This is a genomic window from Paraclostridium sp. AKS73, assembly GCF_025671395.1.
In the GTDB taxonomy this organism is placed as follows: domain Bacteria; phylum Bacillota; class Clostridia; order Peptostreptococcales; family Peptostreptococcaceae; genus Paraclostridium; species Paraclostridium benzoelyticum.
In genome coordinates this window covers 57466-112108 of the sequence record NZ_JAIXHU010000006.1, presented here as the reverse complement: position 1 = coordinate 112108, position 54643 = coordinate 57466, and the positions used below count along the sequence as shown (strand labels likewise).

At 26.0% G+C, this 54643-nt stretch carries 77 protein-coding genes, 2 pseudogenes, 1 riboswitch and 1 other annotated feature (1 of these 81 cut by a window edge); of the genes and pseudogenes, 27 read left to right on the top strand and 52 right to left on the bottom strand.

The window, feature by feature from the left end; translation table 11 throughout:
• Positions 1-202: 202 nt before the first annotated feature.
• The 4 genes from LEQ07_RS05935 to LEQ07_RS05920 all read right to left on the bottom strand — a co-directional run bounded on the left by LEQ07_RS05935 (position 203) and on the right by LEQ07_RS05920 (position 2847).
• Complete coding sequence (locus LEQ07_RS05935) at positions 203-661, bottom strand: hypothetical protein (protein WP_263329891.1); 459 nt, start codon at positions 659-661, stop codon at positions 203-205.
• 300 nt (positions 662-961) lie between these two features.
• Positions 962-1522 carry a histidine phosphatase family protein gene (locus tag LEQ07_RS05930; protein ID WP_263329890.1) on the bottom strand — a complete coding sequence of 187 codons (561 nt, stop codon included), beginning with the start codon at positions 1520-1522 and terminating at the stop codon, positions 962-964.
• 588 nt (positions 1523-2110) lie between these two features.
• Positions 2111-2344, bottom strand: coding sequence for a GNAT family N-acetyltransferase (locus LEQ07_RS05925; protein ID WP_263329889.1), 234 nt, complete (start codon positions 2342-2344; stop codon positions 2111-2113).
• Between the two features lie 98 nt (positions 2345-2442).
• The gene (locus LEQ07_RS05920; RefSeq protein ID WP_263329911.1) at positions 2443-2847 is read right to left on the bottom strand and encodes an ABC-2 transporter permease; all 405 of its coding nucleotides are present in this window, start codon (positions 2845-2847) and stop codon (positions 2443-2445) included.
• On the opposite strand from LEQ07_RS05920, the gene LEQ07_RS05915 reads away from it, so the two are divergent.
• Entirely contained in the window at positions 2786-2911 is a 126-nt protein-coding gene (locus tag LEQ07_RS05915) for a hypothetical protein (protein WP_263329888.1), read from the top strand. The two genes, LEQ07_RS05920 and LEQ07_RS05915, sit on opposite strands and share 62 nt — an antisense overlap.
• A gap of 161 nt (positions 2912-3072) precedes the next feature.
• On the opposite strand, the gene LEQ07_RS05910 is transcribed toward LEQ07_RS05915, so the two are convergent.
• The 9 genes and pseudogenes from LEQ07_RS05910 to LEQ07_RS05870 form a co-directional block, all read right to left on the bottom strand.
• Positions 3073-3948, bottom strand: a complete 876-nt coding sequence (locus LEQ07_RS05910; RefSeq protein ID WP_263329887.1) for an ABC transporter ATP-binding protein — start codon at positions 3946-3948, stop codon at positions 3073-3075.
• Positions 3949-3986: 38 nt separating this feature from the next.
• On the bottom strand, positions 3987-4193 hold the full coding sequence (locus tag LEQ07_RS05905) for an SPASM domain-containing protein (protein ID WP_263329910.1): 207 nt from the start codon (positions 4191-4193) through the stop codon (positions 3987-3989).
• An 86-nt stretch (positions 4194-4279) separates the two neighbouring features.
• The gene (locus tag LEQ07_RS05900; protein ID WP_263329886.1) at positions 4280-5257 is read right to left on the bottom strand and encodes a radical SAM protein; all 978 of its coding nucleotides are present in this window, start codon (positions 5255-5257) and stop codon (positions 4280-4282) included.
• Between the two features lie 467 nt (positions 5258-5724).
• Positions 5725-5862: a cyclic lactone autoinducer peptide gene (locus LEQ07_RS05895; protein WP_081949296.1), complete on the bottom strand. Its 138-nt coding sequence runs from the start codon at positions 5860-5862 to the stop codon at positions 5725-5727.
• Complete coding sequence (locus LEQ07_RS05890) at positions 5843-6448, bottom strand: accessory gene regulator ArgB-like protein (RefSeq protein ID WP_263329885.1); 606 nt, start codon at positions 6446-6448, stop codon at positions 5843-5845. Before LEQ07_RS05890 ends, LEQ07_RS05895 begins: the two co-directional genes overlap by 20 nt.
• Before the next feature lie 61 nt (positions 6449-6509).
• Positions 6510-6818: a GHKL domain-containing protein gene (locus LEQ07_RS05885; RefSeq protein ID WP_263329884.1), complete on the bottom strand. Its 309-nt coding sequence runs from the start codon at positions 6816-6818 to the stop codon at positions 6510-6512.
• Positions 6812-7561: a hypothetical protein gene (locus LEQ07_RS05880; RefSeq protein WP_263329883.1), complete on the bottom strand. Its 750-nt coding sequence runs from the start codon at positions 7559-7561 to the stop codon at positions 6812-6814. Before LEQ07_RS05880 ends, LEQ07_RS05885 begins: the two co-directional genes overlap by 7 nt.
• 268 nt (positions 7562-7829) lie before the next feature.
• A pseudogene (locus LEQ07_RS05875) lies at positions 7830-8539 on the bottom strand (LytR/AlgR family response regulator transcription factor).
• A 386-nt stretch (positions 8540-8925) separates the two neighbouring features.
• Positions 8926-9240 (bottom strand): hypothetical protein, encoded by a 315-nt coding sequence (locus LEQ07_RS05870; RefSeq protein WP_263329881.1) that lies wholly within the window; start codon positions 9238-9240, stop codon positions 8926-8928.
• Positions 9241-9574: 334 nt separating this feature from the next.
• Between LEQ07_RS05870 and LEQ07_RS05865 the strand changes: the two genes are divergently transcribed.
• Positions 9575-9919: a hypothetical protein gene (locus tag LEQ07_RS05865; RefSeq protein WP_263329880.1), complete on the top strand. Its 345-nt coding sequence runs from the start codon at positions 9575-9577 to the stop codon at positions 9917-9919.
• 239 nt (positions 9920-10158) lie between these two features.
• The gene (locus LEQ07_RS05860) at positions 10159-11073 is read left to right on the top strand and encodes an AraC family transcriptional regulator (RefSeq protein WP_263329879.1); all 915 of its coding nucleotides are present in this window, start codon (positions 10159-10161) and stop codon (positions 11071-11073) included.
• An 88-nt stretch (positions 11074-11161) separates the two neighbouring features.
• Here the strand turns inward: LEQ07_RS05860 and LEQ07_RS05855 are convergent, their stop codons facing one another.
• Positions 11162-11671, bottom strand: coding sequence for a VanZ family protein (locus LEQ07_RS05855; RefSeq protein ID WP_263329878.1), 510 nt, complete (start codon positions 11669-11671; stop codon positions 11162-11164).
• Between the two features lie 210 nt (positions 11672-11881).
• Between LEQ07_RS05855 and LEQ07_RS05850 the strand changes: the two genes are divergently transcribed.
• Complete coding sequence (locus LEQ07_RS05850) at positions 11882-12697, top strand: CPBP family intramembrane glutamic endopeptidase (protein ID WP_263329877.1); 816 nt, start codon at positions 11882-11884, stop codon at positions 12695-12697.
• 481 nt (positions 12698-13178) lie between these two features.
• Here LEQ07_RS05850 and LEQ07_RS05845 read toward each other — a convergent pair whose 3' ends face one another.
• From LEQ07_RS05845 to LEQ07_RS05800, 10 genes are all read right to left on the bottom strand, one after another.
• A complete protein-coding gene (locus LEQ07_RS05845; RefSeq protein WP_263329876.1) occupies positions 13179-13970 on the bottom strand; it encodes a lantibiotic immunity ABC transporter MutG family permease subunit in 792 nt (263 codons plus the stop codon).
• Positions 13971-13974: 4 nt separating this feature from the next.
• On the bottom strand, positions 13975-14445 hold the full coding sequence (locus LEQ07_RS05840) for a lantibiotic immunity ABC transporter MutE/EpiE family permease subunit (protein ID WP_263329875.1): 471 nt from the start codon (positions 14443-14445) through the stop codon (positions 13975-13977).
• Between the two features lie 26 nt (positions 14446-14471).
• Positions 14472-14699, bottom strand: coding sequence for a hypothetical protein (locus LEQ07_RS05835; RefSeq protein ID WP_263329873.1), 228 nt, complete (start codon positions 14697-14699; stop codon positions 14472-14474).
• Positions 14700-14719: 20 nt separating this feature from the next.
• A complete protein-coding gene (locus LEQ07_RS05830; RefSeq protein ID WP_263329872.1) occupies positions 14720-15409 on the bottom strand; it encodes a lantibiotic protection ABC transporter ATP-binding protein in 690 nt (229 codons plus the stop codon).
• Between the two features lie 124 nt (positions 15410-15533).
• A complete protein-coding gene (locus LEQ07_RS05825) occupies positions 15534-16388 on the bottom strand; it encodes a sensor histidine kinase (protein WP_263329871.1) in 855 nt (284 codons plus the stop codon).
• Between the two features lie 89 nt (positions 16389-16477).
• A complete protein-coding gene (locus tag LEQ07_RS05820) occupies positions 16478-16954 on the bottom strand; it encodes a hypothetical protein (protein ID WP_263329870.1) in 477 nt (158 codons plus the stop codon).
• A complete protein-coding gene (locus LEQ07_RS05815) occupies positions 16944-17159 on the bottom strand; it encodes a winged helix-turn-helix domain-containing protein (protein ID WP_332842955.1) in 216 nt (71 codons plus the stop codon). The genes LEQ07_RS05820 and LEQ07_RS05815 overlap by 11 nt, the downstream gene beginning before the upstream one ends.
• Positions 17160-17175: 16 nt before the next feature.
• Positions 17176-17649, bottom strand: a complete 474-nt coding sequence (locus tag LEQ07_RS05810) for a response regulator transcription factor (protein ID WP_263329867.1) — start codon at positions 17647-17649, stop codon at positions 17176-17178.
• Positions 17650-17881: 232 nt separating this feature from the next.
• Positions 17882-19171: an aspartate--tRNA(Asn) ligase gene (aspS, locus tag LEQ07_RS05805; protein ID WP_263329866.1), complete on the bottom strand. Its 1290-nt coding sequence runs from the start codon at positions 19169-19171 to the stop codon at positions 17882-17884.
• A gap of 175 nt (positions 19172-19346) precedes the next feature.
• Positions 19347-19570: a binding site (T-box leader), on the bottom strand.
• 84 nt (positions 19571-19654) lie between these two features.
• Entirely contained in the window at positions 19655-20362 is a 708-nt protein-coding gene (locus tag LEQ07_RS05800; protein WP_263329865.1) for a cyclic nucleotide-binding domain-containing protein, read from the bottom strand.
• 118 nt (positions 20363-20480) lie between these two features.
• Between LEQ07_RS05800 and LEQ07_RS05795 the strand changes: the two genes are divergently transcribed.
• From LEQ07_RS05795 to LEQ07_RS05785, 3 genes are all read left to right on the top strand, one after another.
• Complete coding sequence (locus tag LEQ07_RS05795) at positions 20481-20900, top strand: DMT family transporter (RefSeq protein WP_263329864.1); 420 nt, start codon at positions 20481-20483, stop codon at positions 20898-20900.
• A 16-nt stretch (positions 20901-20916) separates the two neighbouring features.
• Positions 20917-21372, top strand: a complete 456-nt coding sequence (locus tag LEQ07_RS05790; RefSeq protein ID WP_046823092.1) for a DMT family transporter — start codon at positions 20917-20919, stop codon at positions 21370-21372.
• A gap of 203 nt (positions 21373-21575) precedes the next feature.
• A complete protein-coding gene (locus LEQ07_RS05785; RefSeq protein WP_052952032.1) occupies positions 21576-22268 on the top strand; it encodes a CPBP family glutamic-type intramembrane protease in 693 nt (230 codons plus the stop codon).
• Positions 22269-22436: 168 nt separating this feature from the next.
• Here LEQ07_RS05785 and LEQ07_RS05780 read toward each other — a convergent pair whose 3' ends face one another.
• The 3 genes from LEQ07_RS05780 to LEQ07_RS05770 are packed head-to-tail and all read right to left on the bottom strand — an operon-like array spanning position 22437 to position 23861.
• Positions 22437-22973: a hypothetical protein gene (locus tag LEQ07_RS05780; protein WP_263329863.1), complete on the bottom strand. Its 537-nt coding sequence runs from the start codon at positions 22971-22973 to the stop codon at positions 22437-22439.
• 11 nt (positions 22974-22984) lie between these two features.
• Positions 22985-23365, bottom strand: a complete 381-nt coding sequence (locus LEQ07_RS05775) for an anti-sigma factor family protein (RefSeq protein WP_263329862.1) — start codon at positions 23363-23365, stop codon at positions 22985-22987.
• A 4-nt stretch (positions 23366-23369) separates the two neighbouring features.
• The gene (locus tag LEQ07_RS05770) at positions 23370-23861 is read right to left on the bottom strand and encodes an RNA polymerase sigma factor SigX (RefSeq protein ID WP_046823094.1); all 492 of its coding nucleotides are present in this window, start codon (positions 23859-23861) and stop codon (positions 23370-23372) included.
• Positions 23862-24269: 408 nt separating this feature from the next.
• Here LEQ07_RS05770 and LEQ07_RS05765 point away from each other — a divergent pair, with 408 nt between their 5' ends.
• The 5 genes from LEQ07_RS05765 (at position 24270) to LEQ07_RS22890 (ending at position 26086) form a co-directional block, all read left to right on the top strand.
• Complete coding sequence (locus LEQ07_RS05765) at positions 24270-24683, top strand: hypothetical protein (RefSeq protein ID WP_332842948.1); 414 nt, start codon at positions 24270-24272, stop codon at positions 24681-24683.
• Positions 24680-24856 (top strand): hypothetical protein, encoded by a 177-nt coding sequence (locus LEQ07_RS20855; RefSeq protein ID WP_332842947.1) that lies wholly within the window; start codon positions 24680-24682, stop codon positions 24854-24856. Before LEQ07_RS05765 ends, LEQ07_RS20855 begins: the two co-directional genes overlap by 4 nt.
• A 374-nt stretch (positions 24857-25230) precedes the next feature.
• On the top strand, positions 25231-25542 hold the full coding sequence (locus LEQ07_RS05760; protein ID WP_263329861.1) for a PadR family transcriptional regulator: 312 nt from the start codon (positions 25231-25233) through the stop codon (positions 25540-25542).
• A gap of 17 nt (positions 25543-25559) precedes the next feature.
• Positions 25560-25742, top strand: coding sequence for a DUF2812 domain-containing protein (locus LEQ07_RS05755; RefSeq protein WP_263329860.1), 183 nt, complete (start codon positions 25560-25562; stop codon positions 25740-25742).
• Positions 25694-26086, top strand: a complete 393-nt coding sequence (locus LEQ07_RS22890; protein WP_442952402.1) for a DUF2812 domain-containing protein — start codon at positions 25694-25696, stop codon at positions 26084-26086. Before LEQ07_RS05755 ends, LEQ07_RS22890 begins: the two co-directional genes overlap by 49 nt.
• An 85-nt stretch (positions 26087-26171) precedes the next feature.
• Here the strand turns inward: LEQ07_RS22890 and LEQ07_RS05750 are convergent, their stop codons facing one another.
• The gene (locus LEQ07_RS05750) at positions 26172-26912 is read right to left on the bottom strand and encodes a hypothetical protein (RefSeq protein ID WP_263329859.1); all 741 of its coding nucleotides are present in this window, start codon (positions 26910-26912) and stop codon (positions 26172-26174) included.
• 315 nt (positions 26913-27227) lie between these two features.
• On the opposite strand from LEQ07_RS05750, the gene LEQ07_RS05745 reads away from it, so the two are divergent.
• Positions 27228-27602, top strand: coding sequence for a DUF4363 family protein (locus LEQ07_RS05745; protein ID WP_263329858.1), 375 nt, complete (start codon positions 27228-27230; stop codon positions 27600-27602).
• Positions 27603-27617: 15 nt separating this feature from the next.
• The gene (locus tag LEQ07_RS05740; RefSeq protein WP_263329857.1) at positions 27618-28316 is read left to right on the top strand and encodes a DUF421 domain-containing protein; all 699 of its coding nucleotides are present in this window, start codon (positions 27618-27620) and stop codon (positions 28314-28316) included.
• Positions 28317-28408: 92 nt separating this feature from the next.
• On the opposite strand, the gene LEQ07_RS05735 is transcribed toward LEQ07_RS05740, so the two are convergent.
• The 7 genes from LEQ07_RS05735 to LEQ07_RS22410 form a co-directional block, all read right to left on the bottom strand.
• Positions 28409-29074 carry a DUF3885 domain-containing protein gene (locus LEQ07_RS05735; RefSeq protein ID WP_263329856.1) on the bottom strand — a complete coding sequence of 222 codons (666 nt, stop codon included), beginning with the start codon at positions 29072-29074 and terminating at the stop codon, positions 28409-28411.
• Positions 29075-29105: 31 nt separating this feature from the next.
• Positions 29106-29384: a DUF4070 domain-containing protein gene (locus LEQ07_RS20060; protein ID WP_317852023.1), complete on the bottom strand. Its 279-nt coding sequence runs from the start codon at positions 29382-29384 to the stop codon at positions 29106-29108.
• A gap of 23 nt (positions 29385-29407) precedes the next feature.
• Complete coding sequence (locus LEQ07_RS05730; RefSeq protein ID WP_317852021.1) at positions 29408-30388, bottom strand: B12-binding domain-containing radical SAM protein; 981 nt, start codon at positions 30386-30388, stop codon at positions 29408-29410.
• Between the two features lie 155 nt (positions 30389-30543).
• A complete protein-coding gene (locus LEQ07_RS05725) occupies positions 30544-31347 on the bottom strand; it encodes a DUF6544 family protein (protein ID WP_263329855.1) in 804 nt (267 codons plus the stop codon).
• Between the two features lie 34 nt (positions 31348-31381).
• Positions 31382-31522, bottom strand: a complete 141-nt coding sequence (locus LEQ07_RS05720) for a hypothetical protein (protein WP_263329854.1) — start codon at positions 31520-31522, stop codon at positions 31382-31384.
• A gap of 482 nt (positions 31523-32004) precedes the next feature.
• A complete protein-coding gene (locus LEQ07_RS20850) occupies positions 32005-32244 on the bottom strand; it encodes a PhzF family phenazine biosynthesis isomerase (RefSeq protein ID WP_332842946.1) in 240 nt (79 codons plus the stop codon).
• Between the two features lie 195 nt (positions 32245-32439).
• Positions 32440-32592 (bottom strand): PhzF family phenazine biosynthesis protein, encoded by a 153-nt coding sequence (locus LEQ07_RS22410; protein WP_334307501.1) that lies wholly within the window; start codon positions 32590-32592, stop codon positions 32440-32442.
• A gap of 92 nt (positions 32593-32684) precedes the next feature.
• On the opposite strand from LEQ07_RS22410, the gene LEQ07_RS05710 reads away from it, so the two are divergent.
• Both LEQ07_RS05710 and LEQ07_RS05705 read left to right on the top strand, forming a co-directional pair.
• Positions 32685-33011: a PadR family transcriptional regulator gene (locus LEQ07_RS05710; RefSeq protein WP_332842945.1), complete on the top strand. Its 327-nt coding sequence runs from the start codon at positions 32685-32687 to the stop codon at positions 33009-33011.
• Position 33012: 1 nt separating this feature from the next.
• The gene (locus tag LEQ07_RS05705; RefSeq protein WP_263329853.1) at positions 33013-33927 is read left to right on the top strand and encodes a permease prefix domain 1-containing protein; all 915 of its coding nucleotides are present in this window, start codon (positions 33013-33015) and stop codon (positions 33925-33927) included.
• A 292-nt stretch (positions 33928-34219) separates the two neighbouring features.
• On the opposite strand, the gene LEQ07_RS05700 is transcribed toward LEQ07_RS05705, so the two are convergent.
• From LEQ07_RS05700 to LEQ07_RS05690, 3 genes are all read right to left on the bottom strand, one after another.
• Positions 34220-35140 (bottom strand): hypothetical protein, encoded by a 921-nt coding sequence (locus LEQ07_RS05700; RefSeq protein WP_263329852.1) that lies wholly within the window; start codon positions 35138-35140, stop codon positions 34220-34222.
• Positions 35141-35568: 428 nt separating this feature from the next.
• The gene (locus LEQ07_RS05695; RefSeq protein WP_263329851.1) at positions 35569-36741 is read right to left on the bottom strand and encodes an MFS transporter; all 1173 of its coding nucleotides are present in this window, start codon (positions 36739-36741) and stop codon (positions 35569-35571) included.
• A 425-nt stretch (positions 36742-37166) separates the two neighbouring features.
• Entirely contained in the window at positions 37167-38267 is a 1101-nt protein-coding gene (locus LEQ07_RS05690; RefSeq protein WP_046824032.1) for a replication initiation protein, read from the bottom strand.
• A gap of 861 nt (positions 38268-39128) precedes the next feature.
• Between LEQ07_RS05690 and LEQ07_RS05685 the strand changes: the two genes are divergently transcribed.
• Entirely contained in the window at positions 39129-39971 is an 843-nt protein-coding gene (locus LEQ07_RS05685; RefSeq protein WP_263329850.1) for a GNAT family N-acetyltransferase, read from the top strand.
• Positions 39972-40035: 64 nt separating this feature from the next.
• Here LEQ07_RS05685 and LEQ07_RS05680 read toward each other — a convergent pair whose 3' ends face one another.
• Together LEQ07_RS05680 and LEQ07_RS05675 are read right to left on the bottom strand one after the other, a co-directional pair.
• Positions 40036-40173, bottom strand: a complete 138-nt coding sequence (locus LEQ07_RS05680) for a hypothetical protein (RefSeq protein WP_160165098.1) — start codon at positions 40171-40173, stop codon at positions 40036-40038.
• Positions 40174-40184: 11 nt separating this feature from the next.
• Positions 40185-40457 (bottom strand): hypothetical protein, encoded by a 273-nt coding sequence (locus tag LEQ07_RS05675; protein ID WP_263329848.1) that lies wholly within the window; start codon positions 40455-40457, stop codon positions 40185-40187.
• A gap of 188 nt (positions 40458-40645) precedes the next feature.
• Between LEQ07_RS05675 and LEQ07_RS05670 the strand changes: the two genes are divergently transcribed.
• The 6 genes from LEQ07_RS05670 to LEQ07_RS05650 all read left to right on the top strand — a co-directional run bounded on the left by LEQ07_RS05670 (position 40646) and on the right by LEQ07_RS05650 (position 43845).
• Positions 40646-41041 (top strand): hypothetical protein, encoded by a 396-nt coding sequence (locus tag LEQ07_RS05670; protein ID WP_263329847.1) that lies wholly within the window; start codon positions 40646-40648, stop codon positions 41039-41041.
• 221 nt (positions 41042-41262) lie between these two features.
• On the top strand, positions 41263-41571 hold the full coding sequence (locus tag LEQ07_RS05665; protein WP_317852020.1) for a DUF2089 domain-containing protein: 309 nt from the start codon (positions 41263-41265) through the stop codon (positions 41569-41571).
• Positions 41559-41624: an SHOCT-like domain-containing protein gene (locus LEQ07_RS22885; protein ID WP_442952401.1), complete on the top strand. Its 66-nt coding sequence runs from the start codon at positions 41559-41561 to the stop codon at positions 41622-41624. Before LEQ07_RS05665 ends, LEQ07_RS22885 begins: the two co-directional genes overlap by 13 nt.
• Positions 41625-41706: 82 nt before the next feature.
• The gene (locus LEQ07_RS05660; RefSeq protein WP_263329846.1) at positions 41707-42105 is read left to right on the top strand and encodes an SHOCT-like domain-containing protein; all 399 of its coding nucleotides are present in this window, start codon (positions 41707-41709) and stop codon (positions 42103-42105) included.
• Between the two features lie 12 nt (positions 42106-42117).
• Positions 42118-42405, top strand: a complete 288-nt coding sequence (locus LEQ07_RS05655; protein WP_021428750.1) for a hypothetical protein — start codon at positions 42118-42120, stop codon at positions 42403-42405.
• Positions 42406-42840: 435 nt separating this feature from the next.
• Positions 42841-43845, top strand: a complete 1005-nt coding sequence (locus tag LEQ07_RS05650) for a rod shape-determining protein (protein ID WP_263329845.1) — start codon at positions 42841-42843, stop codon at positions 43843-43845.
• An 82-nt stretch (positions 43846-43927) separates the two neighbouring features.
• On the opposite strand, the gene LEQ07_RS05645 is transcribed toward LEQ07_RS05650, so the two are convergent.
• From LEQ07_RS05645 to LEQ07_RS05620, 6 genes are all read right to left on the bottom strand, one after another.
• Entirely contained in the window at positions 43928-44179 is a 252-nt protein-coding gene (locus LEQ07_RS05645; protein ID WP_025162802.1) for a hypothetical protein, read from the bottom strand.
• Between the two features lie 233 nt (positions 44180-44412).
• Positions 44413-45216 (bottom strand): hypothetical protein, encoded by an 804-nt coding sequence (locus LEQ07_RS05640; RefSeq protein WP_263329844.1) that lies wholly within the window; start codon positions 45214-45216, stop codon positions 44413-44415.
• Between the two features lie 17 nt (positions 45217-45233).
• Positions 45234-45563, bottom strand: a complete 330-nt coding sequence (locus LEQ07_RS05635) for a PadR family transcriptional regulator (protein ID WP_226896691.1) — start codon at positions 45561-45563, stop codon at positions 45234-45236.
• 179 nt (positions 45564-45742) lie between these two features.
• The gene (locus LEQ07_RS22880) at positions 45743-45994 is read right to left on the bottom strand and encodes a hypothetical protein (RefSeq protein WP_263329843.1); all 252 of its coding nucleotides are present in this window, start codon (positions 45992-45994) and stop codon (positions 45743-45745) included.
• 239 nt (positions 45995-46233) lie between these two features.
• Positions 46234-46773, bottom strand: a complete 540-nt coding sequence (locus LEQ07_RS05625) for a DUF4179 domain-containing protein (protein ID WP_263329842.1) — start codon at positions 46771-46773, stop codon at positions 46234-46236.
• Positions 46774-46791: 18 nt separating this feature from the next.
• On the bottom strand, positions 46792-47307 hold the full coding sequence (locus LEQ07_RS05620; protein ID WP_263329841.1) for a sigma-70 family RNA polymerase sigma factor: 516 nt from the start codon (positions 47305-47307) through the stop codon (positions 46792-46794).
• 309 nt (positions 47308-47616) lie between these two features.
• Between LEQ07_RS05620 and LEQ07_RS05615 the strand changes: the two genes are divergently transcribed.
• Together LEQ07_RS05615 and LEQ07_RS05610 are read left to right on the top strand one after the other, a co-directional pair.
• Complete coding sequence (locus LEQ07_RS05615; protein ID WP_263329840.1) at positions 47617-47829, top strand: helix-turn-helix transcriptional regulator; 213 nt, start codon at positions 47617-47619, stop codon at positions 47827-47829.
• Positions 47819-48256 carry a hypothetical protein gene (locus tag LEQ07_RS05610; protein ID WP_263329839.1) on the top strand — a complete coding sequence of 146 codons (438 nt, stop codon included), beginning with the start codon at positions 47819-47821 and terminating at the stop codon, positions 48254-48256. The genes LEQ07_RS05615 and LEQ07_RS05610 overlap by 11 nt, the downstream gene beginning before the upstream one ends.
• A gap of 70 nt (positions 48257-48326) precedes the next feature.
• Here LEQ07_RS05610 and LEQ07_RS05605 read toward each other — a convergent pair whose 3' ends face one another.
• Complete coding sequence (locus LEQ07_RS05605; RefSeq protein ID WP_263329838.1) at positions 48327-48728, bottom strand: ACT domain-containing protein; 402 nt, start codon at positions 48726-48728, stop codon at positions 48327-48329.
• A 494-nt stretch (positions 48729-49222) separates the two neighbouring features.
• Complete coding sequence (locus tag LEQ07_RS05600; protein WP_046823024.1) at positions 49223-50479, bottom strand: GntP family permease; 1257 nt, start codon at positions 50477-50479, stop codon at positions 49223-49225.
• A 187-nt stretch (positions 50480-50666) separates the two neighbouring features.
• On the opposite strand from LEQ07_RS05600, the gene LEQ07_RS05595 reads away from it, so the two are divergent.
• Complete coding sequence (locus LEQ07_RS05595) at positions 50667-51212, top strand: helix-turn-helix domain-containing protein (RefSeq protein WP_263329837.1); 546 nt, start codon at positions 50667-50669, stop codon at positions 51210-51212.
• Between the two features lie 100 nt (positions 51213-51312).
• On the opposite strand, the pseudogene modA reads toward LEQ07_RS05595, so the two are convergent.
• The 3 genes and pseudogenes from modA to LEQ07_RS05580 form a co-directional block, all read right to left on the bottom strand.
• A pseudogene (gene modA, locus LEQ07_RS05590) lies at positions 51313-52101 on the bottom strand (molybdate ABC transporter substrate-binding protein).
• A gap of 343 nt (positions 52102-52444) precedes the next feature.
• A complete protein-coding gene (locus LEQ07_RS05585) occupies positions 52445-52846 on the bottom strand; it encodes a hypothetical protein (RefSeq protein ID WP_046823021.1) in 402 nt (133 codons plus the stop codon).
• A 167-nt stretch (positions 52847-53013) separates the two neighbouring features.
• Complete coding sequence (locus LEQ07_RS05580; RefSeq protein ID WP_046823020.1) at positions 53014-53583, bottom strand: HD domain-containing protein; 570 nt, start codon at positions 53581-53583, stop codon at positions 53014-53016.
• Between the two features lie 250 nt (positions 53584-53833).
• A riboswitch (guanidine-I (ykkC/yxkD leader) is annotated at positions 53834-53936 on the top strand.
• 77 nt (positions 53937-54013) lie between these two features.
• Between LEQ07_RS05580 and sugE the strand changes: the two genes are divergently transcribed.
• On the top strand, positions 54014-54334 hold the full coding sequence (sugE, locus tag LEQ07_RS05575; RefSeq protein ID WP_021428762.1) for a quaternary ammonium compound efflux SMR transporter SugE: 321 nt from the start codon (positions 54014-54016) through the stop codon (positions 54332-54334).
• Between the two features lie 131 nt (positions 54335-54465).
• Here the strand turns inward: sugE and LEQ07_RS20840 are convergent, their stop codons facing one another.
• Positions 54466-54643, bottom strand: partial view of a 3'-5' exonuclease gene (locus LEQ07_RS20840; RefSeq protein ID WP_332842944.1) — the end only. It continues 782 nt past the right edge of the window; 178 of the gene's 960 nt are visible here — the last part of the coding sequence; its start codon lies beyond the right edge, outside the window; the stop codon is at positions 54466-54468.

Genomic DNA, 54643 nt, shown 5'->3' with positions numbered 1-54643 from the left:
AAGTATATGTTGTTGTTATATGGTATAAATTGCAGAAAAATTATAAAATTTGTATTATTTTTAATATTTTTATTATATTTTTAGTCTTTGCTTATATTTTTTAACATACAAAAGAGGTATTACTATTTATCTAAAGATAAAAGTAATACCTCTTTTAATTATTTCCTCATAAACTATATAAGTTGCATATTGTTATTTAATTTTATGAACCTTTTATATTATTAGTTATAATTGCTAGTGTATATCTAATTACTATTTTTATTAAATAAATCAATCTATTATAAGTATTTACCGTCTCATCTGCTTTATTTTCATTAAACACAATTACTGAATCTTTGGTTTTTATTCTTATAAATGGACTTACATTTTTATGTATATATACTTCAGACTCAAACTTATCTCCATTAACCTTATAAACTCCATTATTTGTATTTGGAGTATTACTACCTGATCCCCCAGATAAAATTACTTTATCTAATAGTTCTACATCCATTATATTGCTTACTTTATATGTCTTATGAGTTATTTTAATTTCATTATCTTTAAATTCTATAGGTTTTAATGCTGAATCCATTTGTTTAAATAAAAAGTTTATAGAAAAACCTATTATTATAAACATAAACATCATAAAAATATATCCGTATTTTCTAATTTTTATCATATTAGTTTTTCTTACTCCCCCAGTTTATTAATTCTATATAACTTATAAGTTTATTTAAATATACTATACCTTACCTGTTTTTAATTGTCATTAAGAGTATATATTTATAATAAAGCAACCCTAAATTTAAAACTTTTCTTCATATTATTCATTGTAATCAATTTACTTACAATATCATTACTATCTGTAAGCTTTGATTTCACTGATTTTCCAATTCAAACTTATATTTTAACTAAAACTAAACATAATTTATTTTTAATCTAAACTATATTATAACTTAGTTATTTATTAATTTTAATATTAATCAATCCACCCTATACATTGATACTCCTTATTATAATCTACCTCATATGGGGTGCAATATTTTATGTTTGATTCTCCTATAAACCTTCTAATAATTCCCCCATGTGCAACAATTATAATGTTATTAAATCCACGTTCAAGGTACTTATCTAATACGGGTATAACTCTATCTATAATTTCATTAATTGTTTCCCAATTCCTTTTATCTCCATTTGAATATTCCCCTTTACATCTCACAAAATCTTTATGTAGCTCATCTAATTGTTCTAATGTCTTATATTGATATGTTTTATCAGGGCACCATTCGTGTAAATCAACATCTACTTCTATTTTTATACCTGTATTTCTAGAGATAATAGCGGCAGTTTGCAATGCTCTTGTATACGGGGAGGATAGTATAACCTCACAATCCCACAAATCTGTATTTTTAGAAACTCCTTCTGCCTGTTGAATCCCTAAACTTGATAATTGAGCTAAATCTCTACCATGTCCAATAAATCCTCTTTCTTCACAAGGTAAATAGTCAGATTCACCATGTCTTATAAAAACTACTTTCATTTTACATTCTCCCTTTTATATACCGTATATTTATAGTAGCCTCACTAATAAGTTTAATAATATTAAATAAAATTAATATATTTGTTATAACTTTAATTTAATATAGTTATTTCACAATTATAACTTAGTTTTTTATAAGTTTTATTTATGAAATAACTATAATTCAAAACACTTTTTATCATTATTAAACATGGATTTTTCTCATCCCAAATTTCTTTTATAAGCTTAGGTTATAAGAGCGATATGTATATATTTGCTTAAACCTCACCTATCTTTACAACACTCAAGCTCCCATGAAAAATCTACAATCTCTTTAATATTTTTTATTTTAGCCTTTATAACTATATACTATATATAATACAGAATATCATAAATAGTAATCTAATTTTAGTAAATTCCACCATATAATATTCTTTATACTAAAAAAGGGAGATAACAATTTACCTCCCTTTTAATTGTTTAGTTGCCGATTTCCTTAAACCCTAACTTATTATAAATGTGAATTCCATGATTATTTTCTATGTTACAAGTTAACATAACATTATTTGATCGTACAAATGGCTTTGATCTTATATATTCTAAACATAACTACAAAGCTTTAGTTCCATATCCATTATTTTGGTATTTTTCATCAATCATCATATGCCAAATATTATACATATCTTCATCATAATCATAAATAACCATGACATATCCTACCATAACATTCTCTTTATAAATTCCAAAAGGAGTGCATTGATTATAATATGCATATGCTTGCACCAAACTACGAATAGGATGTGATACTTTTAAATAACTTAGTTCTAATGCTTTGTATGTCATAATAACCAACTCCCTTCAATTTTTATTTATTCATATATATTTTTTGAATTATACAAGTAAATAGTATTAATGTATAAACTATAATACTATTTACACACTTATACTAAATCTTTTTTAGAGTAAATATTTATAGATATTTTTATAGATATTGCTAAAATAGCTAAAGACAGTATTATTAAAATAATGTATTTTACAATATTGGGAACCCTATTTATTATATTTAAATGTATATGCTTACTTTGAATCCATTTTACGATTGCTGGAAGTGAAAGTGGCGAAATTAAAACAAAGCAAGAAGATATGTACTTTGTTTTTTCTGTTCCATATTTATACTGTATAGGAATATAAACTCCAAAAAAGATTGATATGACTAAGAATGATGTTAGTATAGAGTTTATACTTAAAAATTTCATTTCTATAGGTGTTATTAATGCTGCTAATATGTATAGTGCATACGTTATGATAAATATTGATGCTATAAATAAGTATTTAGATTTAACTATTTCTGAACGAGAATATGGAATTGTTGTTAGTAGTATGCATCCTTTGTTTTTTCTTCTAGTCTAGATACTGACCCATATAATATAAACTCCAAAAATAGTATCGTAATAATAAAACTTATAAAACTACTATCAAATCCTCTTGTTTGATAGTTAATAAAAATCGGCCCTGAAATTGAAAACATTATGAAAAATGGCCAAAAGTTTTTAATCATTATAAAGTCTTTTTTAGAAGGTTAAACATTCGTATGCTCTCCCTTCTATATAAGCTGACATTATATCCTCTATAGTTGGCTCTATAATTGTTATATCATAATTTTTGTTACTAAAAATTGGTGTGTCATGTATAATACCTTCAAAGTACTCTCCGTAATAATTTAAACTTATGAAGGATCTCTTTACCTCTTCATTTAGTATATTTTGTTTTCCTTTAATAATTTTGTGCGAACTTATCAATGCATCTTTCCTTTCATTAAAAATAATTTGTCCCTTATCTATTAAAATTAATTTATCAGCTACTTTTTCTAAATTTAACGTTGTATGAGTGGCGTAAAAGACACCTTTACCTCCATTTTTTATGAACTCTACTAGGATGTCCATCAATTCATTTCTTAGTGATGATTCAATACCACTGGTGGGTTCATCAATTATTAAAAATTTTGCTTTATGAGAAAGTGCTATTGCAATTGAATATTTCATCCTCATACTTTTTGAAAGAACCTCTATCCTTTGATTTAATTTTAAATTAAATCTTTTTACATAATTATTAAAAACTTCCTCATCCCAATTTTCATATGCAGAAGAAATTATATTTTTCATTTCTTTTAAAGATAGATTATTGTAAAAATATCCTTCATCTAATACAATTCCTATCATATTCTTAATTTCATTTTCATTCATGTTTATATCTTTATCAAAAAAACTTATTGTCCCACAATCCTTAAGTATTTGTCCTAAAATAGTCTTAATCATTGTTGTTTTTCCAGATCCATTAACTCCGATAAATGCTGTAAAACAATTTTCCTCTAGTGTAAAACTTATATCATCTAAAGCAAAATCTCCAAAATCTTTTTTAAGTCCTTCAACTGCTAAAATATTTTCCATTTTATTCACCTTTAAAAATTTAATTCTCTATCACACTTTTAATTACTATAAAAACTTCTATGTTCACAATCTTTGCGGTCTATTGATTTAAATATAGGGTCTCCTAAATTTAAGAAGTCCTTTATATATTCAGATTTTTCATAGTAAATTTCTTTTATACTCTTTTCAAATATATTTCCTATCCTACTATTAAAATACTCTATTTTATCCATTGTACAAATGTTTATATCTCCATTATAAGAAATTCCTAAATGAGGAGTTAAAAAGCCAAAACCTTTGCTTATAAACCTTCTTCCTTCTGTAAAAGATACATTACTTTTATACTTTTTGTTTATTTTCCCAATATATCATTTACATACTTAAAATCCTGCATATTTAAATATAGTTCACTATCAGCATTTTCTGCCCTTCCCATAAAAGTTACAGGTCTGATTTGATAATCTCTAATCCCTAAATTGTGTACCCACTCTGCAATATCTTCAATTTCATGGATATTTTTTCTTGTAACTATTGTTTCTACCTTCATTTTTACGTTACTCTTAGCAAGCTTTATTATATTACTTTTTACTGTATCTAAAATATTTGGAATTTTAGAAAACCATGTTAAGTAATCATTATTTAAACTATGTAAATCAACTTTTGTATATATTTTCGAACTGTTTTTAATGATTATATCTACAATTTCATCTGATATCCCTACTCCATTTACCAAAAGTGATATATTATCAAAGTCTAACTTAATTGCATGTAATAATACTTCTTTAATATTTGTATAAACTGTAGATTCTCCACCTGTAAACTCTATTTTTTTAACACCTATATTTTTTAAATCATGTAACACTCCTTTTATATGTTCCAGTGTTATACAACTCGTCTCTATACAACTAAAATTTCCAAAACAATGCATACACTTTACATTGCATTTATTTGTTATCTCAACTGATGCAACATGTGGATATATGTATTTTTCTATTATATTCATATTAATTTTTTGTGTAGATTCTTGTTCATTGATTTTAATTCCATACAAATTTGTTATCTTATTTAAAAACATAGATAGTTTCTCTCTAGTTTTTTTGCTGCTTTCATTATGCTTTGTTGATAGTAAATATATAATTTCTTCATATGTCTTTGTTCCATCGATTAATCCTATTATCTCTACAGTATTGTTATTTAATTTATAAGTCTGAATATCATCTCTAGTTAATCTTTCATTTTTATAATTATTTTTTATGGCTAATAATGATCTACCAGTCTCATATTTTCTTATTTCTAAATCCTTACTCCAATATAAATATTTATTGACCATAACGTTCCTCCCTTTAATTTAACTTTTAAGTTTAAATCTTTAACTCAGATAATTTAATTTTAAAAATAAAGTCTAAGTCTCAAAATTTAAGTTTTTATAAGTTTGATAAAAGAGATTTATAAAAAACAATTTAATAAATTTTGCTTTATTGTAAATGTCTTATAAGTTGTTTTCCCTTTCACAGTTATAAAGTATCACTGTAAATTTTAATCATCAATAAATATACACAACTTGCAAGTATATAGTATAACTTGCTTCAAAATTCATAAAAATATGAATACATGCTACCTAAAAAACTTATTATCCCTTGAGTAAAATTTAAATCAAATCAATCAAATATATTTAAAAGTTAGTTCTTTATTTCAATTGTTTCATGCGTAAAAAAGAACTAACTTGGCTTTTATTAATAAAAATCGAGTTAGTTCTTTTATTTAATTAAGAAACTTATTTAGGGTAAATAAAGAAACTTATTTAGGGCTTTTTAATTTTTTTGGTACTTTTGGTTGGTAGCTATACCATAAGCAAGTTTTGTTAGCAGATAAATTTGCTACAGACATAGCCATATCTCCAACACATTTCATGCTTTTATCTAACAGTTTTTTCATATTTTGTGTCCCCCTTATTTTTAATTACTTGTAAAATGAGCATAAAGTTTATCCAACATAATGCTAATGCACTATACACCGTATACTCATATACTTGTTGGACTTGTGAACCTATAATTGTAAATAATAAAAATACTGTAACTCTAATTCTTGCTTTTTTTTGATTTCTAATTAATTCATCATTACTTAAAGGATTGTTAGCATGCTCAGCAGGTGATAATAAATATATACTAGTCCAATTAAGTATGCTTATAGCTATTATCATCACTTTTAAGTGTATGTCGTGTATGCTATCGGCAATTAGAATAGTCGCTAGGTACATACACAGAAAGGTCAAAATACACTTTGTATGACTGCTTGCATGATATCCACCTGAATATTGTCTAATGTAGCAATAACATCCTACAAAGACTAGTGTTTGTAAAAACTTGTTTAGAATAATTCCTAGAGCTAATACTAAAATTGAATTTATTAGTGAAGAAATTAATACTTCAAGTCCAAAAGAACATACCTCATTATCTTCACTTTCTATCAAATTTCTATCCTCTAAAAAATATGCTATCTTATCTGACAAAAGCTTTATCATATTGACTCCCTTGAAATACTTTAATTATTTTATAACACATAAAAATCTAAAAGTCTTAATTTTAGTATAACTTGTCATTATACAGTACAATTGGTATTAAAATATTTAAAATAAATTTATCCTCTGTATAATCTATTACAACTTCTCCATTATATTTTTTTACTGATTGCTTGATACTTTTTATTCCTAATCCATGTAAAAACTTATCTTTCTTATCGGTAATAACTTTTCTATCTTTAATATTTATCTTATTAGCCTTAGAATTTTCTGCTTTTAATACAAAGAAATTTTCTATTATCTTACCTTCCAAAGATATATACTTATTACAATCGTTTATCTTTTCACATGCTTCAATAGAGTTATCTAGCACATTTGAAAAATACTACATATGTCTTCTAACTCAATAAAATTACACTTATTAAAGTTTATATTACAATTGAAATTTATATTATTTCTATCACAAAGCTCTTTCTTATCACTCAAAATTATATCAAGCAACATGTTTCCACTATCAAATGTGTTATCATATCTTTTTAGCTGATTTTCTAAGTTACTTATATAATTATTTGAACTATATCCATTTTCATTGAGTTTTTTTATGCATATAATATGGTTTTTCATATCATGGTATAACTGCCTTGTTTTTAATTGGTTATCTTTAACTTTCATATAATACTTATACTGCATATCTACACTTTTTTTCATTACTTTATATTCTGCCAATAACTTACTGTCTCTTCTAATTTTTCTTATAACTAAAATAATTGAAATATTTGACAAAAATAATAGTATAGAAAAGTTTAATATATGAATTTCACTTATTAAACCTTGTTGAGAAAATTTAAATAAATATTTAAATACAATGAAAAATGATGTAATGTTCCCAATTATAGGTATTACTATGCATAAAATATCTTTCTTATTTATTTTAATTTCACTTTTACTTATCTTGTATATGCCTATGTAAAAAATCAAAAGAATTTTGCATAATAGAATAAATTCTAATCTGTAAACATTATTTGAAAGCAAACTGCTCATATCTTTAATAGAGTTAGCATCTATTATAATACTCATGCTTAATGCATCTATTCCTAATAAAACCATCCAATACATAAGTATGTTTACTATCCCTGTGTAAAAATCTATATCATAAGTTGTAATGTAAAAAACAAAAGTTAATATTATAGATATTGTTATTCTGCTATTTGGATATATCTCTGTATGTAGTAAAAAAGCATAAAAGCTATAATAAACAACATAATTATGTTGATTTTAATTTTACTAACTTTTTTTTCACTTGTATAATCAAAAATCTTTTTACATCCCCATAATTCTATTATTGAAGAAATCGTGATAACAATTTCCCAAAATAAACGGCTGTTTAACATAACGAGCTCCCTAATAAGCTTGTAAGTCTAACTTTAAACTCTTTATATTTACCTCTACTTACAGGGATTTCAATATCATTGATTATGATAGAATTATTTCTTAATTCATTTACCTTCTTTAAATTAACCAAATAGCTGTGATGGCACCTAAAAAGTTATAATTTAAAAGTTTTCTTTCAACTTTTTTCATACTAACTTCAATTGTGTAAGTCTTGTCCTTTGTGTATATAGTGACTTCTTTTCTTTGAACCTCAGCATATAAAATTTCGTCTACTGGAAGAACTATAGTTTCTTTTCTAGACTCTATAGATACTATACTATGTCTGTTTAAATACTCCGATATACAAAGCTTTAATTGTCTTTTAATTTCTTCATATTCAAGTGGCTTAAGTAAATATCTATAAGCCTTGACCTCATATGCTTCAAACACATACTGAGCTATAGCTGTTGTAAAAATTATTTCTACATTGCTATCAAACTCTCTAATTTTTCTAGCTGTATCCATTCCTGATAAATCATTCATTTGGATATCTAAAAACAAAATATCTGCTTTCTTAGGATACGATTCTAATAATTCTTCTCCTGATGGAAACTCTAGCAAATTGTACTCTAAAAACTCTTCCTCTAAAACCTTACATAGAAAATCCCTTAAAATAGATCGATGTACAAAATCATCATCACAAATAATTATTTCTAAACTCATAAAAACCTCCTTATTAAAAGTCAATCCATACTTATTTTTTCATCCCATTTCTTAAACGCCTGTTGTATACAACTAACTTAATACAGTACAGATCTTAAATTAAGTTTTTATTTCTGAATTTCATTTATATTTAATTTTAAGTGTATTTACACATTTCTTATTAGTCAATTTATATTAATTTCTATTTTTAGTCTACTGTGTTAAGTGAGTTGTTATATAGCTACATAACAACTCACACTCTATTTTCCATATCGGTTTTAATTTCAAAATTTTTAGTCTTTTCTATCTATATTTCTATCAAAATTCATATTGATATATCTTATATTTTGTTTTCTATACCCTTATTCAATATTTAAAGAGTGTATTTATTCATGTGTTTATTAAGATTAATATCTTTTATTGAAGTATATATTACAGACAATAATGTTTAGTATTATTGTGCTTATAAGAAGTAATAAAGATCCAAGTGACACCATACTTAAAGTATCCATCATAGCTGTCCAATCCTCTATATTTACTAAATGGTTAATATAAAAAATTTGTAAACATAATGATATCCCACACGCACTAAAACTGGCTACAGACATAAATTCCCAATATCTATTTCCAACCTTATTTTGCATTATGATATTACCTATTGGCAGTATACATGCAATTAATCCAAGCATTAAACTTCCCCTATTTAATAACCCATAATCCATAATAAATTTTCCTCCTACGGTTCCCACTTATATATTATTTTAAGTGAGGCTAATTATAATTATTTAGTAATTAACAACTTTGATTATATTATATATTTCATTATATTACCAATTATAAATTTATAAAGTGATTTTAGCTGTAGTTCTTAAGCTGAATATGTATACTTAATATTTAAGTTTTTATTAATATCCTAGTTCTCATTTTTAATATAATTTAATATTTTTTATTAATTATAATTTAAAATATTTTATTTATTGTCACAAATTGTCGTAATTTGTCATATTATATATTAGCTTTAAATTTAAAGCAAATTTTAATATGAGGTGTTTTATTATGGAAGTAAAATTGGAAACTACTTGTGATCAAAAAATATTTTTAACTGCTCCAACATGTACTGAGCTTATGGAATTACCTATGCTTGGCGCATATAAAGGATCATGGGGTCTATTATCTTGGGATATAGATGTAAATATAGCTGAGTTAAAATTTAAAGTAGCTGTAGCTTTATATGGTATAAGAATTGTTAATGTAGAGCTGAACCCTCAAAATCCTAAAATAGACATAGGATTTTCAGATATATTAGATGCTGAACTAGGTCTAGATGTTAATAGCAAAGAAATATATATTGATGGAACATTATTGGGTCACAAAATAAGAATAGTATTATTTAGATACTAATTTCTTATTAACGCTTAAAGTACAATTAAAGTATTTTAAGCGTTTTTTACTTTATAACCTTACATTATCTTTTAGACATAGAAAGTATACATAATTTCGTATTTATATTCAATCAGTTATATATTTATTTAAACTGTATAATAAAATAAAGAAGTTTAGAACATAGCAATTTAGGAACAACATACCCTTAGTTTAGTTACTATACTTTAATTATCACGTGATGAAGGTAGGTGCTAGCATTGAACTATAGTGATGTTATATCACAGTGTATTGAATTCATAGAAGAAAATATAAATAGCGAACTAACACCAGATTTAATTGCAAATAAATGTGGATATTCAACTTTTCATTTTTGTAGAATATTTAATATTTGCCAAGGTATGACTTTGATGGACTATGTTAAAAAAAGAAGATTATCATTGGCAGCTACAAAGTTATTTGATGGAAATAGAATTATAGATGTAGCTTTGGAATATGGCTTCGATACACATAATGGATTTTCAAAAGCATTCAAAAAAGAATATGGATTTACTCCTACACAGTATATAAAACGTATGGAGGACTATTATTTCAACAAAGAATCAGTATATAAAATTGGAGGTTATATTATGAATCCTGTTATTGTAAGTAAACCTGCATTTAAAGTTGCAGGGTATGGTATACAAACAAACATTTCAAATGGAAATTTTACTAAAGATATTGCTTCATTTTGGAGTAATTACAGTGGAGAAAATTTAGAAAGCAAAATGTATGAAATTCTAAAACCAAATAAACATGGTGAAGTGGGTGTGTTCATCCCATCTGATGATAAAAATGGAGATGCTATATACCTTATGGGTGTAATAGTTAATGACTTTGAATCTGTTACAGAAGATATGATTACCATAGAAATTCCAGAAGCAACATATGCCGTTTTTACAACTCCTCCAGTAGATACAAGCAACGATTCATCCCAAAATGATTTTGCAAAAACAATAAAAGCTACTTGGAAATATATATTTGAAGATTGGTTTAGTAAAAGTGATTATGTATTTGATGAGGGTAAGATAGATTTTGAGTTTTATGATGAGAGATGCCACTTTAGAAAGGATACAGTTATGGATATTTATGTTCCTGTATTAAAAAATAGTTTTTTAGATTATATAGGTTTATAAGTAAAAAGAGCAATATTTAAATTGCTCTTTTTATTACTCAAATATATATTTTTTAATACTTTTATTTTAAAATTTGTATATAAAAATTCTAATTGTACATTACTATTCCAGTTATTAAAATCCCAACAAAAACCATAACAACCGTACTGCAAATCGTTACGAAGTTTTTCACTTTAACTTTATTTTTAAATAACTTTTCAATTACTGTATAAATACCTATTCCAATAAGGCCTCCAACAGTATTTGTAATTATATCAGTTGTATCCGTAGCCCCTAACCCTAGTATATACTGAATACATTCAAATGCTAAACTTGTCCCCATTATGATGTAAATATTATTAGATATTTTAGATGTTGGATTAATTATATTTAAATAAATACCTAGTGGAATAAATAATATCACATTTCCTACAATATCTAGTTTATTAAAATTACCATTAATTATATCATTAAATGGAATTAGATTAATAGATCTAAAATATTCCCTATTTCCAAACAACTGTAATGGAGTTGAATATTTAAATAAAATCTCCCCTACTACAACTAAAATATAAAATATAAACCCCGCAATAAATAAATTATTAATTGTCTTTTTCATTTTAAACCTCCCTCGATGTTATATTTTACCAAAACTTAGTAAAAAAGATAATATTTCAAATTAAAATAAGTTCCCTCATGTCGCATTTATATAAAGTTACATTAGTTATTTTTAAAATATACCTTACATATTAATTAATAGTATAATTAAATATATCCAGTTTTTGTAATTAAGTAATTATCAAATATCAAAAGTTTTAAGGGGGACGTAATGAAAGAAATTAAGATTTGGAAAATGGCTCTAATATGGTTTGGAACAACCTTTTTAGTCTCTTTGGGAGAAATACTATATTCGTTATCAAGTTTTGGCATGGCCTTAAGTAATATACAATTTGCTTTTATTATGTTTTTATCAATACTAGTCATAACATTAATATCAGGTAAGGTAAATTCAAACTTATTAAAAGAACGATTTTATAACTTCAAAAAAGTCTCTAATACAAAAGAAATATTAAAAGTGGTATGTACTCAGATATTTTTATCTTTTGGTCTAGCTAATTTAAGTATTGGAATTTTAGCAATTGCTAATCAAAACAAAGCTTTAGAACTTTTAAATGATTCTTGGGGAAATCCAACTAATTTTATGGACTTGATACTTCTTCTTATTGTATTAGTGATATTAGCTCCAATTTTAGAAGAAATAGTTTTTAGAAGAGTTCTTTTTAAAAGACTCAACATGAGATTTAGTTTTATTTTTTCATCAATTGTATCTTCTTTAATATTTGGACTTGGCCACGAAACTTTAGGGATGTTAGGGGCTATGGCCTTTGGTATTGCTTGCTGTGTACTATATAAAAAATATAATAATTTAGTAGTATCCATCTCAGTACATTCACTAAATAACTTATTTGCAGGTATTTTTATAGCTATAAGTTATTTTACTGGTACGTTAAATATAAAGGTAACTAATATTACTAACTTGGAGATTGCATTTTATTTAATATCTGGTGGATTAGTTACTCTAATAGGTCTAGTAATCTTTATTAAATTTATTATTAAAAATAAGAAGTACCTAGTATCAAATTAAATAATATAGAAGAGTTCCCTCATGTCGTATTTAAATGGAACTATATTCAACCTAAAATACATGAGTAATTCTATATTTTATTATTTAGATTACTGAATTGAAATATAACTACCTTCTTAACTACATTTTTTACTAATGTTAATCATTTTTTATTGAAAATACCCTCTCAGTGATTTAAACTAATAAAAAACAAATTAGAGAACACATATGAAAAGAAAATATATAATTATAATCATAGCTCATTTTCTCTAAAAGGATTTACCTACTAAATACCTAATTCTTAAAAATTAAAACAATAAAAATATTTATTGAAAAATGCTATTAAAATATAAATAAATTTCAATAGCATTTATTTCTTCCTTAAATCTACCTTTTCTACAACTTCACAATATACGAACTATATAGTTTATATATAATCACATTAAATCAGCTACATAAAATTCAAACCGTAAATCTAAAATATTTCTTATTTTATTTATTATTAAGAACTCTTCATACCCTCCCAACGTTTAAACCATAATAGTCCAATAATACATATAACTAAAAAAGATATAATGGCAATAGCCATACCTTGACTTAATACCTCTATAAATAAATTTTTTAAAATACTACTATCTACATTTTTTAATGTCTCATAACCTTCAAGATTAAATATAGGTATAATCCCCAGTCTACCTGGCCAAGCCCATGGTATAAACTTCCAAACTTTATCTCCCAGACCTGTTTGCATTAAAGCTCCTAAAAGTGTTCCTCCTACAGTTATTTGCATTGTAAGTCCTATTCCAAATCTCATGCTCATAATTAGATATAGTCCATATAAAAATAATGACGCTATTGTTGTAAAAAGTGTTCCTTGTAAAAATACCCCGTATTGAATATATGCTTCTGGATAAACAAATTTTATACCTAATAATAAAATTCCTACAGATACAAACATGTCTACTATAGTAATTAAAATTATCATAAACAATTTACCAAGATATATAGTATTTCTTGATAAAGGGACTATTAGCAATCTTTTAAATTCTCCAGCTGAATCCTCTCCCATAATATTAAGAACTGTTAAAATTCCTGCCATCATTGGTAATCCTGCACTTATAACTGAAAAATACAAAGTATACACTCTAATCTGAAAAGTATAGTCGATTTTGTAAAAATATATATAAGCTACAAATGATATTGAAAATAGTATCGGAAGTAATACTACTATATATCTAAATGCTGTTCTTTTAGTTTTCATCCAATTTGATATGATAGCTCTTATTAAATCCATAATTTTAACGAGCCTCCTTTTTAGCAAACCATAAACTAGTTAATATCGATAATACTATAAACCCTACAACAGATATAAATATTCCTGTTGATATTACTGAAGGATCTAGTAAAGGACTTGTACTTTCTAAAATTAATCCATTAGGACGTAATTTTAAAATTGGACACATAAGTCTTATATTTAAACTCCAAGGACATAAGTACCAATTAGCTTTTGGTGCACTTAATACTCCCCATAAAACCCCTATACATGTTATAATTATTCCTGAAAAAGTACCAAAGTTTTCTGATAAAAATAAACATATCGGAATTAATATAAGCGTTGTAATCCAAATTACAAGAGCTCCTAAAAATAAACTACCTACAGGAATTAAAGAGCTATTATGAATAAATTTAACTGCTAACAAATATAAGACAAACATAATTGATGCTAAAAAAGTATAATAAGATACAACTAAAATCTTACTAATCCACATCTTTTTTAAATCTATATCTTTAGATTTTAATGTTCTATAATTTCCAGCCTTTTTTCTCTAAGTGCTATAAGCGAACATAAAATAGCAATAGAAAATGGCATAAAGAAAACACTCCACCAATTCGTTGAATTAGTAAAAACATATCTTTCAATCTTAAAAACTTCAATCAATATATACATTGGTGCAATATAAAAAAGTTTTTGTGAAAAAGTTCTTTTATATCTTAAATTTTCTGATTTAAGCATATTAATCATTTTAAAATCCTCCTTATTTATTAAACCGTAATAATATTCATAAATAAAGCCTCTAGGTCTTCATCTTTATTGACTTTATTTTGATATTCTAATTTTCCTTTATATATAATTCCTATATCTTCTGCTAGTTGATGTACTTCTGATAAAATATGACTTGAGAAAATAATTGTTATTCCCTTATTTTTTAGTGATTTAATTAATTTTCTTAAATCTTCTATACCTAAAGGGTCTAGACCATTTGTTGGTTCATCTAATATAAGAAGTTTTGGATCATTTAAAAGAGCTATAGCAATTCCAAGTCTTTGTTTCATTCCTAATGAAAATTCTCCTGCTCTTTTTTTACCTGTATTTTTTAAATCTACAGTATTTAAAACTTCATCTATTTTACTATCTGGTATATTTAAAAGCTTTGTGTGAACTTTTAAATTTTCTCTTGCTGTTAAATTCCCATAAAGTGCTGGCGATTCTATAAGAGCTCCTATGTCATTAAGATCTTTTCTACTCCACTTATGTCCATCAATAATTATTTCTCCACTAGTTGGATACAAAAGACCTGTAATCATTTTTAATGTAGTAGACTTACCTGAACCATTGGGTCCTAAAAATCCGTAAATACTAGCTTTTCTTATTTTTAAATTTATAGAATCCACAGCCGCTTCTCCTTTAAATTTCTTTGTTAAATTCTTTGTTTCTAAGAAATATTCACTCATTTTTATCTCTCCTTATTTATCTTTATATAAATATACTAACAATCAAATCTAAGGTTTTTCTAAGGAAATCAAAAAATTTAATTAGATTATTATAGACACGAAAAAGCTGAATGACTATGTCCAATCATTCAGCTTTTAATTCATTATTATATTTTTTTAATTCTACTATGTAAAATTCTATAGTAGCTCCACCATACTCATTATTATATGCATTTATTTGTCCACCGTAATTATTAACAATTTTTTTTGCTATATAAAGACCTAACCCAAAATGATTTTTATAATTTTCACTTTGATAAAAGGCATTGAAAAATTTTGAAGGATCTTTTTCATTGAACCCAGTACCTGTATCACTACATTCAAATTTAATCTTTTTATTAGAAGGTTCATCATATACTTTAAGAGTTATATTCCCTTTGCTTGTAAACCTTAAACTATTAAAAAGTATATTATCTAATACCCTAGTTAACATGGTACTGTCCAACATATAGTTTTGTTTGCTCAAATTTATTTTAAATTTAATATCTATATCCTCTTCTCTAGATATATTTTTCAGTTCTAATTCTTTTTCTTTTAAAAGTTTTTTTAAATCTATCTCTTCATTTCTTAATAAAAAACATTCTCCATCTACTTTATAAATTAAAGATAAATTGCTAGTTAAATTAACCATTTTATCGCAGTTTTTATTTATTATATCCATATTGTCGTCCATATTATAATTAGGAATAGTTTTTAAATCTTCTATTATTTCAATTTGGCCTTTTATTACAGTTATCGGAGTTCGTATATCATGAGCAATAGAAGAAATCATTATTTTTCTTTCTTCATCCAATTTAGACAGTTCTTCAATATTGCCTCTAAGGACTTTTACCATAGTATTAAAAGATTTTTGAATCTTATTGAATTCTATACCTTGTACTCCATCAACATAGAAATTTAAATCTCCATTACAAATTTTTTCAGAGCCATTTAAAAGCATTTCTATATTTTTTGATATAGATTTATATAATTTAGAAGTAAATAAAGATAAGTATATTATAAAGTATATTAGGGGCGAAAATAAAATTGTTAAATATATAATAATAATTCCTTTACTAGATTCAAAATTATTTTTATAAAAGAAAAAGGAGCTTTTACAACGTAAATAGCTTTTATATTATTATCTTTAACTATTCCTATATATCTATAAACATAACCATTGATAGCTTTATCTTGATTTATAGAATTTAGCAAGTTAAATTCATCATTTTTGATTCCTCTTTCGCCATATAAATGATTTCCTTTTAAGTCTATTACTTCACCATGAATCTCTTTACTATATTTTTTCATGTCTATAATATTTCCATTTAAAATACTATCTCCTGTTTCTTCTACTTCCTTTTCTATTTCATAAATATATCTCATATAATAATCTGTTGTTTTAGCATTTGTATACCTCATAATAATTATAGCTAATATATATGTTATTAATATTGAAATAGCTGTATATATAACTATCTTTAAAACTAAATTGTAAAAATCTCGTTTTATAGTTTTATTTTTCATTTTTTACTTCCCACTTATATCCTCTTCCATAAACTGTAGTTATATAAGAGTTCTCTTTGTCTAATATCTTTAATTTTTTCCTAATATTTTTTATACTTTCTGTAATAGTTTCTAAATAGCTCTCAGAATTTAATCCCCATACATTATCAAAAATTTTCTCTTTTGAAAGTACTACTTTCTTATTCATAATTAAAAGTTTTATAATATTGTATTCTTTTTAGTTAATTTAATTTTTCTCTATTACAAAAAATTTCATTAGATAAGATATCAAGAACTATATTTCCTGAGCTAACCATATAAAATTTCTTGTTTTTTAACCTCTCTTCTCTTCTTAAATGGCTTTCTATTCTCGCTTTTAACTCTTTCAAACTAAAAGGTTTTGTTATGTAATCATCGCCCCCCACAGATAGGGCTTCAATTTTATCTTCTTCCAAAATTCTAGCACTTAGAAAAATTATAGGACAATTTATACTATCTCTTATAATCTTACAAATTTCTATTCCATCCATATCAGGCATCATTATATCTAGTATTATTAAATCAAAATCATGATTTAGCTTATTTAATGCTTCTTTATAATTCTGTACAGTATCAACATTATACTTATAATTACTCAAGTAACTTTTTATAGTTGTACAAATATCTTTATTGTCATCAATAACTAAAATTTTATTTTTTATTTCTATAGCTACCACCTACTTTAATAATTTAATTTAAATAGTTGTTCTATTTTATTTTTAATAGCCTAATATGAAACATCATTAAAATATTTTATAAAAATATGAAATATAAACTATCCTCAATGTTATATTTTACCAAATTATAGGCAAAAAGGATAATAAAAAACTCCCTCCTGTCGTATTTGAATTGAGATATTGAGGTAAAAGGCGTTATCTTATTTATAGATAACGCCTTTACAAACTTAATTTATGGTATCAGCCTATGTCTGTCTCTTGTTATAAGCGTTGCTTCTCTTACATTCTCAAGTCCTAATATTTTACTAACTATTCGTTCTAACCCTATTGCTAATCCACCATGCTTAGGTACCCCATATTTAAATACCTCAGTATAACTTAGATAGTTTTCAGGATTTAAACCTTTATATTTTATATTATTTATTAGCATATCATAATCATGAATTCTTTGACCTCCTGTAGTAATCTCAATTCCTCTAAATAGTAAGTCAAAGCTATGTGTTTCATTTTCTCCACATGGCATAGTATACATTGGTCTTTTTACCCTTGGATAGTGAGTTACAAATATAAAATCACTTCCTAACTTTTCTTTAGCATATTCACATAGCAATTTTTCTGCCTCTGGATCTAAATCATTTTCTAAATTTGTTTTATTATATTCTTCTTTTAAAATCTCTATAGCCTTACTAAATTTTATCCTTGGAATACTTCCATTTACAGTTGGAAGTTCTACGTTTAGTAAATTTAAATACTTTTGAGTTTCTTTTTCTAATTTATTTATTATAAATTTTAATAAATCTTCTTCTAACTTCATAATATCTTCTTCATTTTCAATAAATCCAAACTCTAAGTCCATACTTACATATTCATTTAAATGTCTGTTTGTATCATGTTGTTCAGCTCTATAAACATGCCCAATTTCAAATACTTTTTCAAATCCAGCTGCAACCATCATCTGTTTATAAAATTGTGGGCTTTGAGCTAGATATGCTTTATCCTCAAAGTACTTAACTTCAAAAACTTCAGTTCCACCTTCAGCCCCTTCTGAAACAAGTTTTGGTGTGAATATTTCAGTAAAACCTTCATCCATCAAGTATTCTCTAAACCCATTAACAATTACATTTTGTACTTTAAAAATAGCATTAATTTTTTCATGTCTTAAACTTAAAACCCTGTTATTTAGCATGGTAACTAGATTTATATTTAAATCTTCTTTGTTTATTTCAATTGGTAGCTCATCTTTACATTTGCTAATTACTTCAAATTTTCTAACTTCAATTTCAAAGTTATTTAGTTTATTGTTACTCTCTTTAACGATACCTTTTATAGATACAACTGATTCTAATTTTATATCTTCTGAATTAATCAATTTATTATCAATAACACATTGAACTAATCCAGTTCTATCTCTTAATATTACAAATGTTATTGATTTTAAAGCTCTTATACGATGTATCCATCCTTCAATTTTAACTTCATTTTCTATATAATTATTTAATTTATTTATCAAAATTCTTTTCATGTTATTAATCCTCCTTGTAATTTAAAAGTATTAAAAAATCCCCTTGAGATATTAATCCCAAGGGGCGAAGATTCGCGGTACCACCCTTTTTGACTTATATTATAACTTTATCAAGCAAAATAGTTCCATAGAATGGGCCCTATTCTATAATAATAAAAAAAGCTTTCACTTCTATGATAGAAGTGAAAGCTATATTCACGGTGCCATTCTACTTGACTAAAGTTAAATAACTCTAAGTCATCTCTATTACATATAACGGTGTAACCCGACTCATCCTACTTTATTTCAGATAAGTTTCTCTGGGATGTCTTTCAATATTCCTTTTCTCATGGAGCTTTCACCGACCTCCACTCGCTTTGGATACTTAGTAAATTTTACTCTTCCCTTCACTGAAGTTTTAATATTATTTTACATTATAGTATGCCTTTTATTTTAAAATGTCAATCATTATTTTTGAAAATATGTATTAATCTATACATACCCCTACTCAAAATATACAGCCTTATACAAATCTCCAGCTAAATCTGCTAGTTTGTTTTTATCTATAACCTTATATCCTAATTTATCTTTATCTAAAATATTCTTTTCAATCAATAAGTTTAGAGTTCTTAATAAATGTCTATAACTACTTCCTAGATTTTCTGCTACCCCTGATAAACTTTCATCAAAATCTACATATTCTATTTCAGAATTAGGTTCTATCATTAACTCGTTTATGTAGCTTGCTAATCTGTTTTCAAGTGGATACAGCAAGTTTATAGAGCTACTCGTACTTATGTCAGCTAATTTCTCTGCTAAACGTAAACAGGAAAATCTTAAAAACTTACAGTCATTTATAAGCTTAACTCTAGCTATATCCATAGGTATGGCTAAACAATTACATGTACTTAGTGCTTGCAATGTTCCTGATGCTACTTCTTCATTTATAAATTCTAAGTCTCCTATAACTCCAAGTGAATTATAAAAACTAAGAAGGGAAGACTTTCCATTTGGCAATGTTTTAAATACTTTAGCTTTTCCTTCAACTAAAAAAAGAAAATATTCTAACGCCTCCCCTTCTCTACATAAATACTCGTTTTTTTCAAACCTAAGAAGTTTTATGTCATCACTCATATCTTTTTCAAACAATTCATCTATTTTAAACTTATTATAAAACGTTTTTATAATAAACCTGTCATCTATTTTTTTCATATAAACACCCCTTTCATAAACGTACATAAAAATTATATCTATATATATGACATATGTCATTATTAATACTTTTTTTCTATGTTATATTATTTATTAATCTAGCATGGAGGTAAAATATATGAATTATTTAATTTCAATTTTAACAGGTGTAGTTTTATCTACAATGGTTGTTGTAAATGGAGATCTTGGAAATGCAACTGGAAACTATATTTCTAGTGTCATCATACACTTTGTAGGTCTTATTGGGATTATAATATTACTTGTGGTGACTAAGTCTAAGATAAAAAACCTTAAGGGAATACCTTTTTACATGTTCTCAGGAGGCCTTATAGGTATATTGACTGTCCTGTTTACTAATATTAGTTTTACAAATCTTGGTGTATCTCTTACTGTCTCACTGGCTTTATTAGGTCAGCTAGTCACATCAATTGTTATCGATCACTTTGGATACTTTGACTTAGAAATCAATAAATTTGAAAAGAAAAAAATAATAGGGTTAGGAATAATAATCTTAGGTATTTTTATTATGACATTATAATAAGGAGGTATTTTTTATGTTTTATGCACTAATAGCTATATTATCTGGAATTTCAAATGTGATCTCAAGGTCTGTAAACTTTGTTTTATCTGAAAAGTTAGGAGTTTACCAAAGCACACTATTTAATTATATATTTGGTCTCGCTGGTTCAATATTAATATTATTTATAAGCGGTGAGACTTCTAAATTGTTAGCATCTACTTCTTACGATGCTAATTGGCTTGCTTATACTGGAGGTCTTGTTGGTGTGGCTGTAGTATCTTTACAAGTGTTTTTATCATCTAAAGTTTCATCATTTTATTTAACTTTATTGTTATTTGTGGGGCAACTATTCACTGGAATAATTTTAGATTTTATTTTATCAGGAAAAATATCTATTTGGCAAGTTGTTGGAGGTATATTAGTTATTATAGGACTTTCTTATAATTTATATATCGATAGAGTAGAAGAAATTGAGGTCGCATCACATTAAATGGTGCGATTTTTTTTGTATCATAAAAAAATAATAATTAGGAAATACTTTAGAAATCTTTTGGAAAGATTAAAAGCTTAGAATAAACTCACTAGATACACAAATATAAAAATAGTTTAACCTGTTAAATGCACTATATTAAATTTTAGATCTTCTTAAATAAAATATTTGTTTATTAAGCAAATGAAAAAGAGGTGTATATTATGAATCAACTTATAACAAAATATCAAATTAAACTTTTTCCTGTACTATTATCATTGGCACTATTATTACTCACATTTAAGATTGATTTAATTCATCCTAGTAATACAGGATTATATGTATTAAAGATAATGTCCGTCCCTATGCTATCTATTGCCAGTTTGTTTTTTACATTTGGAAAACAAGGAGTTCTAGACGTATTTTCAAAACCCATAAAACCTTTTAGAAATATATCTATATGGTATTTGATTTCACTTGTTTCTAGTTTTATTTCTGCTTTAATATTAAAACTTGTGCTTCACTTACCATTACAGGAAAACCCAGGGTCAGAGCATCTTGTAGAGACACTTATATCATTACCTTTTGTTTTGTTATTTGAAGAAATAATAAGTATTTTCATTCTTTTAGTTATTGCAAATTTTATCTTCAAAAAAACTAAGAACTTAGTATTATCACAAACAACTGGAGTTATATTAAGTTCTATCTGCTTTGGACTATTGCATTATTCTACTTATTTTAATGGAAGTTTAGTAAACACACTTATTCATACTCTTCTTATCCAAGGATTAGTTAGAATTTTTTTCAACTTTGCTGCATTAAAATCTAATAGTATTATTGTTCCATGGATTATCCATGTTGTGTTTGACTTCACAACATTTGGATTAGGTACAGTTATGTTAATTTCTCTAATGTAAAAATAAATAAATCTTTGTTATTGAAAAAATAGCTCTAGGTAATTTAATACCTTGAGCTATTTTTTATAATAATTTAAATGTAGTTTTCTATAATATAACTATTTTCTTGTGTAATAATCTTTTATATAGTTTTGAAAATTTATGCCTAAATTAACAGTTCTATTAGTTTTACTCAGATTTAATTTCTAATTGTCCTGTCCAAGATCCTGATGTTTTCCCAATTTTACTAATATTAATGTCCAAGTTAACAGGATAATCTATAGGATTAAATCCTGCAAATGTAATAGTACCTTCATTCTCAGCTCCAACTTGTCTTATCCCAATATCTAAAGATTTGTTTCCTTTCTTTAATTCAAAAGGTAATCCATCTTTAGATTCTAAAAACTGGAGTTGTGATACTTTGTCAACTTCTTTCCCTTCATAAATCTCTTTTCCTAAATATACTTCAGGAGCCTCTACTTGTTTTCCATCAACTATACCATCAGATTTTAACTTTAATCCTTCTGTATCGTATTCGATAGGTGCTAAATTTCCGTTTACAGTTTCTATTTTATAATTTACAGATACACGACTTTCAGCGATATATACTCCTGTTAAGTGTACTATAATATCTTTGTCTTTAATTTTAATATCTAAAGGCTTAAATTTACCTTCTTTTGTAGAGTCTACTACAGATCCATCTTCACGCACTAACCCTTTATTCACAACATCATCTTCTAGTACATGCTGTGAAATAAATTATATGTAGCCATTGCAACTCCTGATCCACCTATAAACACCAATAATGATGCGGCTGCTACTGTACTAAACTTTTTCATTTTATTCATATTATTGAATCTCCCTTTTATTACGTTTAATTTACTTTTTCTCTCTAATTTTGAATTAAATGTATTCCACGCTAATTCAACATCTATTTTATTTTTTAAGTTATCCTGATTTTCTAAGCTAGTTTTATAATCATTAACTTCTACTAGTTCATTAAATTTATGTTGGCAAACTTCACATTTATCTAAATGCTTTGAAACTTGTTCCATCATATCTAAAGGCAGTTCTCCATCTATATAAGCCTGTAATTCTCCACTTTCATAACATTTCATACAGTTACCTCCCTTTTCTTTCTGTGTGGATTTTTTTAAATTTCTTTTGAGCCCGTACAAGCATAGTTCCAATAGAAGACTTTTCCACGCCTAATATCTCAGCTATTTCTTTGTATTTAAATCCTGAGTATCTTAAAATTAAAAGTTTCTTATCTTGTTCTCGTAACTCATTCATCGTACTTCTCACATCTTCAATTTCTTCTTTCTTAATATATTTATCATCTAATGTCTGTATATCTATAGTTTCTAAATTTAAACTTGCTTTTTCTATCCTTAACTCGTGCCTTTTTTCTGACCTAATGTGATTATATGAGCTATATATAGATGTCTTAATAAGCCAAGCTTTAATATTTTCGATTTCTTTCCAGTTAGTTTTATATAGTTGTATAAATACATCTTGAGCAATAGATTCTGCAATCTCTTGATTTTTAACAATCTTCATAATATATTTAACTACATATGTATATTGGGATTTGAAAATTTCCTCAAATTTCATAATTACTATAATCACCTCCTAATATTACTTATATATATCAATATTTTTAATCTATTTCTATAGAAAATCTCACTACTAGTATTTTGCGTTTTACATATATATAGAAACCACTTTTATATTTTTTATGACACTTTTTAAAATTATTTATTTTATCTTAATAATTAGTACTCTCCGCATTTATATATACAAAATAATATTTTTTATTTTGTATTATAATTTTCTAATAAAAACTTATCCTCGACTTAATTTTTAGATATGCTAAACTTCTTAAAATTAAGTATTAAAGTCTTATATTTGAGCACTTATTATATCAAACTTTAATTTAAACTCTATTGTTTTATTTTGTAAAAGCACTTTATATAAGCATTTATCATACATTGTTATTAAATTGAAAAGGGAGTGATAAATATGTATAATGGTCAAACTCAATATCCATGGCCTTATTGGCCTAATATGCAAATGTTTAATATGTACCCCTATCCATTCTGGGCTTACCCGCAAATGCAAAATATGAACCCTTATAGTTTTTTGGGGAATCCATCAATGTATCCCCAAGTATTTCAAAGACCTCTTCCTCAACTGAAGGATTATGGACCTAATCCATTTGTAATTAATATTGATGAGGCTACTGATGAAAATAATACTTTCCGTACTGCTTTATGGACAGGAACTAATTTGCAAGTTACATTAATGAGTATAGAAGTTGGGGATGATATAGGATTAGAAGTTCATGAAACTGGAGATCAATTCATACGTATTGAAGAAGGTCAAGGACTTGTTAAAATGGGAAATAGTAAAGATAAATTAGATTTTCAAAAATGATTTACGAAGACTATGCTATTATGATACCTGAAGGTAAATGGCATAATATAATTAACACAGGGAATAAACCACTTAAATTATATGCTATATATGCACCACCTGAACATCCACGTGATACAATTCATCAAACTAAGGCAGATGCAGAATTAGCTGAGCAAAATTCTAGATATTAGCCAGAGTATTATTTAATTCTAACTATATTAATTTAGACTACTTAGTAATTTATTTAACCTTAAAAATCCATATATTCTAAATATGGTTAGTTAAAATTTCAATATAACTTCTCATAAGAAAACTTTATAAGAACAATAAAATAACTGTATAAAAACTAAGTTTTTATACAGTTATTTTATTGTTCTTATTTTCATTTAACTTAAATAATCTTTCAAAGTAAGTATATCACTTAATATTCACCTAATTATGAATCAAAATTTTATTTAATGTCGATATTTGTATTTAAAATTCAGTTGATATATATTACGTTTAACGATATACTTTTATTACGGTTAATGATATATCTTTAACCGTAATAAAGTGAGGTGATACTTTGAAGGATAATGTCAAAGGTGGGGCTCTAACAGAGGTAACATTGTATATTTTATTAGCACTATATAATCCTAACCATGGTTATGGAATAATGCAATTTGTTGAAGAAAAGACTAATGGTCGTTTAATTTTAGGAGCAGGTACATTGTATGGAGCAATAAATACACTTGTAGATAAAAAATGGATACAACTTGTTAGTGAAGAAAAGAAAAAGAAAAATTATCTAATTACAGGATTAGGAAAAGAGATTGTTAGTAAGGAATTAAAAAGATTGAATGATGTTTTAAAACTTGCTAATCAAATAGTTAAGTAAAGGGGTTGTAATTTTTTATGAATAAATCAAAGGTGTTCTTTGATATTGAAAAAGAAACTAAATGGCTTAATAGCTTGGCAAAACAAGGATATAGGTTAACTGATAAGAGTGGTTTCACATACCGTTTTAAAACGTGTGAAAAGGTGCTTACATTTATCAGGTTGAAAAAAGAAAGCCTTTTACTTCTGATAAAAATTTAGATTATATAGATTTTATATCTAATTTAGATATTAATACGGTAGCTATTCAATGGGGTTGGTTTTACTTTGAAAAAGAAAATGACGGAAAAGATTTTGAGCTATTTACAGATATTCAATCAAAGATATCTCATTATAAAAACCTTATTTTTACACTTTTAATAATAGGATTTTTTAGTTTTTGTATCTTTAATAATTGTTTAAATTCACCAATAGGATCACAAGGGCCTTATATATTTAATATCTCATTCCCACTTATAGCAAACCCATTGTTGATGGCTACTGTAGCTTTTACAATTATAAAATACTTTATTAAAATTCATAAATTAAAAAAGAAAGATTCATAAATGAGTAAATAACCTTTTTTATTATAAAAACCGTCTCACTTTATTGTGATACGGTTTATTATAGTTCAATAACATATTCAAATTTTTATAAAAACTCCTTAATTTGATTTATCAAATCTTCCTTGTTTTCTTCTAGTTGTGCTAGTCTATTTACATTAGCTCCAGATGGATGTGGGAACCCTTTAAGAATTTGTATTGTATCGATAATTCCTTCTTCAGATAACTTATGTAATACTTCTTCAACAGCTTTTCCTAAAGGTATTATCAATATATCTTTAAAATTTTCAATATCTTTAAGTTCTTTAATAAAATTCTCATAAACATATTTCATTAAGAACTCACTTTTTAGTAATTTAGGTGTATGACCTGAGTAGTTCTGTTTTTTTACGAAAACAGGATAAGGTATCAGTGATACAGTATGTAGTAGATAATCTTTGTCCTCAAACAATGATGAACAACTATTTAGACTTAAAACATCATTAAGTTTTATATCATCTAACATACTAATTATATTTTTTCTAAGTCCTCCACTAAATCTACCTGTCACTTTACACTTGTATTGTATTTCTTCGATATCTGTGCCTAATTCTAACTCTTTTCTAGCAGTTGAAATAGCTGTACTCATTTGCTGAAATCCTGGTGTTATTCCAATAATAAACACCTTCGCTTTTGAGTTCAAATATTCATTATGTGGAGCATAATATACTTCTATATTCCCATCTCTTTCTATAAGAAAATCATCTATCAATAATTCATCTTTTACATATTTATCTTTTATCGGAAGGCTTCTTATAACTTCTTCATATTCATACAGTGTTTTTTTCATATGCCCAGACCTCTCTGCATTTTTTATTATTTATGATACCTTTTTATTATAATGAGACATAAATATATTCTGATATAACTCTATTTTAATTATATCCTATATTTTATATTTTTCTTTTACTCTAATAATTAAATCATAAATTTACAATTGATATTACTTCATTAAGTATAAATTTACTATCTTTTTCAACTTTATCTACTAACTACTTATCTATATATTTACTATATTTGGGATAATTTCTATTTAATTGTATCAAAATAGTTTTATAAGCATATTACAATAAACAGTTGTTTTTATATGAAAGGAGAAATATATTTGAGTCATAAGTCTATAACATTATCACTATCTATATTATTATTAGCTTTACTTTCTATATTTTTTGTATCTCAAAACTACATATTTGACAGAAATAATAGAGTTGAAAAAACTTTGGATAGTTTAGCTCTATCAATTAAAAAAGACGATTGGGTTTTAGCTGAACAGCTATTTAATGATTTGGATATTCTATGGTCAAAAGGAAAATATCTAATAGCTATAAACAATGCAGATCAAGATTTTTCAGAAATGAGAGCTGCTATAAATAAATTAGAAGGTGCTATTGAAACCAAAGATCAATCTAGTGCATTGCAGATTTCAAAAGAAATTAATGATAATTGGAAAAACTTTAGAAGAATAATACCTGAACCTTAATAAGGAGGTGATTTGATGTCAATTATTACTTATTGTATAAGATGTTCTTTTATGTTTCTCGTAGTTTGGTTCGGCTTAAGAATTGTTGGGAAAAAATCTATTGCACAAATAAGCACTTATGATTTAGCTTGTATATTAATTATAAGCAACATTGGTGCTGAGCCATTAGTATATAAAATTCCATCAAAAGCTACTTTAGGAGTACTGTTCTTGGCTTTAACTACAATATTAATTGGTAGACTCTCATTAAACAAAATATTTTATAATGCGGATGATAAACCAAGCATAGTTATTGTAAATGGTAAAATTGATAAAGAAGAACTAAGAAAAAATAATTTAAATATTCCTTTTCTTCTTTCTCAACTTAGGTTAAAAAATTACCCTAAAATATCTGATGTCGATTATGCAATCGTAGAACCTGATGGTCAGATTTCAGTAATTCCAAAATCTCAACAAAGAGCCGTAACCCCTAAAGATTTAAATATAAAAACAAAATATGAAGGTTTAGGTTTACCTCTTATTATAGATAGTCAAATTCAATACAGAAATTTAGAATATGCAAACTTGAATATTGAATGGCTCAATAATGAGATTCAAAAATCTCAATCTAATATTGAAAATATTTCTATTGCTGAACTTGATAACCAAGGACAATTGTATATATGCCTATACAAAGATATTACAACCATTAAACAAAATCCTCCTATTTTTTAATCCTACATTTTATATATCAAAATAATATGTAGGATTTTTCTACTTAAAGTAATAAATAAGTTTTCTGTTTTATATTTATCATAATAATATAATTAATTTTCTGTTTTAAACATATACTTACTGTACTTCTCTTTAAAAAACTCAAAATCACCATCATGCTTAAATGCTAAGTCCACCCACTCATCATTACATAAATGGTATACGTATCCTTTTTCCTTGTGTACTATATAGTAATCAGCCATTCCTTTTAAACTATTCACTACTTCTTCCTCAATTAATTCCCTTATTAATTTCTTGTATCTTATATCTTTAACCTTACAACTAGTATAAAAATTATGCACTTTTTTAATTCCTACTTCATTTGATTCTCCTAAATCTGTAACTATGCAGTTAAGGTTTTTTAATATACGTTTATTGAGCATATATTGATTTATTCTTAAATTTGATTGAGTATATGTAGGTTCACAATATAAATCTTTGCGTGCATATTCCCCATCTTCATTTTGTATAATTTCCCATTGATATTCATCATACTTATTTATTACAAATAATATATCATCATTATCATTAAATAGATTCTTAAATATATGTAATGCTCGTATATATACTCTTTCTAAAACTTTATTATCTTCCAAGATGGATTCTTCAATGTTATTTTTTAAATCTAGTTCTAACACATTCTTATTAACTCTACAAAATGGTTGATATAATTTTAAATTTTCATATTTATTGACTATGTATTTTTTCAATTCACTCATAATTTATATTCTCCTACGCAAATTTTGTTAATTAAGATGTTTTTCTTATTGAAATCTTATATCCTAGGTTTACTATTAAGTTGTATAAAATATTAGCCTTTGATTTTCTTAATCTGATAGATATTGATTTTAAAGAATAGAAATTTCTTCTAAACCACATATACCCTTCAAACAATTCTTCTTTGCTCATATTCTTAGGTTCAAATGCTACTCTGGTTTTTCCATTGTAATATGACCAATCCTCAGTTAATAATCTATCCTCTTCTTTTAATTTATAATATAATGGAGTCTTTGGAAGTGGCGTTAATATACTAACTGTAACACCATCAATCCCTAAAAATTACATATATCTAAAGTTGTTTTAAATACTTCAGTTGTATCTGTATCAAAGCCAAATATTATTCCTGCTTGTATGCAAATTCCATATTTATGAACAGAATCTATTAAATATTTATATTTATCTACGTTGTTCAATCCTTTATTTACACTATTTAAAGTTTCTTTTGAAAAAGATTCTAATCCTACAAAAAAGTAAATACATCCTGCTTTTTTAGCTAACTTCAATAACTCCTCATCATTGCATCTTTCTAATGTAACCTGTGCTTCCCACTTTTTATTTAACTTACTAAGTTCTTTTAATAATTCTTTTACATATTTAACATCCCCAAAGAAATTATCATCCCAAAATACGAAAAACCTACTTTTTATATTTTTAATATCGTCTATAACCTCATTTACAGGCCTTTTTCTAAATGAATCTTTGTATATTTGTTTTAGATTACAGTAAGAGCAGCTATATGGACATCCTCTTGTTGCAAAAACTGCACCTTTAGTAAACCACCTTCTTTTTATTAAATCTCTTCTTGGTATTGGAGTTCCTTCTAACGATGGAGTATTTAAACACTTATATTCCCTTTTATAGTTTCCATTATAAAATTCTTCTAAAAATACTGGCCAATTTTCTTCAGCCTCCCCTATAATCAGTACATCACAATGTTCTTGTGCCTCATATGGTAATAAAGTTGCATGAGGCCCTCCAAAAGCAACCTTACTACCTTTATTTCTAAATTTTTTTGAGATATTATAACAATGAGGTGCATTTGCAGTATTAACCGTAATTACAACTAAATCAAATTTTTTTTCAAAAGGGATCTTTTGATTGTACTCATCTATTAGTATAATTTCATATTTGCTTTCATCAATAAATGCTGCTAAATATGGCATTGTTATTTGTATAAAGTTGTTTATTTGCCTTTTTCTAAATCTATTAATCTCCTTATTTTCAGGAGTTATCATTAATATACTTTTTTTCATGTCGCCCTCCAAATTCTCCATTATATTAATTACCATTTTTTCTAATATACCTTGCACATATTACATTATAATACTTATAATAAGAAAAACCGCATCACATTATTGTGATACGGCTCTAGGTTATATTTCCATAATATCTATATTTTATACTTATACTACTCATAGCTAATTTTCATATTTTCACTATCAAAATAAACTAAATCTCCGTCACTAAAGTTCCAAACAGCTTGAAATTTAGTTGGTCTATTTACTCCATTAACAACTTTATAATCACTTACAACAGCAGACCATTTTTCATATGTATTAGTATCTGAAGATAATCTCTTCTCATCTACAAAATGAGTCATTTCATAATTTTCATTGAAATAAAAGGTGCCTGTAGTTTTACTTCCATTTTTTCTTATTGTTGCTTCAACACTATAATCATCAATTTGTTTATACGTAATACTTTCTTGAAGAGCTAGGCTTGGATGCATCATGCATTCTGATAAATATGAAGAGTCAATAATATCAAACTTAGTATTAAAAAGTATTATGTGTTTTGCAAGTATACCTTTCATTGTTGCCTTTCCATCTTTGCAAATATCTATACCTTGAAATGGTATTCCAAACATTTTTGAATCAATTAATGCTACTCTCGTAGGCTCTTTTGTAAAATCATATACTGTATAATCAATTTTTACATTGGGCTTATTAACTCCCATAGAAAATTCTACATCCTTAAAATCAAATTTAATTATACTCGCACTTTCAATTCCTACATATCCATTTTTAATAAAATATTTCTGTATAACTTCTGGAAGAGCTTTTAAATCAGTCTCAGTGATTATACTCTTAGGCATTTTATTTACCTCAAAAAGCTCTCCAACAATACTTCTATATTCTTTTTTTACCGGAGAATATGGAATCATTAAGTAAATAATAATAAATACAAGTAAAATAAAAATTACTCCAATCAATATTTTTCTCCCCTTTTCATATTAATTTATCTCCCTAATTCAAACTTAATATATTTTTTTCTAGCTTTTTCATAACCATCAACATACTATCCAATTCTTCTTCTGTTATTCCATGATATAACCTTTCTATAAATTCTTCTTCTTTATCTTGTCTATCTGTAAAAATTGATAGCAATTGTCTGTCAGCGATATTCTTACAGCTCTGCTATCATTGACATCTTTTTGCAACTCTACAAGACCAGCTTTTTCCAAATTAATAGAAAGTTTTTTTACATTTTGTCTACTATATCCAATTATTTTTGAAACTTCTGTAAGAGTAGGACTCTTAACCCCACTTCTTATTATTGAAATTAATAAAAACCATTGCTTAGTTGTAATTTCACTAAAAACCTTGTCTCCTTTATTTTGAATTTTATTAGAAAGAAAAAATATTGCTCCAAATATATATGCTTTTTTTCCACCATTTTGTTATCACCTCGAATACGTAACTAGTTACCTTTTAGTATGAATTAGCTCATATGCATTGTCAATCTTTTATTTTTATTAAGTAGAAATTAGATAGAATATTTATTGTATCTAATTGAGTTTATTTCAAAAAACTTATTATTTTAAATATCTAACATAAATAAATTATATATATAGTATAATCATTTTTTACTATAGTAATAACTTTGTTTTAAAAGATACAGTAGCATTTCCGCAAATTTTCACTTGTACTGGTTTGTTATTTTCTATCTTTACTTCTACCTCAACCATTCCTGCTCTACCTATAGCCTCTCCCTGTTTTGCTTTAAACTTCAACAAATGATTATTATGCTTAACAAGATAAGCTCCTAAACGCCCATTAGCATTTCCGGTCATGGGATCTTCATTAATGCCAATAGCTGGTGCAAACATTCTCCCGGAGTCATAATAATTTTATAATCATTATTTTTTTTACCACGTCTACAGGTAAAATGCCTGCATCTGTTTTTTGATAAATTGTCGTAGATTCAAGTTTATTCTCAGTAGCTAGTGCATAGTGTGCTGAAATAGTAGCATGTCACAAATAGGAACTTCATGTGTTGGGGTAAAAAATCTTATATATACATCTTATTCCTTTCTGTCAGAAGAAAATATAAATGAGGTTTCAGAATTATTCATTTCTCTGGCTATTTTTTGCATTTGCACTTTTGTTAATCCATCAGCATTTGTTACTACTCCAGCTCGATTACCTGTAAACTTTTCTTTTGTAAATGCATCAATTATATCATATACATACTTATTACTCTTAAATTTTCAGTTGATTTCTCCATAAATTAATAGTACACTTAATTTAGAATACATAGGAATCCGAGGTGTTAGTTATAAATAAAGAACTTATCAAAGGCAGTACTGTTACAGTAATCTTAAACGCTCTAAAAAAAGAGCCTCTTTATGGATACGGAATGATTAAAGAGATTGAAAATAAGTCCCAAGGAGTATTTTTATTTAAGGAGGGGACCTTATATCCTATTTTGCATGACCTTGAAAAGAATGAATTTATAGAATCCTTTTGGCATATAGAAAATGGTAGACGTAGAAAATACTACAAGATTACAACAAAAGGTCTTAAGGAATTAAAGAAAAGAGAAAATGAATGGAAAATATTTAGCAAAACAATGGATTTTGTACTAGGAGGGTAAAATGTCTGAAGAAAAAATCAATGTAGATAATTTTTTGCAATCTGTCTGTAGATTTGTTTCTACTGAAGAACGTGCACAAGATATAAAAGATGAACTTAGGGATCATATTGATAGTTATATTGATGAATATACACACGATGGTCTGAATATCGAAGATGCAACATCAAAAGCCTTAAAGCAGATGGGAGACCCCTACTATTTAAGCAACAATTTTAAAGAAAATATTTCTAATAATAAAAGAATATTTATAGCTGGATTAACAGTTTCATTTATGGCTATACTTGCATCGGTCAATATATATGGTTATATAAATAACCTTTATACCTTTTCAGATATTTTTATGAATCTAGTTTTTATTATTTTAAATATACCAATTATTGTACTACTTCTTAAAACTCATAAAAAAAGTAAAAAACTAGATACAAGTAATCCTGTTTTTTACATTCAATCATATAAAACATCTACGTGGTACGAAAATATGTTAAAACCTATCAAATGGCTATGTATATTTTCATTTGCAATAAATTTAATTCCTGATTTTAATATTTTTGATTTACTATCTAAAAGTGAAATAATCTTTGAATATTTGAATGCAATAACGATTTCAATTATGTACTTAATAATGATTATTATATTTTATACTGTAAGTCCTAAGTCTCAAAATAATATTATATATCCTGAGGGTATTCTTACATTTGAATCTTTTATTCCTTGGGATAAAATTTCAGCATATAGATGGGTTAAAGAACATTCTAAAAATAAAGCTATTTATTCTATTGAATTGAAATTTAAAAAGAAACCTTCATCATACAAGTATTCATTTCGTAGTCAACTTATAAAAGTTAGTTCTTCACAAATAAATTTAATAGATGAAGTTTTTAAATCAAATGGAATAGATCAACGTCAATGCTTTTAATTAACATTTTAACTTTATTACAATAATAAAATAACTATATAAAAACTAAGTTTTTATATAGTTATTTTATGTATTTAACTAATTTTTTCTTAAAAACATTCTAATTTCAAGATATAAGTATAAGCATTACAAATATAATTTATTTTATCTTAACTTATATCTTTCACTTAACAAATTCGGTATTTCTCTATACTTACTTAAATCATATATTTTTTTACATCCTCAATTGAACTTGAAAAGTTTAAAAATGCAATTGAATTTAACTGTGAAACCTCCACTAACTTTTTATCTTTTAATATATTTTCAGGTATTTCCTTTGATAAAAATACATCTTCTGAATATAAGAAATTATATAATTGATTAAAGATAATTTATCATCATTAGGTAATTCATTGAATTTACTACAAAAATGTTCATATCTATCATCACTTGAATCTATGAACATCATAACTATACTCGTATCCTTTAGTGGAAAAATACATATATGTAAGCTTTGTATGCTATATTTTCGTTCTTTAAAATATATATCATTTACAATTTCTCCATCCAAATCTGTTACAAGAGCTATACTTCCTTGAAATGCCAGAGGTACAACATAGTCTAACTTCTGATGATAAAATTGATAGTATTCTCCATTACAATTTAATTTACTTAATCGCTTTGCTTTATCATAATTTCGCTTGTATTCATCTAGTTCAACATCCTGAATACTATGCATATTTCGAATGAAATCTAATGCAAAAGGATTTTTCTCACCTATTATTTCATATAATGCATGATCATTGGTCCTATTTCCTATATGCCTTAGAAAGTTTTTCATAGCTATCTGTGCTAACATTTTAGGCGTTGCCTCATTTTCATAGTTATCTGGATTTTCATACTCTTGAAAAATTGTACTATCACACTCTTTACATATTATTTGAAATGTTCCTGCATTTTTAACACCTTTCTCCTCATCCAATAACGGTATATTTATTAATGTATTTGAATAATACAAATATCCATTAGTTGATATGTTTCTTAAACAAAATGCTGGTACTGAGTGTGAATTGCAGAAACTAGACTTCTTTTCATTGCAATGTAAACATCTATCTCCTTTAGCTCTTTTTCTTGTTTGTGTCATTATATGTCCAAACTCTTTTTTTCTAGCTAAAGCATCGCTTCCTATCTCACCTTCATATAATCCAAGTTTAAAAAATTCTATTTCTTTCATACTGTACCCCTTTATTAAATAGCTAAAAATACATCTATTAAATCTTTAAAGTTATTAGATTTAGTAGGCATAAAATTAAATATTTTACGTGGAAAAGAAGAAACGTATTTACTTCAAGAGGTTCTTCTTTTTTAATCCTGTATATGAATTCACTTTATAATATCTATACTTAATTATATCATTTAATGCTTTTTTAACTTTATTTAATATTAAATTTTTTACTTACATATAATTTTTAAAAGTTCCCTCATGTCGTATTTAGGTTTCCCATGTGTCGTATTTTAAATTAAATTTTACTATCAATTTAATTTTCATTTTATGTCTAAAAATTAAACTTCACTTTATTATAGATATCTAATCTTTTATTAAAAATAAAAAACTAGTAGAAAATTCAGCTCTACTAGCTCCCTCCTTACATCTTTTCAATTTTAGATTTTTTCTAAATCCTCTACGTGTTTCTTATAGATTCTATCTTTCTTCATATATAAATAAACTCCAAATACTCCTATAGACATTATTATAAAACACGCTAAAAATGCATATTTCAAATACATATCTGCACAAAATCCTATAATAATATTTATAAAAGCAGAAAATAAACTTCCTATCATTGAGTACACTGATAAAATAGTAGCTCTATTCTTACTTATAGATTTATTTTTAATATCTAATACAATTGGTGAAATCATTGATATTAATCCACTTAAAGAGCATACTGCAATAATACTTATAAATATGTTTTTGGTAAATACCAATACTAACACACATAAAAGCATCATAGTTACCATTGTTTTTAAAGTTTTCACTTGCCCAAATTTTTTGCTAATTATATGGGTTTTAAAAGATAACATTGCTAGAAGTTCTGAAAGTGCCGTTATATACCCCAGAAATCTTATATCTACCCCTATACTTTCAAAGTGTAATTGCCCTAAATTTACACTTATTCCATAGGATATTTCAGATATTATAGCTGTAGATATAACAAATATAAACATTAGCTTTACATTCTTTATATTTTTAAAACTGTCTTTAATTATGGTTTCATTTTTATTATTAGAAATCTCTATCTCTACATCTTTTGTAAAACAAATAGTAATAATACTTAAACCACATGCAACAACTGTTGCAACTATAGCTGATTCTATGGATATATTTATGAAAAAGAATGATGTTATTGATGAAATAAAAAATGCTAGACTATTAAAGGCTCTATACCTACCAAAAACCTTCTCACTTTCTTCTAAATTGCATGATTTATATAGAAATGCTATATCACATCCAGAGGTACCTGACACTCCAATAGCAGTTAATATTGTTTGAAATAGAAATCCCATAAAAGTATTGCAAAATAATAAGCTAAATCTTGCTAAAAAGAATATTATATAGGATATTGTTAGTGTCTTTTTATATCCATATTTATCTGCAAAATATCCCCATGGGATTTCTGTCAGCACTATTATAAATAGTAATATAAATTCTAAAAAGAAAAATTCACTTATTGATAAGCCTCTTTGTGTTCTATATATTAAACTTACAGGACCATAAAATACTAGTCCTTGTAGGAATGCTATTAAATACATTAATTTTAAATTTCGTTTCATTGAATTGCCCCCTAGTTATATAATTTTTAACTAATAGGGGCTTAATCTTGCAGATGCATTTTACATCCCTCCGTTTTTTATTTATACAATTTATTATATCAGAAGTCTTATATTAAATTGTTCATTTTAATATAAGATTTTCCGATATAAAACAACATAAAAAATAACTGTATAAAAACTAAGTTTTTATACAGTTATTTTTATGTTGTTTTATATATTTAACTTATTTATTAATTTTATTTAGCTATATTACTAAATTTCAACATATTTTCCATAAAACTAAAATTTTAATCAATAATAACTAAATTAAACGTTTTTAACCTTTTATTTCTAATCTATTTGAAAACTTTATAACTTATATAATTTATAAATTAAATTTAAAAAGTTCCCATCTGCCGTATTTAAAAGTTATTAGTTTTTACATTTTACCAGAATAAATCCATTTCTTGCTGATGGATCATATCTCCTTCTTCTTCTACCTTGTATTCAGTAATTTTATTTTCCAATGTACCTTTAAAAAACTTATAAGATCCAGCTTTTATTTTTTCAACATCATCTTTATCTAAAGTTATCATAACTGCATCCTCAAATGCTTTTTCCATATATTCATTTTTAAAGTTAATCTCTTTAAAATCCATTTTAACCCTTCTTAAAGTTCCTTTTGTAAATAAACTTTCATCAGGTATATATGTATTGCTTACAACCACCTTTAAATCATCCTTATTAGTATTCTTTTCTATATCTTTTAAATCTTTCATATCTAAAACTTCCGCATCAACAGAACATTCATCTAATAAAATTTGCTCTTGATTATCATCATTGATCATATCCTTAGCAAAATACTTTCTTTTATCCAAATCTTTAACTATAAAATCAATAGAATCTACTCTTCTACCTACTTTATTTTCTTTAAAATCTATTTCAAAGCACCCTGTATTGTTAAGCTCTTTTATAGCTGGAACTATAATTCTTCTTTTAAAATCATTGTATCTATCATACTTTCCTTCAATCATTAAAAGCTCTTTAAGCTCATCCACCTTATAATTTATAATTGATTTTGTCCCACTCCATAATCTTAATAAATCATAAAACCTTTGAGCATTTGGGTTTATTAATCCAAAAAATATAGCTAAGTTTATAGGTGTATAACCTGTATCTAGATAGTTTCTTATGTAATTATGAATTTCTTTAGATGCTTCAATTTTAAAAGTTTTTCTAGATTTTATATACTTAAAACCATTTATAAATCCATATTCTCCCCATCCCTCTTCATCTCTAAAGTAAATACTTTGTTTTCTTAAGTTAACCAACAAATTAGAGATTGAGTCAACAGAGCTAGTTTGTTTTTTCTTTATTATAGTTTTAAATTCTTCATGCGATATTTCACATTTAATTATATCATCATTGTTTCTCTGTAATTTATATAAAAGCATTAAAAATATTCTATTCTCTAGTGTAGAGATATTATACTTAGCTTTTATAATTATGTTGTTTTTCATAACTATATTTTTTTCATTTATATTCATCATTATCCTCCACCCAATAATTCATATCATTCCTCTTATAATTTAATACAAAAAATAAATTACGTCAATTTTTTAAAATATGCGTTTTAATATTTCCCATATGTCGTATTTAAACTAAATTAAATACTAACATGACTATTTTCAATTGTTTGATCAAGTTTTTCTCCTGTCACATTTAAAGTTCCTATGTGTCGTACTTAGAGTTCCCTCCTGTCGCATTTAAAGTTTTAAAGTATAATATTTAAAATTATATCCTGTCACATTTAAAGTTCCCATGTGTCGTATTTAAAGTTCCCTCCTGTCGCACTTAGGGTTCCCATGTGTCGTATTTAAAGTTCCCTCCTGTCGCACTTAGGGTTCCCATGTGTCGTATTTAGGTTTAAATTTATTAGTAATTCCAATATCTTCAGGTAGGCCTAAATACTATTAAATACTATAAATACTATTTAAATACTAAGTAAAGACTAGTAAAGGTCATTTTTTGTTCTAATCTGATCTAATCTTTATATTAAAAATAAAAACTCTTAGAAAAATTGGTAATATATAAAAATTATATTTTTACTAAAAATAGTTTAATATATATGAATTTGTAGATTAAATGAAATGTATATAGATTAAATATATAAAATTTAAGAATATTGTATATTTATAGTTTATATTAAGATAGAAGATACCCCTAAAAGCTACTGAGATAGATTTTAAAGAGATTTTTAGATTGTTTAGAGTAATTACCTATCAATACCGTTTTTAAAAGCTCTAATTCAAATATACGGCTATATATAAAAAATTTTATCTAATGATTATGATTTTATAAAATATATTGTAATATATTAATTAGTATTAACTCAAGGGGGATATCCAATGATAAAGAATTTAAAAAAACTAGATAATATAAAAATAATTGAACTTTTAAAAAACGAAGTTTCTAATATAAACGAGATTGAAATAGAAAATATGATTAACTCTAATAGCTATTGTAAAGTGTATGAAGAAGGAAATTCTATTATAGGTTTTTCTATTTTAACTTTTGATAATATAAAAAAAGATTCAAAATTGATGTTGTATGTATCCGAATCAAATAGAAATAAAGGAATAGGTCATAAACTATACTCAAATGTTATAGATTTTATTAAGTCTAAAGAAATTGAAAAAGTTAACATTGAGATTAGAATAGAGAAATATGATACTAGTAGTTTTTTCTTTAAAAAGGGATTTAAAAGGTGGTTTGGATACTGTCATATGAATTATAAAGGAGATAAGAAGGATTCAAGTTTAAATCCAGTTAAATACAAAGACACGTACTACAATGAATATAAAGAGTTATATGAAAATTGTTTTTATGATATGAGAAAATCATTAAATATACAACCTTATAGAGTACATCCCAGTAGAGATGAGTTAATAAAAAATCAAGATTATATACTCATTTTATTAGACAAAGATAAAATTATAGGATCTGTTACACTTTTAAATAATGAAATTGATGATCTTATTGTAAACAAGAATTATCAAAATAAAGGTTATGGAAAGGAACTTTTAAATTTTGGAATAAACTATTATATTTCACAAGGATCTAAGGATATTTACTTAAGAGTTGCAAATTGGAATAGTAAGGCCATTAATATTTATAAAAATGCTGGATTTAGGATAAATGTCAAAGGAGAATATTATTACTTAGACTTAAATACAAAAAAGCCTGTATAATATATATTTTTAATATACAGGCTTTCATTTGTTTAAATTTATAAGTACTTGTTAAATAAAAGCTTTAAGAGTTCTTACTTATGTATATTTTAAAAGCTTTTATAGCTAAGTACATTGTGTATATTGCAATAATTTTTATAATGAACGTTAGAAACATATTAAATAAATTAAAAACAATCATTCCATTCATAGCTAAATCCATAATAACCCCTCCTAATTCACATTTGTAAGTCTCTTGTTAAGAAGTGACTTTATAGGTTTGTATAAAATCAATAAAATCACTAAACTGATGATAACTATTTTAAATATTGAATCATAGCCATAAGAAATTTGAGTATGAATTAGGCTAGGATCATCGACTGATTGAATAATCCCTTTTGATGTAATCATTTGAGATGGTCCAATTATAAAAAATGATATAATTCCGATTAAGCAAGAAGAAATAACTGATAAAAGTATATGATACTTATAAGAATAATTTCTCACTAAACTCTCCCCTTTCTTTACTAGATATATTACCAGTATAAATATTGGAATAACAACAAAAACAAGAATACTTAAATCTACAAAATACGACCAACAGTAATGAAATATGAAAATCAAGAATGTTTTTTACTAGTATTGATTTTCAAAACAACAATAGGTAAGATTGTTCTAAGAAAGGGGGATGATTTATGAGTTTAATTCTCAATCTAATTATATTTTTAATTTCTTATTCTATACTGAGCTTAGTTTTTACTTTGATATTGCTAGATATTATAATGGGAATATTTCTTATTATGAAGGTAGTTTTTAATATGAATGAACAAAGATGGGACAATCTTTTTAGATATAAAAACAATATTGTTTTAATGCTAGTTATGGTGGTTTGCTTGATTATATCTCTTTCAATTACATTTATGATAAGCAATTTATTTTTCGAATTTATAGAATTTAAATATAAAGAAATTTCATCAATACTTATTATTTTATTAATATCTTTACCTATAATCTTTAAGTTTTTTAAACTTAGAGACTACATAAAATCAAAACTTACTAAAGATCCTAATCAAAAGGGATTATTTGATTGAAAAATTTAGTTAGTTTAACCCCTCTTAAAATCAGGAAAAGTGTATTTTAAGAGGGGTTAATTTTATAAATAAAAGGTTAGACTAAGTTAATATGAAAATTAATATATTAAATAAATTGAATCTATAATATTGAATATATTAAAATAAATTGAAATATTGAATATTAAGGGTGACTTTTTGAACAAATTAGAATATACTTATATCAAGAAGGAAGTGATCAAGTGTATAAAGTAATAACGAATTGTCCGGTATGTGACAAAGAGATGAAAATAATGAAATTAAAATGTAATCATTGTAACACAACAATAGAAAATGAATTTTCGTTTACTAAATTCAATAAATTATCAAAAGAACAACTGAATTTTATAGAAGTATTCTTAGCATGTAGAGGAAATATAAAAGATGTAGAAAAGCATCTTGGGATATCTTATCCAACTGTTAGAGGTAAGTTAGATGAAATAAATAATGCATTAAATCCAAATATAAAAAAGATACATCTAAAGAAAAACAAAATATTATGGATATGTTAGAAAATGGGGAAATAAGCTCAGATGAAGCAATAAATCTTCTAAAAAAATTATAAAAACTAAATTGGAGCGTATATAGAGTACTAGCAAGGATTCGGGTTAGTAAAGCATTTAAATAAATTGTAAAGGGTGATAAAAATGGATGACAAGAAAAGAATATTAAAAATGGTTGAGGAAGGAAAAATAACTTCAGAAGAGGCTATTAAATTATTAGAAGCACTAGAAACTAGTAATAATGAAAAAGTAGATGAGAAAAAAGATATATCAGCTGAAGAATTCTTAAATATAACCCCAAATCCAGATGGAGAAAAAATGTTATACGTAAGAGTATTAAGCTCAGATGGATCAAAAGTAAAAGTAAATATACCATTAGAATTTATAAAAATAATGGGTGGAATAGGTAAAATGCATATTGGAGAGCTTGAAAAACATAATATAGACTTTGATAAATTAATGGATGCAATAGATAAAGGATTTGTAGGTAGAATCGTTGAGGTAGAAGACGGTAATGATCGAGTAATAGTTGAAATATGCTAAGAGGTGAACATATTGAAAATTATAGTTAAAAGTAAGGAGGGCAATAGCAACTTAAACTTAAATATACCTATGGCTGTAGTTATTGCTGGGTTAAGGTTAGGAAAGCCATTTATAAAAAAAGAACATATAAATAAATATAACAAAGGTACTAATAGTAAAGAAATAATAAAAGACAGTGAAGACATCAAAGAAATGATAAATGTTCTAATTAAGGGATTAAAGTACTTAAAGAAAAACCATAAGGGATTGGTATTGGTAGATATAGAGGATCATGGAGAGATAGTAAAAATACAAATATAAAATTTAGGAGCAATAGCTCCTATTTTTATTGTTTATAATCATCTGCAAATACAAAAACTAGCTTAATATCATTATCTAAAAATACAGCAATTCCACGTGCTCTATAAATAGCTAATGCAAAATTAACGCCTTAATCTAAGTTTAGGGAAAGTTTTTTCTCATATAATTTGATTTTTACAAATATATCCTATCTTACTCATCATAAATTTTAATGATATTATTTATAATACTTTAGATAATAAGCAAAATTGGAAAATATTGATAATTGTTATATTTATTGATTAATAATATACTATATTTTATACATTAATAATAAAATTTTATAAATGTATAAAAATTAAAATAAAATAACATAATTTGGAGTAAAAATTTAAAAACAATAAAAAATTTTAAATAATAAGATTGAATTCCAGACATATAGAGGAGTTGAGCAAAATGGCTAGCAATGATATAGGTATAGATTTAGGAACTGCGAATGTATTGATATCTATTTCTGGAAAAGGAATAGTATTAACAGAACCATCAGTGGTTGCTATAGAGAAAAATACCGGATCTGTTTTAGCAGTGGGATCAGAAGCATATAAAATGATAGGAAAAACTCCTAGCAATATAGTATCTATAAGACCATTACAAAATGGTGTAATATCTGATTATGACACTACAGAAAAGATGCTAAATTACTTCATAGGTAAAGTATTAAATAAAAAAGGCATGAATAAGGTTTTTATGCCAAGAGTAATGGTATGTGTGCCAACTGGAGTGACTGGAGTTGAAAAAATAGCTGTAGAAGAGGCTGTTAGACATACTGGGGCAAAAGAGGTTTACACAATTGAAGGCCCAATAGCAGCAGCTATTGGAGCAGGCATAGATATTTCTAGTCCAAATGGAAGTATGGTTATAGATATAGGAGGAGGTACTGCAGATATAGCTATTATATCTTTAGGTGGTACGGTAGTTAGTGAGTCAATAAAGATAGGCGGAGACAAGTTTGATGACGCTATAATAGAATATATTAAAAAGCAGCATAATTTTCTTGTAGGGGAACTAACAGCTGAAAAAATAAAAATAAAAATTGGAACAGCATGTATAGATGAAGAAAAGTATATGGACATAAGTGGAATAAATTTAGTTACAAGACTTCCTGGTAAAATACAAATTAATTCATCGGAAATAAAAGATGCAATTGAAAAATGTACACAACAAATAATAGTAGCAGCATGTTCAGTATTAGAAAAAGCACCACCAGAATTATCATCAGATATTTATGAAAATGGAATAATCATGACTGGTGGAGGGTCACTTCTTAATGGTTTAGATAAAAGAATACAAGAGAAAACTAATATAAAAGTTAGCATCGCAGAAGATGCTTTGCTATGCGTTGCAAAAGGAACGGGATCCTCACTTGCATCACTTAATTTATTAGAAAAAAGCAAAAAATAATATTTTTAACTATTTAACACAATAAGCATAAAAGTACTTAAACTCTTTAAATTTAGAGTTTAAGTACTTTTTTAGATAAACATTATCCTTGTAATCCTTTTGCTTGACGCTCCATATCTTCAATTACAATATCATATATTTCTCCTAAAGTTGAACAGTATTTTAATACTTCCCAAGGTTCATTTGTGTGGAAATGAATTTTGATAAGTTCCTCATCACCTACAGCAAGTAAACAATCTCCTTTAAAATTAGTATTAAAGTATTCATTTATTGCATCTTCATTAAGATCAGTTCCTTCGATTAATAACTGTGTATCGTATCTATATTCTAACATTTTTTATCATCCTTTCAAATTTGTATAATATATATAGTAATTTATACTTATATATATTATATCAAAATTAATTTATTAGAAAATAAGTACTAAAGTAATTTTTTGAATTAAATACTGTAGATTATAATAAAGAATTTTATATATATAAATAAAAAAGCTCCTAGAACATAAATGAATCAGTTCTAAGAGTTATAAAATGTATAATTACATTAGTTTCTAGTCAGTTTTAAATTTTACTCCTTAGCATATAGATAAGACATTAAATAGTACAATATAAATGCTATTACCATAGACACTATAGATATAATTTTGCCATGCCCTTCAACAATTGAAAAGTTTATGAAACTTAATCTACTCAGTATTCCTAATGTACAGGATACTATTATAATAGGTAAAAGTGAATGAAATAACTTTTCTTTTAAGCAATATATTATACCTATACCTCCAAATATTAAAATAATAGATATACCTATAAATCCTACTAATTTAATTTCAAATGTATTTGGTAAAAGTTTTTCTATTAATATAAGTGAAGCTATGTATATACAAAATAAAGCAACTAAAGTAATTCTAAACTTTTTTTCTGTAGGGGAGTATACTGTATCACCTACAACACTGAAAATAGCAGATACAAATAAAAATGTAATTATGAAACGTATAAAAAAGTCACCTACATCTAAGCCGTCATTAGGGTTTACTAGATTTGGAAGTAATGTAACCAAAGAATATATGAACATACAACTCAAAAACAAATTAAACCTCTCTTTAAAAGAACTCTTATTTGTATTTTTCAATATTTCATCACTGATTTCTTTTGTATTTCTTCCAAAATAATCTTCCGCTTTAATTTCTTGATTTTGTGCTTCTATAATATCTGTTAGAATTTCAAGTAAAGATTCTTCTATCTGAGTTTCGTCTTTTAAGAAACTTTTTGCTCTTATATAAACCAATATATCATCATAAAATAATTTGTTTTCTTCACTTAATAACTCCCTGTATGAATTGTTTAACTCTAAAATTTCTTTAGCATTTCGCATATTATTCCCCTCCCTTTTTATTTAACCTTCAAAATTTTATTTACACTACTTGAAAGAATATCCCACTGTTCTTCAAATATATCTAGTTGGACTTTACCCTTATTAGTAAGTTTATAGTATTTACGCATAGGCCCCTCACCTGAATTTCTCATTTCACCTACTATTAATTCTTGTTTTTGAAGTTTTAGTAATAATGGATATATTGTTCCATCTGAAACGGTTGAAATTCCATATTCTTTTAATTTTAAATTCATCTCATATCCGTATATTTCTTTTTGACTTATAATTTTTAAGATACACCCCTCTAGAATACCTTTTAGCATTTGAGAGGATATTGTATTGTTCAAAATAATCACTCACCTTTTAATATATCTATCTTGCTTTACAATATAGCACTCTTTTGCTATGTTGTAAAGCAAGATAGTGAGAGGAATTGCTTCTATAAAAACTAGTTTATAAATTAAAGAATAAAAATATCCCCTAGAATCAACTAAGTTGAAGTCTAAGGGGATTAATTTAATAATATCTATTTTAATTCATTTAAATTTATGGTAAATTCATCACCGATCTTTTTAAAATCGTTACTCATTTTACCACTTGTATTAGGTTGCTTTGCAGCATAAGGAACAAGTTTTAATTCTGTTGCATTTTTATCTAGATTTTCTTCTAAATTAGATAATGTCAGCTTACCTTTATTTTCATTAGCACTTATTAAGTAAAACTCAACATTATTACCTAAATTATCTTTTCCAAGTAACTTTATATCGTAATCAACCAAATCTTTATTATGAATATTTCTATCATAGATTATATTAGGTCCTAAAGCATTAGTTCTATATTCTTTTAATGTAATTGTTTCATCTTTTCCTAGCTCAAAAGATTGATTTAATTTTAGTGATTTTGTATCAAGTTCAAGATCTTTTCTATTTGTTTTAAACTCAAATACCCACTCTCCATTTATAGTATGTTCTTTTTTATTTTTAAAGTAAATAGGATTAGAATAAGTTATTTTAATATCTAAGTCATCTTTTTTACGTCCTCGTCTAATGTATATCTAAATACTTCTTCAACTGTATTTTTATTAATTATAGTGCCGCTACCCCCACCACCTGAACTTATAGACTTACCATTTATATAAACATTTCCAAAAGACGTAATATTACCATCTTCAAGTTCTTCTTTAAACTTATATGTTGTAGATACAATTAAAACGTCTTTATCTAAGACAACTTCATTTAAAGTTATTGTAAGCCCATTTTTCGTTATAGATTGGCCAACTACAGTTTTATAATCTTCTAAGTTTGATTCTAAACCTAAAGCATTTTTTATATCATACATTACTTTGTACATATTTGCATAAACAGGTTCACAAAATACAAATACTCCTCCAATTAAAAGTAATCCAGAAATACTAGCGGCTAATATTTTTTTTGATTTACTTTTTCTTTTATTCAATTTAGAGTTCACCTTAGATTTTATTAATTCTTTATTTACACTAACTTCTTCATAGTTTTCTATATCAAATTTTACATCATTAAAAGATTTATATTCATTCATAACATTAAACCTCCCTATTTATAAGCGATTCTCTGATTTTTTTCTTCCCCTGGATAACCGACTGTAAAGGTTAGATATACTTAAATTATTATCTTTAGCTATTTGAGGAGCATCGGCTCCATCCAAGTAATAACTTATAAAGATATCTCTATCCTTATCGGGTAAGTATTTAACAATATCATCTATTCCCTCTTTAATCTCAAGATCAAGTAAGTTTTTATCTATGTAATAGATACCGTCATCAATCTCAGAAGTTTCTATTTTATCTAAATATTTTTTCTTGTAGTTAATTGCTTTATATTTTGCTATAACACAAATCCAGTTTTTAAAAGAGTTTTTGTCTTTATCAAAACTATCTATGTTATCCCAAATAGCTAGAAATACATCACTTATGCATTCTTCCTCATAGTTTATTAATTTACCTAGATTTTTTCTAACAACAGATGCAACAAGTCCACTGTATTCATCTATAAGCATTTCTAACCCCTTTTGTTTTTTCTTTTTTATATATTTAATAATTAATTCAGCTTGCAAGTTATTTCCTCCCTTTTATTTTTACAATACATCCGTAAAAGCTTTTACACTTCTTATATACAATTTAAATTATAAAAACCTTGCACTTTTATAAAAAAAATTTTCATACTTTCTAATAATAAAGTTAAAAGTGGTTTAAAAAAAGGGTTAAAAGCTATTTCAGTAAATTAAAAAATACAATGGAAAGTAAACTTGACATATAAGTTTGATAGATATAGAATAAAAGTAAAGTAAGCTTTACATTTGCGAGAATATAATGAATTATGGAAAGCAAACTTTACTTTTAAGCTGAAGGAAGGAGCTTATATTTTGAAAAATAGGTTAGAAGAAATAAGAAAGCAAAATAAAGTAACTCAAGAAGAATTAGCAACTGCACTGGAAGTTTCAAGACAAACGATAGGTTCTTTAGAAAATGGAAGATATAATCCATCAATAATTTTAGCATTTAAAATTGCAAGGTATTTTAATATGCCAATTGAAGAAATTTTTATTTATGAGGAGGAAGATGGGAATGAAGATTAAACAAGATGAAAAATTAAATAAAGCTATGGTTATCTTTGGGGTAATTATATTAATAGTAGGGCTAATAATACTAGTAGCAGGTCCATCTAGTGATGTTTGGGATAGAGCATCAAGTTTATGTACAGGATTAGGATTTGGAGCAATTTGTGGAGGATTAGGAGGATTATACGGTATTAGAAAATTAAGAAAAGATCCTGCTAAATTTAAACAAATAGAAGTTGAAAGAAAAGATGAAAGAAATACGTTTATAAAATGTAAAGCAAAAGCAATGTCAGGGGAAATAATCAATTGGATGATTATTATAATTGCTTATGTATGTATAGTAATGAACGCTCCATCTTGGACGACAATGTCATTGCTAGCAATCTTTATTTTAAAATATATATTTGAAATAATTTTAGCAAATCAATATGCTAAAAAGTTTTAAAAAAGCCTTTATAATCTATTATTATATAGATTATAAAGGTTTTTAATTTTTAAGTTAAAAATTTCAAGATTTATAGGACTATATATAATTTAAATAAATTCATGTCCACTATTTGTAAAACGTTAATTGCTTTGTCTTTATCTTTTTCTTTAATCAATAAATAGTCAGTATTGTATGTTGATAAAGCAAATATTGAAATTTTATTTTCAGCTAAGGGATTAGCTAATTGAGTTAGTATGCCAACTAATGAGAAATCAAGAACTCCAACTATTTTTATAATAAACCATTCATCATCTACAGATAAAGCATTATCAGTATTGATAGAACCAGTTGGGGCAACAATTGAACACTCTTCATCAGTATAAGTTATACTTTTAAAATCTCTAATTGTTGAAAATTCATTTGGTACAGGTTCTTTGCTAGAAAACTTAATAACTGAATAACTTAGATTATCAATTTTTTTTAATTTCATATAAAATACCTCCTAATAAAAAAACACTAGTAGCCATTAACACCCAATGGCCTACCAGTGTTCAAATTTCTTCTTAATAAGACTAGTTTACTCCGGCGAGTTAACTAATCAGAAGTTATATTATTTTAAAGAAATAATATCATAAACAAATTGGGATTGCAATTAGTTAAGCTAAAAATTAAATAGTAAAATTAACCTAAAAATCCATTTATTTAACTAATATATGATTTATATTAGTTTTTAAGTTTATTTTAAGGTTACTGATTTATATTATATTTATCCGAATAAGCAAAGTACTACTAATGAGGAAAATAAATTAAAAATATGTCAAGATTAATATGAACCTAATCATGAAGTTTCAAGTAAATCTAATATCTTTTAAAATAAAAATCTTGACTATATTTTCAAAACTTTCCGGAAAAGCCCTTACTATTAGATTAGTAAGGGTTTTTTTGTAAAATTTAATTAAATTAAAAATGACATTACGTTAAATTTTACTTAAGAAGCAATTGTATTACAGTTGAAGATGTTACTATAACAAGACCGATAATTATTTCATAGGGCAATAACTTAAACCTTTCTTTAATTTCCATAGAAACACTTCTTGAGCTTGCGTGAAATAATGCTCCATGAGGTAAATGTTCAAATACACAAGCACCTGCATTAACCATTGCAGCACCTGCTACCCCAGATAATCCAGAACTTAGAATTGCACTAGAAAATGTAGATGATGCTACTGTTGCACCTCCAGTAGTAGATGCGGTAGCTAGTGACATCACAACTCCAGAAATAGGTGCAAGTAAAACCTGTGGTATACTTAGAATAGCAAGGAGTTCTGTTGTACTATGTTGTAAGTTTGACATCTGTATAATACCAACTAATGTTCCTGTACCTAGTAACAAAATACATACACCTTGCATTTTTTCAACTCCATATGACAGATACTCTTTTGTTTTATGTACATTCTTAGTAGCCAATATACTGACAACAGCTCCTGCAGGCAAAGCTACAAGTGGATCTACAACTATAGTAGACACATTCCCTAAAAATAGTAATATTATTGATACAATAGGACCTATTAGTGAAGCAAATAAACTAGGTAAGTTTTCATCTTCATCTAATTTTATCTCTATTTCAACTTTACTCCCTTTGTTAATCAACATATTCGCAAGTATAGTAGTAATAATTACTCCAAATATAGCTGGTATTACATTTGCAAGCATAACACTAGATAATTCAACGTTAAAATTACTTGCTGCTGCTAATGTATTTGGGTTAGGAGATATAATATTACCAGCTTTACCTCCACCAAGTGCTGCAAGTAGTATTGCTAGTTTAGAGTAGCCAAGTTTATTCCCCATAGCCATTCCTATTGGACCTACAGTAAGGACTACTACGTCTAAGTCAACTCCAACCCCTGCCAAGATCATAGAAGATAGAACTATTCCAAGTATTGCTTTTTTTAATCCTAGTAATCTAATAATTTCTTCTGAAATTTTATCAACTGCTCCTGTTTTTATAAGTGTTGCTGCTAAGAATCCTGATGTCATAACTCTAAGTATTGCAGGAGCCATAGACTTTCCACCATCAGCCATATACGTTACTGTATTAACTAAATTTGCACCACCTATTAAGCCCCCAACTAAAGCTCCAAATACCAAACAGTAAAATGGCTCAAACCTTTTTATAATGAGTATAATTGCAACTAATAACCCAATGATTGCTCCAGTAGTTGTTATTGGCACAACCATCACTCCCCTCTATAATGTTTACACCCCTTGATGTTTATATTGATTGTATATAATTTAAACAAATGTGTCAAATATAATTTAATTAATTAAATATAGTTTAACTTTGTTTGCGAAAAATTTCTATGTTATAATTAAAATCATTAAGTTAAAAATTATAATATTTGAAATAAATTTATTGGAGGTATTAATGTCTGAAATAAATATAGGTGAAAAAATATCACAGGTAAGAAAAAGTAAAGACCTAAGTGTACGTGATTTATCAAAGTTATGTGGAGTTACTGCTTCTATGCTAAGTCAGATAGAAAGAGGAATCGCAAACCCATCTGTGAATTCTTTAAAATCTATTGCATCTGCACTTAACGTTCCATTATTTACATTTTTCACATCAGAAGTTTCTAAAAAAGATATGATAGTTAGAAAAGAAAATAGAAAAAAAGTAATACTTCCCGGAAGTGATGATGTTGTTTATGATGTATTAGCTCCTGACCTTACTAGTGATTTAGAGTTTGCAATTATGAGCTTATCGCCAGGATCAGTATCTAGCAGTGAAAATATTCAACACAAAGGGTATGAAATTGCATACTTGCTAGAGGGTGAAGTAGATTTATATTTAGATGATGAAAAGTTTATATTATATCAAGGTGATAGTGTTAAGACTCCAGCAGGAGTAAATCATCGTTGGGAAAATACATCAAATTCAAATGCAAAAGTAATTTTTGCTGTTATACTTTAATTTTTTAGATAATATAACAAAAGACAACTACACTATCATGCAGTTGTCTTTTGTTATATTTAATTCTATATATAAATAATAGTTTAATATAAATATCTAATTAGTTCTTAATAGTTTTATATCCGCAATTGACTAAAATATCTTGTCCTTTTTGACTAAAAAGATAGTCTTCAAACTTTTTAGCCTCGTCAGGAACTTTACTGGCTTTTACAACTGCTACAGGATAAACTATAGGGGAATGAGTATCTTCTTTTGTTGTTTCTACAATTTTTATATTATCTACACCTAGAGTATCACTGTAGTAGACAAAACCTGCTTGTGTATTTTCAGATTGAGTCCAGGCTAAAACTTGCTTAACATCTTTTGCAAAGACTAATTTATCTTTTAACTTATCTTCTAAATTTAAGTTAGCTAATACTTCTGATGCATATTTTCCAGCAGGAACACTTTCGGGCTCTCCAACGCCTAGTTTTTGAACTTTATCAGTTGTTAAATCATTTATAGATGATATATCACTGTTTTTGGAGCTATTAAAACCAAGTCATTTTTCACTAAGTTTTTATATGTATTTTCTTCTAGTAATTTTTTCGTCTAGTTCTTTAATTTGTTTTTCACCTGCTGATATAAATACATCGCAAGGGGCACCTTGTTCTATTTGCTTTTGTAACGATCCAGATCCTCCAAAGTTCACAACTAAATCAACATTTGGATTACTTTTTTCATAGTCTTTTTCTATCTTTTCCATCGCTTCTTTTAAACTAGCAGCTGCAGAAATACTTAAAGTTACCTTTTCAGAAGAATCTTCTTTTTTAGGAGTATTTGAACTGCACCCAACTAAAAATAAACTACTTACTAAGCATAATGATAATAATTTTTTACTTAATCTCATAATATCCTCCAATACTTAAATAATAGATTAACACTGGTATTTTACCACAAAAAGAACTTGATTCGATTTTTTTCGATTTTCTGTAAAGTATTTTAATAAATATATATTTATTAAAATACTAAAAACTTTAAGCTTATTTTAAGGTTTAGGGATTATACTAAACTTGTCCACATAAAAGAAACATTAAAGCCAGAATACAGGCATTTGAAAAAATACTGTACTCACTTAATAACATTTTTATTATGATTTAAGAGCACTTACATATGTAAGTGCTCTTTTGTTTTAAATTAGATATTTAAATTGTTTAACTATTATATTTATAAAAATTGCAGTGAATATATATTTAGTATCTATTGAATTTACTACAATCTTTAGAAAATGCTAAATCTAAAAAGTTAAAACCAAATGATCCACTAAAACATATAACTAAGATTTTAGGTATATCAAATTTATTAAAAATTATTGATAATACAAATAAGATTAAAAAATTAAATAAGAAAAATTTAGAAAAGCCAATAATTCTTTTTCTTGACTCTGTTTTATTTAAGTTCTTTAGTTGTAAAATAGCTACTATAATTACATAAAATGTACACAACAAAAAACTTACTATGTAAAGAGCAATAAACTTGTTAATAATCCAAGCATCAAGTGCATTAGCAAAAGATAAAGTTAATATTAATAAAATAGTTAAAATTGATATTATGCTGAGTAAAACTTTATTTAATTTAATTAGTTTATAATTCATTATGACTTCCTTTACTTTTAAAAATTTAAAAATATATTAACATGTATTCTTAGCGTAGAGGCATGAATTGGACTAAAATGGGCGTATTTAGGAGTGAAAACTAAGATTTAAACAATAAAAAAGCCAATATAGATATATATACTGACTTTTTATAGAATATATGATTTTTAAAGTCCGAGCTCATCGCTTATGTCTCTCATAGCATTAAGCGATAACTCTGCAAACTCTGGAAATGGAATTCCAAGTTCCTCTATACTTTTCATTGCTTCTCTATTAGCCCCAGCGGCAAATCTTAGCTCTTTCATTCTTTTAGTTATAGACTTTACTTTTACACTAGATATTTTTTTATCTGGATAAACTAATGTTATAGCTGTTATAAATCCTGTTATTGGGTCTGCTGCGTAAATTGCTTTATCCATTAATGAAATTCTTTCTGTACCATTATCGTTATTGTGAGCCATAATAGCATGATGGATATCTTGATTACCTATATTCTCTTGTTTTAATATATCTATAGCAAGAATTCCATGTTTTTTCATATCTTCTGGATTGTTTTTGCAGTCTAGTAAATCTGAATCAATATCATGTAATAGTCCTGCTATTGCCCAATCTTCCTCATTTTTAGGATCTAATTTTTTAGCCAATGATCTCATAACAGCCTCAACTGCATACGAATGTTTTATTAAGTGCTCAGATTTTAAATTCTTAGCCAATATATCCATACTTTTTTCTCTCATAGATTCTATCTCCTTTATATTGTTTATTTTATTTGCAAAGATTTTATAGATTGGATAAAATCTTTAATCAACTCCATAGAAACTCTGAATTTCACGATATCATAATAGTAACTTGTTCTACATAAACTAGGTATTTACCTTTAAAAAAATAGTGTTAATTGTATCATTAAGTAAAAAATAGATAGATTAATTTGTATTGATTAAGTAGATATTTTTTGATATAGTAATAAACTATAATAAAAGTTTAATAAATTTAGTTTTATAGGGTTCCGCAGTTAAAATTTATAACTGGTCTGGTCCGAGATAAAACGCACAGTTTTCTGTGTTCACGGAAGGACAAAAGCCTGGGAGATATTTTTTTTATATCTCCCGGGCTTTTTTACGTTTTACTAATAAACTTTTATTTAAAACTTTAAGGAGAGTGGTAATTATGAAATGGTTAGTGTTAGTAATTGCAGGTATATTTGAAGTATGGTGGGCTGTAGGACTTAAATATTCAGAAGGGTTTACAAAGTTAGTTCCAAGTGTTTTAACTGTAATAGGGATGATAGCGAGTTTTTACTTCTTATCATTAGCGTTAAAAGAGCTACCATTAGGAACAGCTTATGCTATTTGGACAGGAATAGGGACTATTGGTACTGTTATTTTAGGTGTGTTTTTATTTAAAGAGCCTATTGATTTTGTTCGATTAGTTTGTATTGGGTTTATAGTAGCAGGAATAATAGGCCTAAAACTAGTATCTCAACATTAATAAACAAATAAAATAAGCTATTAGAGCGTTAATGAGATGTGACTTATTAAAAAAAGGCATAGTAGTCTATTTGATTAGACTATTATGCCTTTAAACTTACTTTAGATTATAGTAGAATTTTACGTATATTATTATTTTAATAAATCAGTAATTTCTCCTAAATGATATACATTTAATACATGAAGAGCTCTTGTACAACAAGTGTAAAGAAGTAATCTTTCATCCTCACTATTATAATTTTTATTACTAGCATCATATATAAAAACAACATCAAACTCAAGTCCCTTAGCTAGATATGAAGGTATTACG

What these genes read in the sequence shown, in the direction of transcription:
- LEQ07_RS05935 (WP_263329891.1), bottom strand. Translation starts at nt 661, where the DNA reads ATGATAAAAATTAGAAAATACGGATATATTTTTATGATGTTTATGTTT.
- LEQ07_RS05930 (WP_263329890.1), bottom strand. Translation starts at nt 1,522, where the DNA reads ATGAAAGTAGTTTTTATAAGACATGGTGAATCTGACTATTTACCTTGT.
- LEQ07_RS05925 (WP_263329889.1), bottom strand. Translation starts at nt 2,344, where the DNA reads ATGACATACAAAGCATTAGAACTAAGTTATTTAAAAGTATCACATCCT.
- LEQ07_RS05915 (WP_263329888.1), top strand. Translation starts at nt 2,786, where the DNA reads ATGTATAGTGCATACGTTATGATAAATATTGATGCTATAAATAAGTAT.
- LEQ07_RS05910 (WP_263329887.1), bottom strand. Translation starts at nt 3,948, where the DNA reads ATGGAAAATATTTTAGCAGTTGAAGGACTTAAAAAAGATTTTGGAGAT.
- LEQ07_RS05900 (WP_263329886.1), bottom strand. Translation starts at nt 5,257, where the DNA reads ATGGTCAATAAATATTTATATTGGAGTAAGGATTTAGAAATAAGAAAA.
- LEQ07_RS05895 (WP_081949296.1), bottom strand. Translation starts at nt 5,862, where the DNA reads ATGAAAAAACTGTTAGATAAAAGCATGAAATGTGTTGGAGATATGGCT.
- LEQ07_RS05890 (WP_263329885.1), bottom strand. Translation starts at nt 6,448, where the DNA reads ATGATAAAGCTTTTGTCAGATAAGATAGCATATTTTTTAGAGGATAGA.
- LEQ07_RS05880 (WP_263329883.1), bottom strand. Translation starts at nt 7,561, where the DNA reads ATGTATTGGATGGTTTTATTAGGAATAGATGCATTAAGCATGAGTATT.
- LEQ07_RS05870 (WP_263329881.1), bottom strand. Translation starts at nt 9,240, where the DNA reads ATGGATTATGGGTTATTAAATAGGGGAAGTTTAATGCTTGGATTAATT.
- LEQ07_RS05865 (WP_263329880.1), top strand. Translation starts at nt 9,575, where the DNA reads ATGGAAGTAAAATTGGAAACTACTTGTGATCAAAAAATATTTTTAACT.
- LEQ07_RS05855 (WP_263329878.1), bottom strand. Translation starts at nt 11,671, where the DNA reads ATGAAAAAGACAATTAATAATTTATTTATTGCGGGGTTTATATTTTAT.
- LEQ07_RS05850 (WP_263329877.1), top strand. Translation starts at nt 11,882, where the DNA reads ATGAAAGAAATTAAGATTTGGAAAATGGCTCTAATATGGTTTGGAACA.
- LEQ07_RS05845 (WP_263329876.1), bottom strand. Translation starts at nt 13,970, where the DNA reads ATGGATTTAATAAGAGCTATCATATCAAATTGGATGAAAACTAAAAGA.
- LEQ07_RS05840 (WP_263329875.1), bottom strand. Translation starts at nt 14,445, where the DNA reads ATGTGGATTAGTAAGATTTTAGTTGTATCTTATTATACTTTTTTAGCA.
- LEQ07_RS05835 (WP_263329873.1), bottom strand. Translation starts at nt 14,699, where the DNA reads ATGATTAATATGCTTAAATCAGAAAATTTAAGATATAAAAGAACTTTT.
- LEQ07_RS05830 (WP_263329872.1), bottom strand. Translation starts at nt 15,409, where the DNA reads ATGAGTGAATATTTCTTAGAAACAAAGAATTTAACAAAGAAATTTAAA.
- LEQ07_RS05825 (WP_263329871.1), bottom strand. Translation starts at nt 16,388, where the DNA reads ATGCTTTTAAATGGCTCTGAAAAAATTTGTAATGGAGATTTAAATTTC.
- LEQ07_RS05820 (WP_263329870.1), bottom strand. Translation starts at nt 16,954, where the DNA reads ATGAAAAATAAAACTATAAAACGAGATTTTTACAATTTAGTTTTAAAG.
- aspS (WP_263329866.1), bottom strand. Translation starts at nt 19,171, where the DNA reads ATGAAAAGAATTTTGATAAATAAATTAAATAATTATATAGAAAATGAA.
- LEQ07_RS05800 (WP_263329865.1), bottom strand. Translation starts at nt 20,362, where the DNA reads ATGAAAAAAATAGATGACAGGTTTATTATAAAAACGTTTTATAATAAG.
- LEQ07_RS05795 (WP_263329864.1), top strand. Translation starts at nt 20,481, where the DNA reads ATGAATTATTTAATTTCAATTTTAACAGGTGTAGTTTTATCTACAATG.
- LEQ07_RS05790 (WP_046823092.1), top strand. Translation starts at nt 20,917, where the DNA reads ATGTTTTATGCACTAATAGCTATATTATCTGGAATTTCAAATGTGATC.
- LEQ07_RS05785 (WP_052952032.1), top strand. Translation starts at nt 21,576, where the DNA reads ATGAATCAACTTATAACAAAATATCAAATTAAACTTTTTCCTGTACTA.
- LEQ07_RS05775 (WP_263329862.1), bottom strand. Translation starts at nt 23,365, where the DNA reads ATGAAATGTTATGAAAGTGGAGAATTACAGGCTTATATAGATGGAGAA.
- LEQ07_RS05770 (WP_046823094.1), bottom strand. Translation starts at nt 23,861, where the DNA reads ATGAAATTTGAGGAAATTTTCAAATCCCAATATACATATGTAGTTAAA.
- LEQ07_RS05765 (WP_332842948.1), top strand. Translation starts at nt 24,270, where the DNA reads ATGTATAATGGTCAAACTCAATATCCATGGCCTTATTGGCCTAATATG.
- LEQ07_RS20855 (WP_332842947.1), top strand. Translation starts at nt 24,680, where the DNA reads ATGATTTACGAAGACTATGCTATTATGATACCTGAAGGTAAATGGCAT.
- LEQ07_RS05755 (WP_263329860.1), top strand. Translation starts at nt 25,560, where the DNA reads ATGAATAAATCAAAGGTGTTCTTTGATATTGAAAAAGAAACTAAATGG.
- LEQ07_RS05750 (WP_263329859.1), bottom strand. Translation starts at nt 26,912, where the DNA reads ATGAAAAAAACACTGTATGAATATGAAGAAGTTATAAGAAGCCTTCCG.
- LEQ07_RS05740 (WP_263329857.1), top strand. Translation starts at nt 27,618, where the DNA reads ATGTCAATTATTACTTATTGTATAAGATGTTCTTTTATGTTTCTCGTA.
- LEQ07_RS05735 (WP_263329856.1), bottom strand. Translation starts at nt 29,074, where the DNA reads ATGAGTGAATTGAAAAAATACATAGTCAATAAATATGAAAATTTAAAA.
- LEQ07_RS05730 (WP_317852021.1), bottom strand. Translation starts at nt 30,388, where the DNA reads ATGAAAAAAAGTATATTAATGATAACTCCTGAAAATAAGGAGATTAAT.
- LEQ07_RS20850 (WP_332842946.1), bottom strand. Translation starts at nt 32,244, where the DNA reads ATGTTTGCACCAGCTATTGGCATTAATGAAGATCCCATGACCGGAAAT.
- LEQ07_RS05705 (WP_263329853.1), top strand. Translation starts at nt 33,013, where the DNA reads ATGTCTGAAGAAAAAATCAATGTAGATAATTTTTTGCAATCTGTCTGT.
- LEQ07_RS05700 (WP_263329852.1), bottom strand. Translation starts at nt 35,140, where the DNA reads ATGAAAGAAATAGAATTTTTTAAACTTGGATTATATGAAGGTGAGATA.
- LEQ07_RS05695 (WP_263329851.1), bottom strand. Translation starts at nt 36,741, where the DNA reads ATGAAACGAAATTTAAAATTAATGTATTTAATAGCATTCCTACAAGGA.
- LEQ07_RS05690 (WP_046824032.1), bottom strand. Translation starts at nt 38,267, where the DNA reads ATGAATATAAATGAAAAAAATATAGTTATGAAAAACAACATAATTATA.
- LEQ07_RS05685 (WP_263329850.1), top strand. Translation starts at nt 39,129, where the DNA reads ATGATAAAGAATTTAAAAAAACTAGATAATATAAAAATAATTGAACTT.
- LEQ07_RS05680 (WP_160165098.1), bottom strand. Translation starts at nt 40,173, where the DNA reads ATGGATTTAGCTATGAATGGAATGATTGTTTTTAATTTATTTAATATG.
- LEQ07_RS05670 (WP_263329847.1), top strand. Translation starts at nt 40,646, where the DNA reads ATGAGTTTAATTCTCAATCTAATTATATTTTTAATTTCTTATTCTATA.
- LEQ07_RS05660 (WP_263329846.1), top strand. Translation starts at nt 41,707, where the DNA reads ATGGATGACAAGAAAAGAATATTAAAAATGGTTGAGGAAGGAAAAATA.
- LEQ07_RS05650 (WP_263329845.1), top strand. Translation starts at nt 42,841, where the DNA reads ATGGCTAGCAATGATATAGGTATAGATTTAGGAACTGCGAATGTATTG.
- LEQ07_RS05645 (WP_025162802.1), bottom strand. Translation starts at nt 44,179, where the DNA reads ATGTTAGAATATAGATACGATACACAGTTATTAATCGAAGGAACTGAT.
- LEQ07_RS05640 (WP_263329844.1), bottom strand. Translation starts at nt 45,216, where the DNA reads ATGCGAAATGCTAAAGAAATTTTAGAGTTAAACAATTCATACAGGGAG.
- LEQ07_RS05625 (WP_263329842.1), bottom strand. Translation starts at nt 46,773, where the DNA reads ATGAATGAATATAAATCTTTTAATGATGTAAAATTTGATATAGAAAAC.
- LEQ07_RS05610 (WP_263329839.1), top strand. Translation starts at nt 47,819, where the DNA reads ATGAAGATTAAACAAGATGAAAAATTAAATAAAGCTATGGTTATCTTT.
- LEQ07_RS05605 (WP_263329838.1), bottom strand. Translation starts at nt 48,728, where the DNA reads ATGAAATTAAAAAAAATTGATAATCTAAGTTATTCAGTTATTAAGTTT.
- LEQ07_RS05600 (WP_046823024.1), bottom strand. Translation starts at nt 50,479, where the DNA reads ATGGTTGTGCCAATAACAACTACTGGAGCAATCATTGGGTTATTAGTT.
- LEQ07_RS05595 (WP_263329837.1), top strand. Translation starts at nt 50,667, where the DNA reads ATGTCTGAAATAAATATAGGTGAAAAAATATCACAGGTAAGAAAAAGT.
- LEQ07_RS05585 (WP_046823021.1), bottom strand. Translation starts at nt 52,846, where the DNA reads ATGAATTATAAACTAATTAAATTAAATAAAGTTTTACTCAGCATAATA.
- LEQ07_RS05580 (WP_046823020.1), bottom strand. Translation starts at nt 53,583, where the DNA reads ATGAGAGAAAAAAGTATGGATATATTGGCTAAGAATTTAAAATCTGAG.
- sugE (WP_021428762.1), top strand. Translation starts at nt 54,014, where the DNA reads ATGAAATGGTTAGTGTTAGTAATTGCAGGTATATTTGAAGTATGGTGG.